The sequence below is a fragment of the Vibrio sp. ZOR0018 genome, assembly GCF_963865925.1.
Taxonomy (GTDB): Bacteria; Pseudomonadota; Gammaproteobacteria; order Enterobacterales; family Vibrionaceae; genus Vibrio; species Vibrio anguillarum.
Map to the genome: position 1 here is coordinate 1 of NZ_CAWMCN010000086.1, position 57,671 is coordinate 57,671.

58 protein-coding genes (1 of these 58 running past the window's edge) are annotated in these 57,671 nt (G+C 45.3%); 25 read left to right on the plus strand and 33 right to left on the minus strand.

Annotation, left to right across the window (positions count from 1 at the left end):
- Positions 1–175: 175 nt before the first annotated feature.
- The 9 genes from AACR75_RS04505 to gmhB all read right to left on the minus strand — a co-directional run bounded on the left by AACR75_RS04505 (position 176) and on the right by gmhB (position 9,162).
- A complete protein-coding gene (locus tag AACR75_RS04505; RefSeq protein ID WP_047688864.1) occupies positions 176–943 on the minus strand; it encodes a PKD domain-containing protein in 768 nt (255 codons plus the stop codon).
- 22 nt (positions 944–965) lie between these two features.
- Entirely contained in the window at positions 966–1,202 is a 237-nt protein-coding gene (locus tag AACR75_RS04510) for a hypothetical protein (RefSeq protein WP_047688867.1), read from the minus strand.
- 76 nt (positions 1,203–1,278) lie between these two features.
- Positions 1,279–2,913, minus strand: a complete 1,635-nt coding sequence (locus AACR75_RS04515; RefSeq protein ID WP_081989718.1) for an ATP-binding protein — start codon at positions 2,911–2,913, stop codon at positions 1,279–1,281.
- The gene (locus AACR75_RS04520) at positions 2,904–3,626 is read right to left on the minus strand and encodes a winged helix-turn-helix domain-containing protein (RefSeq protein WP_017044211.1); all 723 of its coding nucleotides are present in this window, start codon (positions 3,624–3,626) and stop codon (positions 2,904–2,906) included. Before AACR75_RS04520 ends, AACR75_RS04515 begins: the two co-directional genes overlap by 10 nt.
- Before the next feature lie 257 nt (positions 3,627–3,883).
- Positions 3,884–5,575, minus strand: coding sequence for an alpha,alpha-phosphotrehalase (treC, locus tag AACR75_RS04525; protein ID WP_047688872.1), 1,692 nt, complete (start codon positions 5,573–5,575; stop codon positions 3,884–3,886).
- A 61-nt stretch (positions 5,576–5,636) separates the two neighbouring features.
- Positions 5,637–7,061 (minus strand): PTS trehalose transporter subunit IIBC, encoded by a 1,425-nt coding sequence (gene treB, locus AACR75_RS04530; protein WP_026027679.1) that lies wholly within the window; start codon positions 7,059–7,061, stop codon positions 5,637–5,639.
- A gap of 167 nt (positions 7,062–7,228) precedes the next feature.
- Positions 7,229–8,176, minus strand: a complete 948-nt coding sequence (gene treR, locus AACR75_RS04535) for a trehalose operon repressor TreR (protein WP_013857380.1) — start codon at positions 8,174–8,176, stop codon at positions 7,229–7,231.
- Positions 8,177–8,231: 55 nt separating this feature from the next.
- Entirely contained in the window at positions 8,232–8,582 is a 351-nt protein-coding gene (locus tag AACR75_RS04540) for an MliC family protein (protein WP_047688876.1), read from the minus strand.
- A gap of 28 nt (positions 8,583–8,610) precedes the next feature.
- A complete protein-coding gene (gmhB, locus tag AACR75_RS04545) occupies positions 8,611–9,162 on the minus strand; it encodes a D-glycero-beta-D-manno-heptose 1,7-bisphosphate 7-phosphatase (RefSeq protein ID WP_013857382.1) in 552 nt (183 codons plus the stop codon).
- Positions 9,163–9,359: 197 nt separating this feature from the next.
- Here gmhB and metN point away from each other — a divergent pair, with 197 nt between their 5' ends.
- Genes metN through AACR75_RS04560 form a run of 3 tightly spaced genes read left to right on the plus strand, consistent with a single transcriptional unit; the run spans position 9,360 to position 11,920 of the window.
- Complete coding sequence (metN, locus tag AACR75_RS04550) at positions 9,360–10,394, plus strand: methionine ABC transporter ATP-binding protein MetN (RefSeq protein WP_013857383.1); 1,035 nt, start codon at positions 9,360–9,362, stop codon at positions 10,392–10,394.
- Positions 10,384–11,061: a methionine ABC transporter permease gene (locus AACR75_RS04555; RefSeq protein ID WP_017044205.1), complete on the plus strand. Its 678-nt coding sequence runs from the start codon at positions 10,384–10,386 to the stop codon at positions 11,059–11,061. Before metN ends, AACR75_RS04555 begins: the two co-directional genes overlap by 11 nt.
- Before the next feature lie 49 nt (positions 11,062–11,110).
- Positions 11,111–11,920 carry a MetQ/NlpA family lipoprotein gene (locus AACR75_RS04560; RefSeq protein ID WP_013857385.1) on the plus strand — a complete coding sequence of 270 codons (810 nt, stop codon included), beginning with the start codon at positions 11,111–11,113 and terminating at the stop codon, positions 11,918–11,920.
- Positions 11,921–12,013: 93 nt separating this feature from the next.
- Here AACR75_RS04560 and AACR75_RS04565 read toward each other — a convergent pair whose 3' ends face one another.
- Positions 12,014–12,790 carry a Zn-ribbon-containing protein gene (locus AACR75_RS04565; protein ID WP_047688879.1) on the minus strand — a complete coding sequence of 259 codons (777 nt, stop codon included), beginning with the start codon at positions 12,788–12,790 and terminating at the stop codon, positions 12,014–12,016.
- Between the two features lie 2 nt (positions 12,791–12,792).
- Complete coding sequence (gene syd, locus AACR75_RS04570) at positions 12,793–13,338, minus strand: SecY-interacting protein (RefSeq protein ID WP_047688882.1); 546 nt, start codon at positions 13,336–13,338, stop codon at positions 12,793–12,795.
- A 98-nt stretch (positions 13,339–13,436) separates the two neighbouring features.
- Here syd and queF point away from each other — a divergent pair, with 98 nt between their 5' ends.
- The 5 genes from queF (at position 13,437) to xni (ending at position 20,789) form a co-directional block, all read left to right on the plus strand.
- Positions 13,437–14,282, plus strand: coding sequence for an NADPH-dependent 7-cyano-7-deazaguanine reductase QueF (gene queF / locus AACR75_RS04575; RefSeq protein WP_047688883.1), 846 nt, complete (start codon positions 13,437–13,439; stop codon positions 14,280–14,282).
- A gap of 14 nt (positions 14,283–14,296) precedes the next feature.
- Positions 14,297–16,564, plus strand: coding sequence for a tetratricopeptide repeat protein (locus AACR75_RS04580; protein WP_047688885.1), 2,268 nt, complete (start codon positions 14,297–14,299; stop codon positions 16,562–16,564).
- Positions 16,565–16,673: 109 nt separating this feature from the next.
- Positions 16,674–18,230, plus strand: coding sequence for a GGDEF domain-containing protein (locus AACR75_RS04585; RefSeq protein WP_047688888.1), 1,557 nt, complete (start codon positions 16,674–16,676; stop codon positions 18,228–18,230).
- A 301-nt stretch (positions 18,231–18,531) separates the two neighbouring features.
- Entirely contained in the window at positions 18,532–19,899 is a 1,368-nt protein-coding gene (gene ppnN, locus AACR75_RS04590) for a nucleotide 5'-monophosphate nucleosidase PpnN (protein WP_017044198.1), read from the plus strand.
- A gap of 104 nt (positions 19,900–20,003) precedes the next feature.
- Entirely contained in the window at positions 20,004–20,789 is a 786-nt protein-coding gene (gene xni, locus AACR75_RS04595; RefSeq protein WP_047688891.1) for a flap endonuclease Xni, read from the plus strand.
- A 44-nt stretch (positions 20,790–20,833) separates the two neighbouring features.
- On the opposite strand, the gene rlmM is transcribed toward xni, so the two are convergent.
- From rlmM to pomA, 6 genes are all read right to left on the minus strand, one after another.
- Complete coding sequence (rlmM, locus tag AACR75_RS04600) at positions 20,834–21,925, minus strand: 23S rRNA (cytidine(2498)-2'-O)-methyltransferase RlmM (RefSeq protein WP_017045575.1); 1,092 nt, start codon at positions 21,923–21,925, stop codon at positions 20,834–20,836.
- On the minus strand, positions 21,922–22,320 hold the full coding sequence (locus AACR75_RS04605) for a DUF423 domain-containing protein (RefSeq protein WP_013857395.1): 399 nt from the start codon (positions 22,318–22,320) through the stop codon (positions 21,922–21,924). Before AACR75_RS04605 ends, rlmM begins: the two co-directional genes overlap by 4 nt.
- On the minus strand, positions 22,310–23,221 hold the full coding sequence (locus AACR75_RS04610) for a transcriptional regulator GcvA (RefSeq protein ID WP_026027676.1): 912 nt from the start codon (positions 23,219–23,221) through the stop codon (positions 22,310–22,312). The genes AACR75_RS04605 and AACR75_RS04610 overlap by 11 nt, the downstream gene beginning before the upstream one ends.
- A gap of 376 nt (positions 23,222–23,597) precedes the next feature.
- A complete protein-coding gene (gene thiI / locus AACR75_RS04615; RefSeq protein ID WP_026028114.1) occupies positions 23,598–25,046 on the minus strand; it encodes a tRNA uracil 4-sulfurtransferase ThiI in 1,449 nt (482 codons plus the stop codon).
- Positions 25,047–25,208: 162 nt separating this feature from the next.
- The gene (locus AACR75_RS04620) at positions 25,209–26,153 is read right to left on the minus strand and encodes a flagellar motor protein MotB (protein ID WP_017044193.1); all 945 of its coding nucleotides are present in this window, start codon (positions 26,151–26,153) and stop codon (positions 25,209–25,211) included.
- Positions 26,154–26,164: 11 nt separating this feature from the next.
- Complete coding sequence (gene pomA, locus AACR75_RS04625; RefSeq protein ID WP_013857399.1) at positions 26,165–26,929, minus strand: flagellar motor protein PomA; 765 nt, start codon at positions 26,927–26,929, stop codon at positions 26,165–26,167.
- A 353-nt stretch (positions 26,930–27,282) separates the two neighbouring features.
- Here pomA and xseB point away from each other — a divergent pair, with 353 nt between their 5' ends.
- The 3 genes from xseB to dxs all read left to right on the plus strand — a co-directional run bounded on the left by xseB (position 27,283) and on the right by dxs (position 30,461).
- Positions 27,283–27,525, plus strand: coding sequence for an exodeoxyribonuclease VII small subunit (xseB, locus tag AACR75_RS04630; RefSeq protein WP_010319093.1), 243 nt, complete (start codon positions 27,283–27,285; stop codon positions 27,523–27,525).
- A gap of 148 nt (positions 27,526–27,673) precedes the next feature.
- The gene (gene ispA, locus AACR75_RS04635; protein WP_013857402.1) at positions 27,674–28,558 is read left to right on the plus strand and encodes a (2E,6E)-farnesyl diphosphate synthase; all 885 of its coding nucleotides are present in this window, start codon (positions 27,674–27,676) and stop codon (positions 28,556–28,558) included.
- A gap of 19 nt (positions 28,559–28,577) precedes the next feature.
- Positions 28,578–30,461: a 1-deoxy-D-xylulose-5-phosphate synthase gene (dxs, locus tag AACR75_RS04640; protein WP_017049457.1), complete on the plus strand. Its 1,884-nt coding sequence runs from the start codon at positions 28,578–28,580 to the stop codon at positions 30,459–30,461.
- 125 nt (positions 30,462–30,586) lie between these two features.
- On the opposite strand, the gene truC is transcribed toward dxs, so the two are convergent.
- Together truC and AACR75_RS04650 are read right to left on the minus strand one after the other, a co-directional pair.
- A complete protein-coding gene (gene truC, locus AACR75_RS04645; RefSeq protein ID WP_017045581.1) occupies positions 30,587–31,309 on the minus strand; it encodes a tRNA pseudouridine(65) synthase TruC in 723 nt (240 codons plus the stop codon).
- Entirely contained in the window at positions 31,303–31,623 is a 321-nt protein-coding gene (locus AACR75_RS04650; protein WP_047688894.1) for a YqcC family protein, read from the minus strand. The genes truC and AACR75_RS04650 overlap by 7 nt, the downstream gene beginning before the upstream one ends.
- A gap of 122 nt (positions 31,624–31,745) precedes the next feature.
- Between AACR75_RS04650 and AACR75_RS04655 the strand changes: the two genes are divergently transcribed.
- Together AACR75_RS04655 and AACR75_RS04660 are read left to right on the plus strand one after the other, a co-directional pair.
- Positions 31,746–32,789, plus strand: a complete 1,044-nt coding sequence (locus tag AACR75_RS04655; RefSeq protein WP_026028113.1) for a DUF3549 family protein — start codon at positions 31,746–31,748, stop codon at positions 32,787–32,789.
- A gap of 11 nt (positions 32,790–32,800) precedes the next feature.
- Positions 32,801–33,100: a DUF3301 domain-containing protein gene (locus AACR75_RS04660; RefSeq protein ID WP_047688897.1), complete on the plus strand. Its 300-nt coding sequence runs from the start codon at positions 32,801–32,803 to the stop codon at positions 33,098–33,100.
- Here AACR75_RS04660 and AACR75_RS04665 read toward each other — a convergent pair.
- Positions 33,060–33,572 (minus strand): GNAT family N-acetyltransferase, encoded by a 513-nt coding sequence (locus tag AACR75_RS04665; protein ID WP_013857407.1) that lies wholly within the window; start codon positions 33,570–33,572, stop codon positions 33,060–33,062. The genes AACR75_RS04660 and AACR75_RS04665 overlap by 41 nt on opposite strands.
- A gap of 868 nt (positions 33,573–34,440) precedes the next feature.
- Between AACR75_RS04665 and AACR75_RS04670 the strand changes: the two genes are divergently transcribed.
- Complete coding sequence (locus AACR75_RS04670; protein WP_047688899.1) at positions 34,441–34,728, plus strand: hypothetical protein; 288 nt, start codon at positions 34,441–34,443, stop codon at positions 34,726–34,728.
- Positions 34,729–34,735: 7 nt separating this feature from the next.
- Entirely contained in the window at positions 34,736–35,185 is a 450-nt protein-coding gene (locus AACR75_RS04675) for a YaiI/YqxD family protein (protein ID WP_026027673.1), read from the plus strand.
- Between the two features lie 51 nt (positions 35,186–35,236).
- Here the strand turns inward: AACR75_RS04675 and ykgO are convergent, their stop codons facing one another.
- Entirely contained in the window at positions 35,237–35,362 is a 126-nt protein-coding gene (gene ykgO / locus AACR75_RS04680) for a type B 50S ribosomal protein L36 (RefSeq protein ID WP_010319082.1), read from the minus strand.
- A gap of 3 nt (positions 35,363–35,365) precedes the next feature.
- The gene (locus tag AACR75_RS04685; RefSeq protein ID WP_010319081.1) at positions 35,366–35,620 is read right to left on the minus strand and encodes a type B 50S ribosomal protein L31; all 255 of its coding nucleotides are present in this window, start codon (positions 35,618–35,620) and stop codon (positions 35,366–35,368) included.
- Between the two features lie 121 nt (positions 35,621–35,741).
- On the opposite strand from AACR75_RS04685, the gene tsaA reads away from it, so the two are divergent.
- The 5 genes from tsaA to AACR75_RS04710 all read left to right on the plus strand — a co-directional run bounded on the left by tsaA (position 35,742) and on the right by AACR75_RS04710 (position 39,529).
- A complete protein-coding gene (tsaA, locus tag AACR75_RS04690; protein WP_047688902.1) occupies positions 35,742–36,437 on the plus strand; it encodes a tRNA (N6-threonylcarbamoyladenosine(37)-N6)-methyltransferase TrmO in 696 nt (231 codons plus the stop codon).
- Between the two features lie 88 nt (positions 36,438–36,525).
- Positions 36,526–38,241 carry a proline--tRNA ligase gene (locus tag AACR75_RS04695; protein WP_047688905.1) on the plus strand — a complete coding sequence of 572 codons (1,716 nt, stop codon included), beginning with the start codon at positions 36,526–36,528 and terminating at the stop codon, positions 38,239–38,241.
- 140 nt (positions 38,242–38,381) lie between these two features.
- Positions 38,382–39,023, plus strand: a complete 642-nt coding sequence (locus AACR75_RS04700) for a tellurite resistance TerB family protein (protein ID WP_047688910.1) — start codon at positions 38,382–38,384, stop codon at positions 39,021–39,023.
- 108 nt (positions 39,024–39,131) lie between these two features.
- The gene (locus AACR75_RS04705) at positions 39,132–39,338 is read left to right on the plus strand and encodes a YaeP family protein (protein ID WP_010319078.1); all 207 of its coding nucleotides are present in this window, start codon (positions 39,132–39,134) and stop codon (positions 39,336–39,338) included.
- Positions 39,338–39,529 (plus strand): DUF4250 domain-containing protein, encoded by a 192-nt coding sequence (locus tag AACR75_RS04710; RefSeq protein WP_026028112.1) that lies wholly within the window; start codon positions 39,338–39,340, stop codon positions 39,527–39,529. The genes AACR75_RS04705 and AACR75_RS04710 overlap by 1 nt, the downstream gene beginning before the upstream one ends.
- A gap of 79 nt (positions 39,530–39,608) precedes the next feature.
- Here AACR75_RS04710 and AACR75_RS04715 read toward each other — a convergent pair whose 3' ends face one another.
- Together AACR75_RS04715 and purL are read right to left on the minus strand one after the other, a co-directional pair.
- Positions 39,609–39,842 (minus strand): DUF3622 domain-containing protein, encoded by a 234-nt coding sequence (locus tag AACR75_RS04715; RefSeq protein ID WP_047688913.1) that lies wholly within the window; start codon positions 39,840–39,842, stop codon positions 39,609–39,611.
- A gap of 241 nt (positions 39,843–40,083) precedes the next feature.
- The gene (gene purL, locus AACR75_RS04720; RefSeq protein WP_047688916.1) at positions 40,084–43,980 is read right to left on the minus strand and encodes a phosphoribosylformylglycinamidine synthase; all 3,897 of its coding nucleotides are present in this window, start codon (positions 43,978–43,980) and stop codon (positions 40,084–40,086) included.
- A gap of 312 nt (positions 43,981–44,292) precedes the next feature.
- On the opposite strand from purL, the gene mltF reads away from it, so the two are divergent.
- Both mltF and AACR75_RS04730 read left to right on the plus strand, forming a co-directional pair.
- Entirely contained in the window at positions 44,293–45,831 is a 1,539-nt protein-coding gene (mltF, locus tag AACR75_RS04725) for a membrane-bound lytic murein transglycosylase MltF (protein ID WP_047688918.1), read from the plus strand.
- Positions 45,832–46,040: 209 nt separating this feature from the next.
- The gene (locus tag AACR75_RS04730; protein ID WP_254917022.1) at positions 46,041–46,175 is read left to right on the plus strand and encodes a hypothetical protein; all 135 of its coding nucleotides are present in this window, start codon (positions 46,041–46,043) and stop codon (positions 46,173–46,175) included.
- Between the two features lie 37 nt (positions 46,176–46,212).
- Here AACR75_RS04730 and tadA read toward each other — a convergent pair whose 3' ends face one another.
- Complete coding sequence (tadA, locus tag AACR75_RS04735; RefSeq protein ID WP_170888572.1) at positions 46,213–46,728, minus strand: tRNA adenosine(34) deaminase TadA; 516 nt, start codon at positions 46,726–46,728, stop codon at positions 46,213–46,215.
- Between the two features lie 20 nt (positions 46,729–46,748).
- Positions 46,749–47,636: a LysR family transcriptional regulator gene (locus AACR75_RS04740; RefSeq protein WP_047688921.1), complete on the minus strand. Its 888-nt coding sequence runs from the start codon at positions 47,634–47,636 to the stop codon at positions 46,749–46,751.
- A 126-nt stretch (positions 47,637–47,762) separates the two neighbouring features.
- Here AACR75_RS04740 and AACR75_RS04745 point away from each other — a divergent pair, with 126 nt between their 5' ends.
- Both AACR75_RS04745 and fghA read left to right on the plus strand, forming a co-directional pair.
- Complete coding sequence (locus AACR75_RS04745) at positions 47,763–48,896, plus strand: S-(hydroxymethyl)glutathione dehydrogenase/class III alcohol dehydrogenase (protein ID WP_047688923.1); 1,134 nt, start codon at positions 47,763–47,765, stop codon at positions 48,894–48,896.
- Positions 48,897–48,947: 51 nt separating this feature from the next.
- Positions 48,948–49,790, plus strand: a complete 843-nt coding sequence (gene fghA, locus AACR75_RS04750) for an S-formylglutathione hydrolase (protein ID WP_047688925.1) — start codon at positions 48,948–48,950, stop codon at positions 49,788–49,790.
- Positions 49,791–49,853: 63 nt separating this feature from the next.
- Here fghA and AACR75_RS04755 read toward each other — a convergent pair whose 3' ends face one another.
- The 5 genes from AACR75_RS04755 to AACR75_RS04775 form a co-directional block, all read right to left on the minus strand.
- Positions 49,854–51,413: an AbgT family transporter gene (locus tag AACR75_RS04755; protein ID WP_047688929.1), complete on the minus strand. Its 1,560-nt coding sequence runs from the start codon at positions 51,411–51,413 to the stop codon at positions 49,854–49,856.
- A gap of 256 nt (positions 51,414–51,669) precedes the next feature.
- Entirely contained in the window at positions 51,670–52,083 is a 414-nt protein-coding gene (locus AACR75_RS04760; protein WP_047688932.1) for a type IV pilus modification PilV family protein, read from the minus strand.
- On the minus strand, positions 52,073–53,380 hold the full coding sequence (locus tag AACR75_RS04765; protein ID WP_081989724.1) for a hypothetical protein: 1,308 nt from the start codon (positions 53,378–53,380) through the stop codon (positions 52,073–52,075). Before AACR75_RS04765 ends, AACR75_RS04760 begins: the two co-directional genes overlap by 11 nt.
- On the minus strand, positions 53,371–54,039 hold the full coding sequence (locus AACR75_RS04770) for a PilW family protein (protein WP_047688938.1): 669 nt from the start codon (positions 54,037–54,039) through the stop codon (positions 53,371–53,373). Before AACR75_RS04770 ends, AACR75_RS04765 begins: the two co-directional genes overlap by 10 nt.
- The gene (locus tag AACR75_RS04775) at positions 54,017–54,517 is read right to left on the minus strand and encodes a GspH/FimT family pseudopilin (RefSeq protein WP_017043370.1); all 501 of its coding nucleotides are present in this window, start codon (positions 54,515–54,517) and stop codon (positions 54,017–54,019) included. The genes AACR75_RS04770 and AACR75_RS04775 overlap by 23 nt, the downstream gene beginning before the upstream one ends.
- Before the next feature lie 102 nt (positions 54,518–54,619).
- On the opposite strand from AACR75_RS04775, the gene AACR75_RS04780 reads away from it, so the two are divergent.
- On the plus strand, positions 54,620–55,051 hold the full coding sequence (locus tag AACR75_RS04780) for a type IV pilin protein (protein ID WP_197056791.1): 432 nt from the start codon (positions 54,620–54,622) through the stop codon (positions 55,049–55,051).
- 109 nt (positions 55,052–55,160) lie between these two features.
- On the opposite strand, the gene dnaJ is transcribed toward AACR75_RS04780, so the two are convergent.
- Positions 55,161–56,303: a molecular chaperone DnaJ gene (gene dnaJ, locus AACR75_RS04785; RefSeq protein ID WP_026027474.1), complete on the minus strand. Its 1,143-nt coding sequence runs from the start codon at positions 56,301–56,303 to the stop codon at positions 55,161–55,163.
- A gap of 286 nt (positions 56,304–56,589) precedes the next feature.
- Positions 56,590–57,671 carry the 3' portion of a molecular chaperone DnaK gene (gene dnaK, locus AACR75_RS04790; protein WP_013857431.1) on the minus strand. Its footprint extends 826 nt past the window's final position, so 1,082 of the gene's 1,908 nt are visible here — the last part of the coding sequence; its start codon lies beyond the right edge, outside the window; it ends in the stop codon at positions 56,590–56,592.

The following is a 57,671-nucleotide window of genomic DNA, read 5'->3' on the forward strand; positions in this document are numbered from 1 at the left end:
CCCGAGTGGCCAAAGGGAGCAGACTGTAAATCTGCCGGCTCCGCCTTCGATGGTTCGAATCCGTCCCCCTCCACCATATTTTCTCGATTGAGAACGATAAAAAGCCAGCTTTCGAGCTGGCTTTTTCGTTTCTTTACATCATAGCTCTATAAACTGACGTCACTAAGTAGTCTAGTTAACCCTCAATATACTGAAGTAGAGCGGTAACACAGCTTTGTGCATCACTGCAACTGATACTCTCTGGCAGTTCAGTCTGCAATAAAAACCCTTGTTCCAAAGAGTGGCAAGATGAACTTTCACTTAAACAAATCGGAATTCCTTGAGCAGAAAGGGCATTCAATAACAGCAAAGCCGTTTGTATATTTCCCCCAGCATTGGCGGCAAAATGCAGCTCAAACTCAGCTGCGCTATTGAGTGAGGCCAGCGCATGCTCTAATTGAGTGTCCACTTCGGTTAAAGAAACCGAATCTAAATCACTAAAGCTCAGCATGCCTTGGTTCCTATCAGCATACTGCCAAGCAACGACATCAACCTGCTGCATATAGGCTCGCTGCATGCTTTGCGCGGCCGCCTGAATGATCACCTGCATTTGGTCACTGTTGCTTCTTCCACCACTGTCTTGAACTGATAATTCAAAAACATACGTGCCAGCAATCGTAGGATAAAACGCCGTTGCTTTCAGAGAATCTGCATTGATCAAGGTAAGCGATTGAGGCCCAGAAACTTGACGCCAAGACTTCGTTTTAATTTCATATATTGATAACTCAGATTTCGCCGTTCCGCTCAACGTAATACTATTTACTGGCAGTATTAACATCTGATCAGCACCAGCATTAACCGTAGGCTTAGTCAGCTTATCCGCATCTTTCAAATCATCGGCTTTACATCCCACGATAAGTGCGAGCACACTCAGGATCACGAACAACTGGTTTAACTTAAACATAATATTTTCCTGTGATTAAGCATTAGAAGAGGTAACTGGTACTGGTGGAAAGAAAGGCGACTTCACTACCGTCCAAATACATTGCAGCATCTTGTTGCGCGTAATCCATCATCACATTCGATTGCGTATTGGTTTGGCTGAGCTGGTCATTTAAGCGGACCCCATCGCTGAAGGCTGAGATCCATTCCATCGGTTTAGTGGCACTGGTGGATGAGAAAAATACGCCGCTTAAAAACAGCGCTAATAGTTTGGTATTCATGCTTACTCCTTGTGAGCGGTCTGATTCACCGACCCATTCAAGGTAGCATTCTCAATACAAATAAATCGTCAGCAGTTTATTGACCATTTGTATCCAGTTTGGTCACATTAGGTAAAGAAATCTGTTTCGGCCATTGCAGTTCAAAACATGCGCCCCCTAATGCTGAACCATTTACTTTTACTCTAACCTTGCCTTGATGCCAACGAGTGATCTGTTTAACAATCGCCAGCCCAAGACCATGACCTTTTTCACTATTACGCTCTTGATTATTCACTTGAGTAAAGGGCTCAAAAATACGTTCAATATCATCTGGCGCAATACCGGGGCCATCGTCTTCGACCACCAAAAAAAGTTGCCCATCAGATTCGTTCAACGAGAGATGGATCTCTTGCTGCGCAAATCGCGCGGCATTACTCAGCAAGTTTTTAACGGCCCGCAATAAAGCTCGATTATCGACAAATATCGTTTGCTGTCGCAACGAATCCAACACGCTGACACGCAATGTGAGTTGCGGGTTTTCAAGCTGGAAATGCTCCGCTTCTGCAACCAAATTGTCGGCAAAGTGGCAATAAGAAAAATGGCGAATATCCGTGATGCGGTTATAGCGCGACAAAACAAGTGTCTGGTTAATCAAATGATCGAGATCTTCAATACTGGAGTGAATTACTTGGCGGTATTTTTCTTTCTGGCTTAAGGCAATGTCTTCATCCTCAAGCATTTCAAATGCAAAGCGTAAACGGTAGAGCGGTGTTCGTAAATCATGCGCCACGGCGTTGGTTAAGGTTCTTTGGCTGGCAATCAGCTTTTCGATGTTATTTGCCATATTATTAAAAGAATGACTGAGCTGAGAGACCACGGAAAGCCGAGATGTCGTCGCTCTACGAGATAATACTCCTTGGCCAAATTCATTCGCCGTTTTTACCAGACGTTTCAGATCTCGCCATAAAGGATAAATCCACATAACTAAGGCCACAGAAATGGCTAAAAAAAAGAAACCGCCGATAGCCGTGGTGAGCTTTAATTGGGTTTGGTAGGAAATATTGTCCTCGACGCATAACCACGTATTCTCATCCACCGCAGCCAATAAGATCATGCTGCCTTGTTGATTGATATAGCTGGTCATCTGCTCTTTATCAGCCAGCAATTTGGTTCGCTCGATGGGTGACAAATCTTGCTCTTGCAATAGACTCAACTCTAAAGGTATTCGGCTATTTTGCTCAGCAATACTGGTTTGCCATTGAGTACGAGGTTGGCTACGGAGATCTTCTACCGCGAGGTATAATGTGCCTCTGGACTGGTTAAGCGCAGCGAGTTCTCTCGGTTCATTGATCGCGAAATAGAGCACTTTGTCACTGTTCAGCACTCTTTGCAAAAGTGCCATAGGATCACCATCTTGGAAAATGATCTCGCCTTTTTGCAACGCTTGATAAACTTCTGGGGAGGCGTGGTAACTGTCTAATGCCTCTAATCGAAGTGGGTAACTGAAATGCTTAGCATAGCCGTCAATAATCGTTGTCCACTCAGCTTGAGGCGCTTGACGCAATTTTTCAGATAGAAACGTAAAGTTACTCTGATAGACAGGCTTATAAAACTCTTCAGAGATACTGCGGCTAAGATATGGGATCGGATTAAATTGCGTGGGAATACTGAGTAATAAGATCGGCAGAAACACAGCTACCCAGAGTACCCAAAAAGATCGAATCATGACCACTTCCCTTCCGATACAGCGCAGAGCTGATATCCTTTACCTCGAACCGTTTTTATCAACTTAGGTTCATTAGGATCATCTCCGAGCGCACGCCGCAAGCGTGATATACGACGATCAATTGAGCGATCTAAACCATCATATTCAAAACCACGCACATGCTGAGCGATATCATCTCTCGTGACAATGGTGCCTACATGTTGGGCGAGTAGATACAAAAGCTCAAACTCGCTGGTCGTGAGTTTTATAGGCTGCTGCTCAAGTAATACCGCTCGATGTTGCAAATTCATCCACAAGCTACCTATGCACAATTCATATTTGTCACTTTGACTTCCTCTTGCTTGCCTCCGAAGTAAAGCTCGAATACGTGACAGTAGCAAACGGGGCTTAACCTGCTTAACAACATAGTCATCGGCACCCAGTTCCAACCCCATCACCTGATCAATATCATCGTCCAACGCCGTTTGCATTAAGATCATACCGTGGTATTGATCTCGGACAGCGCGGCAGACATCCATACCACTTTGCCCTGGTAGCATAATATCCAGAATGACTAAATCAGGTTGCTCATCCAAAATCCGATCAACGGCTTGAATCCCATCCGCAACCGTTGAGACACAAAACTCATAGTGGTTGAGAAAGTCTTTGATCAGTTCCGAGAGTTCTAAATCGTCTTCAACGAGAACCACTCGATAAGAGGGGGAGAGAGTACTGTTCATTGTGTTTCACATCCGTTTGCTAAGAACGCAAACTATAGCGGATTGTGTTTCATCTTTGTGTGACTAATTGTGACCAAGCAACAAAGTTGTGGTGTTGTTAAAACATTAAACAAATCATCAACAGCCGAACCTACCGCGTTGAATCAATAAGAGTACGAAGAAAGTACCATTGGGCCGTGACTCATAAACAGAGTCTATAAAAAAGCCCCGAAAATTCGGGGCTGAAAAATGACTGAATCTATAGGGGTAGGACTCAATCAGGATACTAAATCGAACAAAATTACGCGTGTTTCATACGGACGAAGCACTTGATGTTCCAAAACTTTGAGTGGTTTTATATCTGTATAGTTGCCTAACAGGTATTTTGCTTTCTCAATCGGTAACTCTTTTGGCAGCACGCATTCGGTGTCAACGCCATAATAGTTATTGATACAGATCAGCACCTGTTTCGCGTTGCGTCGCTGGTAGGCAAAAATCTCTTTATGATCGGGTAGTAAATCGGTGTAATCACCATCGGTAATTACACCGATTTTTTTGCGCAGCGCTATCAACTCTTGGTAGAAATAGAACACCGATTGCTCATCAGCTAACGCCCGTTGCGCATTCAATTCTTGATAGTTTTCTGCGATGTCTAGCCAAGGCTGACCTTGGCTAAAACCAGCAAAACGCTCTGCATTCCATTGCATTGGCGTGCGAGAATTGTCACGGGATTTTTGTGCAAGAATGGCCATCATCGCTTCATGACTTACCCCTTGCTGGTTCACCATGATGTCGTAAATGTTAGTACTTTCCACATCTCGGTACTGTTCAATAGCGGTGTAGCCGGGATTGGTCATGCCAATTTCTTCACCTTGATAAACATAAGGCGTGCCTTGCATCATATGAATCGATGCGGCCAACATTTTTGCCGACTCAACGCGATAACGTTGATCATCCCCTAAACGGCTCACGATACGAGGTTGATCATGGTTACACCAAAAAAGTGCTCCCCACCCTTTACCATTTAAACCCGTTTGCCAATGGTTGAAAATCTGCTTCAATTGCAAGAAATCAAATGGTGCTTTCGTCCATTTTTCACCGTTCGGATAATCCACTTTTAAATGGTGGAAGTTAAACACCATCGACAGCTCTTTGCCGTCCAAGCGTGAATATTGTTGGCAATGTTCAAGCGTTGTTGAGGACATTTCCCCCACGGTGACACTGCCGTACTGTTGGAAAACCGCTTGGCTGATCTCTTGTAAAAATTCATGCACGCGCGGGCCATCGGTATAAAAACGGCGTCCATCACCTTGGTGATCATCACTGAAATCCTGCGCTTTTGAGATTAAATTGATCACATCGAGACGAAAACCATCCACCCCTTTTTCGGCCCAAAAACGAATCACTTGCTTCACTTCCTCACGAACTTGAGGATTTTCCCAATTTAGATCCGCCTGCTCTTTGGCAAATAGGTGCAGATAATATTGCCCAGTTGCGTCATCTAACGCCCATGCACTACCACCAAACTTTGACTGCCAATTATTTGGAGCCTGACCATTAATCGGGTCTTGCCAAATATAATAGTCACGATACGGACTTGATTTATCACCCAACGCCGACTGAAACCAAGCGTGCTCGGTTGAGGTGTGGTTAACCACAATATCCATAATAATGCGGATACCTCTTTGATGAGCTTGAGCCAGCAGTTCATCAAAATCTTGCATGCTACCGAATTGAGGATTGACACTGTAATAATCCGAAATGTCATAACCGTTATCAACCATCGGAGATGAATAAATGGGTGTCAGCCAAATGGCATCAATTCCCAAGCGGTGCAAGTAATCCAGTTTAGAGATGATCCCTTTGATATCTCCCGTTCCTTTATTGCCGCTATCACAAAAACTTTTGGGATAAATCTGATAGATGGTCGCAGTTTTCCACCACTGACTATCACTCTTGGTTATAACCATATTGACAACTCACTTACCAAAATGAAAATGAGTGGTGAAAACTCACCACTCGAATGAAAGGTTATGCACTTGCTGGCTCTAGCTCGCCTTTAGCTTGAGCTCGTTTGTATAAAAACAGAGTAAGCAGAATTGGGACGGCCATCGCCACCAGCATCGCGATGCCGTAAATACCCCAGTATTGTGGTTGAATCGAAAGAATACCTGGTAAACCACCCACACCGATGCCATTCGCCATCACCCCTGCACTACCACAAATTGCGGCTGCAATAGCACTACCAATCATGGCGCTTAGCATTGGGAACTTGTACTTTAAGTTGACACCATACATCGCTGGCTCTGTCACACCCAAATAAGCCGAAATAGCCGCAGGAACAGAGATGTCTCGCTCACCGTGTTTTTTACTGATAAAGATGATACCGACGACCGCAGACGCTTGAGCAATATTTGACAGTGCAATCAGTGGCCAAATTGGCGTACCACCCATTTCTTGCATCAATTGCAGATCCACCGCGTTGGTGGTGTGGTGAATCCCGGTAATGACCAGTGGCGCATACAAGAAACCGAACACCATTGAACCGATAACCGCAAAATCGCCAGTCATTGCAGCTTTAGCCGCAAACGCGACGCCATCGCCCAATACGCGACCAAATGGACCAATTAAAGCGTGGGCCAAAATAACGGACAATATGATAGAGATAAACGGCACAACAACGAGGTAAAGATAAGAAGGGATGATGCGCTTTAAGTTTGTCTCAATAAACGCCAGAGCAACACCCGCCAACATCGCAGGAATCACCTGAGCTTGATAGCCGACTTTCTCTATCACAAACAAGCCAAAATCCCACACTTCGGGCATCTGCTTACCGATCAGATAAGCATTCATTAATTGAGGCGAAACCAGAGTCACACCCAAAGTAATACCTAGTATCGGTGTTCCACCCAACTTTTTCACCGTTGACCAACAAACACCAACCGGTAGGAAGAAGAAAATAGCCTCGCCAATTAACCATAAGAAAGAATGAACCGTGGCCCAAAATTGGCTAATTTCAACCAAGGTTTTGCCATCGAACATACGAATGTCGCCAATGACATTACGAAAACCGAGGATTAAACCGCCGGTGATGATCGCTGGCAGCAAAGGAACAAAGATTTCCGCAAGATGCGAAATGCCACGCTCTAAAAAGTTCATGTTTTGGCGAGCGGCTTTCTTCGCTTCATCTTTAGAAACGGCTTCTTTGCCTGAAAGCCCGATTAAGATGGCGTAAACTTCGTCCACCTCAGTACCAATCACAACTTGAAACTGCCCAGCATTGGTAAAACACCCTTTAACCATACTCAGCTGTTCTAGTCCTTTTTTATCCGCCTTGTCGGTATCATTTAAAACAAAGCGTAAACGAGTCAAACAGTGACTCACACTGGCGATGTTCTCTTTACCACCTACCAGCTCGATAAGACGTATCACGTCTTGCTTCGCTATCTTGGCCATACTTTTGCCCACCCTATATTGGAATACTGTCTGTTTTTCTTTTTAATGGGAACATTCCCACCTACAAGTGCAATATTGACATAGATAATAAAAGGTAAAAATGGGAACAATCCCATTAATTGAATAAGATCACAGACTAATTGTAATTCACTTTAAGAAATAAGGAGTTAGCTTGTTAGCGGTTGTTGAGTGATGTGTGCAGGGTTCATTTCATTATTAAGCTGTAAAATCAATAAATTAGCTGCTTTTTCTCCCGCTTGAGCATAGCCAGGATCAATACTATAAATATTAGGGAAAAGAAAAGAGAGCAGCTCATTACCACCCACACCAGTGACGGCGATATCATCTCGGCCCAATTCTTGGAGACGTTTAATCACGCCAAGTGCCAGAGTGTCACTGGCGCACACGATAGCTTGAGTCTGATCATTCAGCACTTCATCAACCAGTTGGTAGGCACTTTCATGATGCAAACGTCCAGTGCGATAATTGGGAGTGCATCCACTTTGTTTGCACCAATCTAAGTACGAATCTAAACGTAATTTACCTGTCGTTTTATCGCTAGGATCGACCCCAATGTAGGAAATATGAACTCGATTTTTCGAAGTCAAATGAGCAAGCGCGCCTTGAATAACACCATAATTGTCATAGTTAATCGATGAGACTTTATCGGCATCCATCGCAATCACAACCGCTCGCGATGCCCATAGGTTGAGTTGTGTGATATCGAGATCGGTAAAACCAAATACAATTACACCATCCACATTACGCTTATGTAAAACCTCAAGGTGCTCGTTCGTTTTAGTGCGATCAAACTGGCTTTCCATAATCACCACATCGTACCCATTTTGATACAACACCTGTAGCATTCGCCCCACGGCACGGTTTTCAGACGGTGACTCAAGGCGTGAGATAATCACGCCAATCACTTTTTCACTGCCACCACGCATTAACTGAGCCGATTTCAGTGGCACATACCCAGAATCTTGGATAACGCGTTCCACTTTTGCTCGTGTTTCAGGCTTCACTTTTGGGTCGTTCGTCAATACACGAGAAACCGTCGATTTACCAACACCAGACAGTTTTGCAATATCCAAGATAGTCAGTTTTCTGCTCATGCGAACCTATAGCGTAAATAAAAATGGAAGATAGCATGCGCTTATCTTAAATGAATTATTGAGTGATACAGCCTTGATAAGTCGTTGATCCCACTTCGAGCAAAGCCTCATCGCCTTTCGTATGTAAAAGCACGGTTTGAGGCTGAGTTTGCTCGCTATCGTCGATCACATACTTTGCGCCAGAGGCGGCTGGAATTTGTATTAATGTATATTCGCGATCGGCAATACGGAGAACGGCTGACTGTTGCTCAATATACGCAACATCAAAATGCTCACCAGAACGACATTGATAATGCTGGAACAGGTTCTCACTTTCAACGCGCGAATCATTCGCGTAATGTGGTGAGCATGCTGCTAAAAAACCAACAAATCCAACAAATCCAACAAAGAGAAATGATTTATTCATATTGCCTTCCACAAAGGGGGGGGAATTTTTACGGTGCAAGAAAAGCAGGGACATCGCGAATACTATCAAGTACCACGGTGGCGAGTAATTCACCCTGCTCAGTAACGGGTTTACCGGTACGCACTAACACACGAGTACCAACACCTGCGGCTTGTGCAGCCATCATATCTTCAGCTTTATCGCCTATCATCACGGATTTTTCCATATCGATATCAAGAAAGTCCCGTGCGGAGATAAACATACCAGGCTTGGGTTTGCGGCAATCACACTCTTCTTTATACTTACCTTCACCGTGCTCAGCATGGTGCGGGCAGTAATAAATACCATCAAACTCGACACCGTGATCGGCAAAATTCCAGTCCATCCATTGCGTTAAAGATAAAAAGCGCTCTTCACTAAATTTCCCACGAGCGATACCTGATTGGTTGGTCACCAAAACCAGCAAATACCCCATGTCTTGAAACTTCTTAGTGGCTTCAAATACACCATCAATAAACTCAAAATCATGCTCATCATGAACATAGCCATGGTCAACGTTGATCACGCCATCGCGATCTAAAAACACTGCAGGTTTAGCCAAAATAACTCTCTCATATCACGCCAGATATGATGATTATTACACGCTTTATTTTTTTCATCACTACCTAATTCACCAAAGCGTTTAGACGTCTAGACGTAAAAATATCTATTGACTTAAATCAAGTTAAGCCATAGCATCGTCCAACAAGTGAGAGAGAGTTCAACATTTTATTCTGTTATCCCTGCACAGGTTTTCCGATGATTCAAATTAATCAAGTAAATAAAGTTTTCTATCAAGGCAATAAGGAAATTCATGCTTTGAAAGAGATTAATCTTCACATTAAGCAAGGCACTATTTTTGGTGTAATTGGCTCGTCAGGTGCAGGGAAAAGTACGCTGATTCGCTGTGTCAACATGCTAGAAGCTCCAACAACAGGTTCGGTTGTGGTTGATGGCGTTGATTTAACTCAACTGAGCAAATCAGAACTCAGCCAAGCTCGTCGCAACATTGGCATGATCTTTCAACACTTCAATTTGCTTTCATCACGTACGGTATTTGACAACGTTGCTCTGCCACTTGAGCTGGCTGGTGTCGAAAAAAATAGCATTGAAAAGAAAGTGTCAGAGCTGTTGCAACTGGTCGGCCTGACGGATAAGCGCGAAACTTATCCTGCAAATCTGAGTGGTGGTCAAAAGCAACGTGTTGCAATAGCGCGAGCACTCGCCTCTGATCCAAAAGTATTGCTGTGTGACGAAGCAACCAGTGCGCTTGATCCTGCGACAACTCAATCGATTTTAGAGCTATTGAAAGAGATCAACCGCACACTCAATATCACCATTTTGCTAATTACTCACGAAATGGATGTGGTAAAAAGTATTTGCCACGAAGTGGCGATTATTGGCGACGGTGAACTGGTTGAAAAAGGCACAGTTGGCGAGATTTTTGCTCACCCTAAAACCGCCTTAGCTCATCAATTTATTCGCTCAACGCTCGATTTATCAATTCCGGAAGATTACCAAGCTCGCCTGCAAGCCACTCGCGTAAAAGGTAGCTACCCGCTGGTGCGATTAGAGTTTACAGGCGCAACGGTTGATGCTCCCTTGATGACACAAATTGCCCGTAAATTTAATATTGATGTCAGTATATTAAGTTCTGACCTTGATTACGCTGGTGGCGTTAAATTCGGCATGATGGTCGCTGAACTGTTTGGTAATGAGTCGGACGATACGGCCGCTCTTGAATTTCTTCGCGAAAACAACGTAAAAGTAGAGGTACTTGGTTATGTCCTTTAACACCATCACCGCTTGGTTAAACCTGAATGGCGATCTTCTACTGATGGCAACCTGGCAAACACTCTACATGGTCGCTGTCGCGGGCATCGTCGGTTTCGTGGTTGGTATTCCACTAGGGGTTATTTTACATACCACCAAAAAAGGCGGCCTTCTCGAAAACACTCAGCTGAACCGCATTCTTGGTGCCATCGTCAACATTGGTCGCTCCGTGCCATTTTTGGTGCTTATGGTGGCCATTATTCCGGTGACAAAACTGCTTGTCGGTACGTTTATTGGCACCACGGCGGCCATTGTGCCGCTGACGATTGGCGCAATTCCATTTGTCGCTCGTTTAATTGAAAGTGCATTGCTGGAAGTGCCCACTGGTTTGGTCGAAGCTGCGCAGTCAATGGGGGCTACGCCGATCCAAATTATTCGTAAAGTGTTGCTTCCTGAAGCACTACCAACGATTGTCAACTCAGTCACCATCACTATGGTCACTCTAGTAAGTTACTCTGCCATGGCCGGAACCGTTGGCGGCGGTGGCTTGGGCGATGTCGCTATTCGTTACGGCTTTCATCGCTACGACTTAGGCATCATGACGGTCACCGTGGTGATGTTGATTGTCTTAGTACAAATTATTCAATCGATTGGCGATAAGTTTGTCCGCCGTGTCGACCACCGTTAAATCACAATAAAGTTAAAACACAGATTCGTTTTATAACAAGGAGTTAATCATGAAATTTAGCCTTAAAGCTCTACTTACCCTCGCCGTTAGCGCTTCAGCACTCGTGCTGGCAGGCTGTGGTGAAAAAGCGGTCGACAACAATAAAATCAAAGTGGGTGTCATTGCCGGTGCTGAAGCACAAGTTGCTGAAGTTGCAGCAAAAATTGCAAAAGAAAAATACAACCTAGATGTAGAACTCGTAACGTTTACCGACTATGTTACTCCTAATGCGGCACTGGATGATGGTTCGATTGATATCAATGCATTCCAACACAAGCCATACCTTGATCAACAGATCGCTGACCGCGGTTACAAATTAGCGATTGCAGGTAACACCTTTGTTTACCCGATTGCTGGCTATTCAAAACAAGTGAAATCGGTTGATGAGATTCAAGATGGCTCTCGTATTGCGGTACCTAACGATCCAACCAACCTTGGTCGCTCTTTACTGCTGCTAGAACAGCAAGGCCTTATCACTCTACGTGACGGAGCAGGCCTACTGGCAACGGTACGTGATGTGGTCGCCAACCCAAAAAACATCACTATTGTTGAGTTAGATGCCGCGCAACTGCCTCGTTCACTTGACGACGTTACGCTCTCGATCATCAACACGACCTACGCCAGCTCAATCAATCTAACGCCTGAAAAAGATGGTGTGTTCGTTGAAGATAAAGAGTCACCTTATGTCAATATCATTGTTTCTCGTGCAGAAAATCTGAATGCTGAAAACGTGACTAACTTTGTTAAAGCCTACCAAACAGAAGAAGTGTACCAAGCCGCTTCGAAAATTTTTGACGGTGGCGCAGTAAAAGGCTGGTAATTAATAAACCTATTACCTGTGCAAAAAGCCTATAAAAACAGAAAAGCCGATACGCGATGTATCGGCTTTTTCGTATCAACAACACGCACCTGTTTACTTAATATGATCCCAAGACATATTGGACACCATACGGCACGGGTCGCACTTAAAATGGAAAATGTCGTGCAGCAGTTCATCGAGTAGCCACTCTCCCCCACATTTCGGGCATTTTCTGGCTTGTTCGTCCGCTAGGCTCTGGCCGCCAACTCGATACTGATAGTAATAAGTAGGGATGTGAGTCAAAAACTCAATTCGTCCTCGTAAATCCCATCCTCTAATAAACAGCACACTGTCCACATCGCAAATCTCGTGCAATGCAGCGTGTTCTGCTCGGCAACCACCCGCCATCTGAAGTTCATCACACGCCTGCCACTCTGTTTGCCATTTGATCACCGCTTTATGATCGCCATTTAAGGTCGCAGAATTACGATATAAAGGGATCGGCAGCAATGTGTCACCACTGCGCAGCGGAGAACAAGTGTGTACATAAGTGGTGTAAAGTATCTGCCAGCTAGGCAAAACATCATCTGCGGCTTGCTCGGAATTAAGATCGCGCCCCAACAAACGGGCTTTCGGAGCCAGCAAACTAGCCTCCGTCAAGCGACTCAGGCACACCCTAACAAAATCAGAATGATACTTAGGGTGTAAGCTTTCTTGCTCTGGGCAAACCACCCGCACAAAGAACTCGCCCTCTCCTATCACGATGGGGAATTCACGCCCAAGCACTTGACCGTTATAGCGTAATGCATCCATTAGGCCATTAATCGCTTTATCTACCGCCGAGATAGTCGTGTTATCAAAACACTCAAACTGCAATTCAACCACGTACATCGTTACACCACAGGTTCTAAATTAGCGAAAAACTCGGCCACACTTTCGGCCAGCACGTCGCGTTTATCGGTACCTAAACGTTCTAAAATCACATGTCCAGAAAGGTTACAGATCGAAATTACATCCATCTCCGCATCGGTTGCACCAATAAACACGGTTGGTTTGAGTTTTAGTCGGCGCTGAGTCACCAAATGACCGAGGATATTTTCCTGCAAACGAACAAAATCATCCTCACTCCACACTTGCAATAGAGCGAGCTCGTTGCCTTGCCATTTAGCGGGCATGTCCGCACAAAACTGTACGCCATAAAAGGCTTTAATATCAGAATGTAGAGTCAATTCAATCGCTGCTTCTACGTTAGAAAAATCAGCTGCAACCGATCTGACGACGGGCTTCCACAGTACACTGTCTTGGTCGTTCATCACTGCGCAAGGGGAATCCAACTCAGCCAACTCATCATTACGAGGAGACTCGCCATGCTTTGTTTGGTAAGCGTCAAGATAACGTTGAGTAAATGAAAGTAAGGCTTGCTCGGCAGTTTGTGCCATGAAGTGCTCCAAAATTGATGAGTCGCTGCCTTGTGTGATGACAGCAACCCTAGGATTGCGTAAAATTCTGCTTATTCTAATCGAATTGACGTGAAAGTATGAGCAAATATTCCGATGCCAAAGCGCTGGCAGGGTTAACCCTTGGCAAAAAAACCGACTACGCCAAACAGTACGATCCAAGCTTACTGCAACCTGTCCCTCGTAGCTTAAACCGTGATGATCTGCATTTGGGGGATAGCTTACCGTTTAAAGGCTGTGACATTTGGACTTTGTACGAGCTCTCTTGGCTCAATGAAAAAGGGTTACCACAAGTGGCAATTGGCGAGGTTTCTATCCCTGCAACAAGTGCTAGTTTGATTGAATCTAAATCCTTTAAGCTCTACCTCAATAGCTATAACCAAAGCAAAATAGCCAGTTGGGATGAAGTAACGCAGCGCTTAACCAACGATTTATCGGCCTGTGCCGGCGCGCCAGTTAGTGTCACTCTCAACCCGGTGACCGATTACACTGGCCAAGCGATTGTAACTATGCAGGGTGAATGCATTGATGGACAAGATATTGAGATTGAAAGTTACCAATTTGATGCCAGCTTACTGAAAAGTGCCGCGCGTGGTGAGCAAGTCAATGAAACACTGCACAGCCATTTACTGAAATCGAACTGTTTAATAACCAATCAACCCGACTGGGGCAGCGTCGAAATTCATTATCAAGGTCAACAAATTGATCGAGAAGCACTGTTACGTTATCTCGTCTCATTTCGTGAACATAATGAGTTCCACGAACAGTGTGTAGAGCGCATCTTCACCGACATTATGCAATACTGCCAACCGATACAGTTAACAGTATACGCTCGATACACTCGCCGCGGCGGTTTGGATATCAACCCATTTCGCTCAACCGAACAAGAACGGCCAACACATAACCAACGTATGGCCCGTCAATAAGGATTAGCATTAGGATGATCAACGTGCGCTGGACACTTTTGCTCAGTTTAACTCTGGCTCTGTTTTCATTGGCTTCACAAGCCACTATCTACTCGTCGCCAATGTTAAATGAAGCCAATGGGTTGATTGATATCTCACCGAATCAAGCCAAAACCCTAGCCACTGAGTATCTGACTCAGCGCAAGTTGGCCGAAAAATCAGAAAAATCATCATCAGTGATGGCGCGCGATGAAAGCGACAGTCGGATTCGAACACCGGGCAGCAGCGTTGATGCGTTAAAGATTTTAGCCAAAGCAGAGTTCCAGTTGCACAATATGGATGCCGCACTGGCCGCGTTAAAACTTGCTGAAGAGCTCACGCAACACTATCAATTACCTTATTTAGCCACGGATGTACAAATACTCAAAACTCGCCTAATTTGGCTCAATAATAATGATGCAAGCGCCGCTCGGCAGGCGCTACGCGCGATCAGCATTCAATATGATGCCATCAAAAATGCGGATCAAGTGGCAAAAGGTCTCGATTATAAAATTACCCTGCTCAAAGCAGAAATTGCTTCAAAAGCCAATGATATCGAACTGGCCAATAAGCTTTTTGCTGACCTAAAGCCTTACATTGATTCGATCTCCTCACCGAAAACCGTGATTGAATATCAGATTGTTATTGGTCAACATTTTCTCACTCATGGCTTTTACAATCGTGCTTTATCTGAGTTGCTAGTTGCCTACTGGGGTGCGATTGAAAACAACTCAAGCGCCCTACTCGCTAAAACTAATACCTTGCTGGCTCAGCTTTTTTTTGAAAGAAAAGTGCTCGATAAGGCTTTAGAGCATTTGTCTCAAGCCGCCGATTTTTATGACGGCTATAACAAGTCGCCAGCCTTGGCTGATGTATTGCAACGTATGGGCGATGTCTATTACCAGCAAGGTAAATACAATCTAGCGCTCGTTCACTACTTCAACGTGATCGATCACGAAACGAGCCGCAATGATCTGGAAAAAGTCATTGAAGTGCGTATTAGTTTGGCGGCGACCTACCTTAGTCTCTATAACTACCCATTAACTGACCAGTATCTCACTCGCGCTGAAGACTTGCTTGAGCTGAAAGATTATCCTCGTTTAAAGGCACAGGCTTACTTACTGCATTCAGGATTGGCCTTTCACCAAAAACAAGCCGATGTGGTCATCAGCAACGCTCAACACGCCTTAAGCGTTGCTAAAACGATGCAAGATGAAGAGATTGAAGAGCATGCCTATCGGTTACTGGCCTTGGGTTATGAGCAAAACGGTCAGTACGCACAGGCCTTAGAGAACATAAAACGCAGCAATGCACTATCGCAAATACGCCAAGAAAAACTCAACCAAATCAGTGAAGATGCTTTTCGTCAGCAAAAAGAGTTTGTAGAACAAACCTTACATCTGGTCGGGCAAGAAAAAGCGCTGCTCAAAACTCAAGAAGAGTATAATAAGTTCAAAAAGATCGCCTTTATTCTGTTTATCATCTCCATTATTTTATTTTTACTGCTACTGCGTAGAGGCTACCTTATCCAGTTGCAAAATGAAGAAATCGATGAACTCAACAGCACGCTCTTTACCCATTCTCGCTCTCGCTTGCGTAACTTGCGCATGCTCAATGCTAAGCTTCCTTCAGCGATGCAAAAAAGCAGCCGTCATTTTGAGCCGTGGTATATTGGTGAACTCATCCACGAGCCACTGAGTGATCGCCTCCGCTTTTTGATGATTGATATCCCCTTTCTGCGCAACATGTACTTAGAACATGGCTATTCAGCTGGCTTAGAATTGGAGCATCAATTTGGTCAGTTTTTAAAATCGAAAATCAAAGAACCGAATCGGATTTATCACTTTTCAGATTCCAATCTGCTCTATATCGAACCGAATGCCGATCGCAATACACTGCCTGAAATCGCATTCGATCAAATTCAGCAATGGATAGATGAATTTCAACCTGAACGTCGCTTAAACCGTACAATACGGATGGGCATCGCCGACTACCCCTTTTTGCCAAGAGCTTATATGGCGATTAATGATAAAGAGCTGCTCGATATTCTGCTGATGGCAACCAACACTGCTCGTGAGCTAAGCATGAGAGAAGGAGCAAGCCATTGGGTCTACTTAAAAGCGATCGATAACGCTCCAGCCGCTAGTTTTGCCTCCAACAATATTCGCAAATCATGCAAGCACGCCATCAATCAAGGGTTGATAAAAGTGCATTCTTCTTATAAGAATGAGGAGAGCATCAAAAAACTCCTAAAAGATGGGTAATTACTCGGCATTCAATGTGTTAAAGCAGTGACGTGGGCAATTAATTTGTTATTATCGATAAATCAATTAATAGGATCCTAACGATCCTCGCAGTTTAGTTTAGTTGTACATGGGCGCTCTCGAACAGGATATTCAAACACAGTTACAGCAGCTGAAAACTCAGTTGGAACAGGTTCGTTTGACACACAGGGACACTTCGTTCAAATTTAAACGAGAACATACTGTCCTAAAACGGATCGTCACATCATTAAGCTTGGCGTGTCAGGGCAATGATCATCAGCTAAATATTAATTTATCGGATCTTCGTGAAGCTCTAGAGCAACAAAAAGACGTAAGCACGCTCATACCTCGCTTAGCCGTATTGGAGCGCATGTTGAAGCAACAAACTTTGGTTATGGAAAAAGAAAACTCTCATTTGGACTCTCAAATCAAACATTGTGGGGAAACATTACTTCGCGTTGCTGGCCTACCCGCCAAACTTAAGCGTGATTTGCGTGATCTGCTCAGTTTTTCAGAAGCTCAGCCTAAAGCCGAACAAGCGATTCAACTGCTTGGGATTTATGAACGTGCAATCAAAATAATAACAGCGAATCCGAATACGGCCATCAGCGAGCTGCATGTCGCGGATAGAGAGCTATTGACCAAGCTATCCGATGAACTGCAACACCTGATCACTGAATTGGATTTTGAAGGTGAATCAGGGGAACTACTGGTAGATATTCGTGCCAAGCTGTTGATTGGCGTATCGACATCAACGCTCTTAGAGTTGACGTTAGAGGTTCTAAAACTGGTGATTGATGGCACCAACAGTGAGCGAAAAACATCTGAGAAGTTTTTAGAACAGGTCAACTCATCACTCACAAAACACATTAAAAGTAGCACTCACAACGCAGACCAAAGCCAGAGTTACTTTGAACATCGCCAAGAGATGAATGCTGAACTCGCCGCTTTGATTACCCAAAGCCAAACCCTAATCAAAGATTCTGTGGCGATTGACGATCTTAAGCTCTCCGTTTCACCTATATTATGCGAAATGGCGTCACTTTCTGAACGCTTAAGTCATGCAGAGCAACGCGATCAGGCACTGATTGAACGCTTAAATTATGGCAAAAATCAAATGGAAGCTCTGTTTGAGCTCACCCAAGATTATCGCCGTCGATTGGAAGATCAGTCTCAGCGCTTGCTGCTTGATCCACTGACAAAAGTCTATAATCGCACGGCCTTTAATGACCACCTTGAGCTGGAATATCGGCGCTGGATAAGAGCTCAACACACTTTCCGAATCGTAATCTTTGATATTGATAAGTTCAAAACTATCAACGATAGCTTTGGCTATACGGCAGGTGATAAAGCCCTTAAAATTATTGCCCGAACCATATCCAAAGAAGCATCCGATACGGATACCGTGGCACGTTTCTCTGGTGAAGAATTTATTATTTTACTTCCCGATCAAGAAGATAATCACTGTTTCAAGGTGGTAAAAAACATTCAACGTCATGTATCGAGGCTCCCTTTCAAGTTCAGAGACAAGAGTATTACGATTACACTTTCAGCCGCGAGTACCTGTTTTAAAGACTCCGATACGCCAGAGGAAGTACTTGAACGTTTACGCCGCTCGTTACTAGAAGCCAAGAGTTTCGGCCCTAACCAAGTGGTTTGGAAATAAACACAAGTCCAGATCGGATGTAGACAAAATAAACCCATTCAAATAGCGGCCTTAACTGGTCGCTATTTGAACAAAACCAAACTAAAGTGTGCTGAACATCACACTCTGCTTGCATAAACATTTCCTAACAATCGAGAAAAGAACTAGATTGATACTGTAATTTCAATCAGTTATGTCGTCCTATCGCACATCCGCCACTAAACGAACCATGACCTATACTCCATACTAAGCGGGTATATATAAAAACCAACTTTAGTCGTAGCGTGGACATTTTCCTTACTTCTCAACTAAGGAGGCCAGTATGATTACTCATATCAGCCCTACAGGCAGCATGGATCTGCTTTCTCAACTTGAAGTTGAGCGTCTAAAAAAGACCGCGTCGAGCGATCTATATCAACTGTATCGCAACTGCACTTTGGCGGTACTAAACTCTGGTAGCCATACGGATAACTCAAAAGAACTTCTTGAAAAATATAAATCTTTTGATGTCACTGTCATGCGCCGTGAACGCGGTATCAAGCTAGAGCTGACGAATCCACCAGAACATGCCTTTGTTGATGGGCAGATCATTAAAGGAATTCAAGAACATCTGTTTTCGGTCCTACGCGATATCGTTTATGTCAACATGCATCTGGCGGATAATCAGCGCCTAAATCTTACCAACGCCATTCACATCACCAACTTAGTGTTTGGTATTTTGCGTAATGCCAGTGCCTTGGTTCCCGGTCTTGAACCTAACTTAGTGGTTTGTTGGGGTGGACACTCTATCAACCCTACTGAGTACCAATATACGCGGGAAGTGGGCCATGAACTGGGCTTGCGTGAACTGAACATTTGTACAGGCTGCGGACCAGGCGCTATGGAAGGGCCAATGAAAGGGGCCGCCATTGGACACGCTAAACAACGCTATACCGCACAACGCTATCTTGGCTTAACCGAACCATCGATCATTGCCGCCGAGCCACCGAATCCGATTGTGAACGAATTGGTGATTATGCCGGATATCGAAAAACGCCTAGAAGCTTTTGTACGAATGGCGCACGGCATCATTATTTTCCCCGGTGGAGCAGGAACAGCGGAAGAACTGCTGTACATTTTGGGTATCATGATGCACCCAGATAACGCAAGCCAACCAATGCCAATTGTACTGACTGGTCCAAAAGAGAGCGAAGCCTACTTCCGTTCAATCGACACATTCATTGCCGAAACATTAGGTGAAAAAGCACGCCAGCATTATCAAATCGTCATTGATGATCCAGAAAAAGCGGCGCGTATCATGAGCCAAGCGATGCCGCTGGTTCGTCAGCATCGTAAAGATAGCGGTGATGCTTATAGTTTCAACTGGTCCCTCAAAATCGAGCCTGAGTTCCAACTGCCTTTTGAACCGACTCACGACAGTATGGCCAACTTGGATTTACACCTAAACCAAAAACCAGAAGTACTCGCTGCTAACTTGCGTCGCGCCTTCTCTGGCATTGTCGCTGGTAATGTGAAAGCGGAAGGCATTCGAGAAATTGAACGTCACGGCCCATTCATCATTGATGGCGATGCCCAATTGATGAAAAAAATGGATCTATTGCTAAAAGACTTCGTTGCACAACACCGAATGAAGCTGCCCGGCGGCAGTGCTTATGAACCTTGCTATAAAATTGCAACCAATAACCATTAACCATTAACCATTAAAGGCAAAAATAACTTATGCCGGGGATGAGTGGCAATATTAAGTGAGATCATTACAATAAGGGCTTATTAAGCCCTTATTTTTTGGTCGTTATGTCTTTACACCTTGTCATCATTGATGCTTTGAATTTGATCCGTCGGGTGCACTCCGCACAACCCGATCCTAACGATATGGCAAGAACCATAGAGACAACCTCGCGCACCTTGCACCGTATCATCAATGAAGCTAAACCGACCCACATCATCGCCGTGTTTGATCATCACTTACAAGACCGGGGCTGGAGAGCACAACTTCTACCGACTTATAAGCAGAACCGGAAGCCGATGCCAGAAGCACTGCAACTTGGCTTAGACGCCATTCAGCAAGCATGGTGGGAATTAGGGATTGATTCACTGCTCTCGGAAGGTGATGAAGCCGATGATTTGGTGGCCACCTTAGCCACGAAAGTGGCAAGCCACGGTGAAAAAGTAACGATCATTTCAACCGATAAAGGCTACTGCCAACTGCTCTCCCCCACTTTACAAATTCGTGACTACTTTCAACATCGTTGGTTAGATCAACCCTTTATTGAACAGGAATTTGGCGTAAAGCCGAGCCAATTAACCGATTTTTGGGGATTAACGGGCATCAGTTCAAGCCAAGTTCCCGGCATTGCTGGCATTGGTCCCAAAGCAGCAAAAGAGATATTAACGCAATTTCCCGACATAGAAGCGGCCTACGCCAGTGCTGATTTGGCCAAGAAATACCGTAAAAAATTTGATGAGCAGATCGATATGGCGCGAGTCTGCAAACACATTGCCACACTAAAGAGCGATATAGAGCTCGGTTTTAATTTGCAAGACATTCGCTTTTCAGCGCAAGTATCCCATCCAGAATAGCAAAACGCTCCTAGAAAGGAGCGTTAAATTAACCTATTGGAGCATTAGTGCGGAGAGATGTTCGACAAGCATTGAACATGCACTGTGATCTCTTCACGATCATGATACAAATGCTTTGCCTGCATGCGGAACTTTACATCATTTTTAATCAGAAAAACTTTTAGGTTTTCAATATCTTGTAAAACTTCATCATAGCGCCCTTTCATTGGCAGCTTTAAGTTGAAGATGGCTTCTTTCGCCCAACCCTTGAGGATCCACTGCCCCATTAAATGCGCAACACGAGCTGGCTTTTCAATCATGTCACACACAATCCAAGTCACGTTCTTGCGTGGCGGCTCAAATTTAAAACCATCCTCGGCATGGTGTTTCACTTGTCCTGTGTCCATCAAACTTTCAGCCATTAGACCGTTGTCGATAGCATGAACAAACATCGAACGCTTCACCAGTTGGTAAGTCCAGCCCCCTGGGCATGCGCCCAAGTCTACCGCCCACATTCCCGGAGCCAAACGTTCATCCCACTCTTCACGAGGAATAAACACATGGAAAGCCTCTTCCAACTTCAGTGTGGAACGACTTGGCGCATCGGCTGGGAATTTCAAACGAGGAATACCCATGAAAAAAGGCGAGTTATTGTTGGTGTACGAATACCCGACGAAGCAGTGGCCGGGTTGAATAAAACAGACATGTAGCACAGGTCTCTTCGCCGACTCTTTGTTAGATAGAATCCCCTTGCCACGTAACGCTTGACGCAATGGCACGGTAAACTTACGACAAAATTTGAGCAACTCTTTCGCTTCATTGGTATCTGGCGTTTCAATGCGAATGTCACCACAACGCGGAAAACCCTCAAGTTCGGCGAGTTCAGATAAGATAGGCGAAATACGATCATCTTTAGGTAAATCGCTAAATTCCGCCGCTACCGCAAACATCTGACGAGCAAAAATAAGCGATTGGAAATCGATCTCTTTAATCAGCTTATCAGCATCACCGGCCTGATAGCACTCAAACAAAACGTAACCCGTATTGTTTTTCAAACGAGGAAAACCAAAAACCTCTAGCTTAGTCGCTTTATCTTGGATCTCTCCGGCACACTCTTTTTCAAAGCCTGCACGACAATAGAGCATTACGTGTTTCACTGGTCCACCTCTTGAATATTAAGTGCTGCATAGCCAAACACTCCCCACCCTAGCATAAAGAACACGCCACCAAATGGCGTGATCGGGCCAAACCACTTGATGCCCGTGAGTGCTAAAGCGTAAAGACTGCCGCTAAAACAAAGGACGCCGATGATAAAGCAAATTGCCGCAATGAAAAAATATTTTTGTGCTTTCGATCCCAAACGACAACGCAGCAAAATACCACACGCTAATATGGCTAAAGCGTGAATCGATTGGTACTGCACTCCCGTTTCAAACACCGAAAGCAAGTAAGGGGTTAAATACGCTTTTAGGCCGTGCGCCGCAAAAGCACCTAGAGCGACACCAACGCCCGCCATAAAAGCCGCGATAGTGAGCAATAACTTACTCTTCATCTAACAATACCTCTTGTTCCCTTCTGGCTTTTTTGAGCATCCAATCACGGAAAGTGGCGATGCGCCCCATATCGGCCTGCTTCTCGTGACAGACCACATAGAAAGCATTTTTAGTCATCAGCACTTCGTCAAAAGGCGCAATCAAGCGACCCGCTTCCAGCTCTGGCTGAGCTAACACGTTATTCCCCAGTGCGATACCTTGCCCATGCGCCGCCGCTTGCAGCACCATGGTCGAATGGCTAAAGATGGGGCCGTGGTTGACATTCACCCCTTCAAGATCGTTCTCTTTGGCAAACTGTTTCCAATCTTTACGTGAAGTATCGTGTAGCAGAGTATGGCGTGTTAGATCGTCCAGTGTTTCTAAAGGCTTAGGGCCTAACAGCAGTGAAGGAGAACAAAGCGGGATCAAAAACTCTTGATACAACTTATCCGCGCGTAAACCAGGCCAGTTACCTCGTCCATAATAAATCGCCACATCCACATCATCGGTTAACGAACCTTCATCCATATCAACCGCTTTGATACGCACATCAATATCCGGCTCTTGCTGGTTAAAATCGGCCAGACGTGGCACGAGCCACTGAATCGCAAAACTCGGCGGTAAACTAATGGTTAATGCCCCTTTCTCACTGCGCTCTAGTACCTTATCGGTGGCTTCAGAGAGTGCGGTGAAGATATCTTTAATGTCGAGAAAGTAACTTTGCCCTTCTTCTGTCAATAGCAGAGAACGATTACGACGGCGAAATAGCTTTAACCCTAAAAATTCCTCTAACGCTTTGATTTGATGACTGACTGCGGCTTGTGTCACAAATAGCTCTTCCGCAGCGCGAGTAAAACTCAGCTGGCGAGCTGCCGCTTCAAACACTTTCAGCGAGTTTAATGGTGGCAATCTTCTGGACATAGGTACACTCAAAAATTAGATTAGTTTTTTTAATCTGAAACATTATAAATTGTCCATTGCCGAGCGGCTAGAGAAATTCTATATTTCACCCCGCAACAAGGCCTGAACGGCTTGATTCAGTTATGAATCAATTGGCTTTTGTTGCGATGTTGTGTTTGCAAACTCGTATTTCGAGTGAGGTAGAATTCTACCATCCTGTTTTGTGCAGTTATCCCCTGCACCAAAACATATACTTCCTGTATTTATTGTTTGACCTGTCTGTCAAATTCTTTAGCACCGCCCTTGGGCGGTGTTTTTTTATGTCTGTGATTAAGTCGGAGCCATAAAAAAACCGCTCACGAAAACGTGAGCGGTCGATTCTGTATCGAGATAACGATTAAGGTCGATATACCTTGATGTTGTTAAAGCCTTGCTCTTTCAAATACAAAGCTTGAAGCCGGCTCATCACACCGCGCGCACAATATAAGAGATATGTTTTCGATTGATCCAAATCGCCAAACTGAGTCGATAACTTGTAGAAAGGCAAATGTTTTACTTCCACACCTTCAATCAGCAGTGGCTTGTCATCTTCTTCATCTGGGCTACGAATATCAAGTACCACCGCATCTTTTTCGATAGCGGTCACTTGTTCAACTTCAGGTGCTTGCTCTTGGCTCTCTTTCTCAATATCACGAATATCCATTTGACGAGCGTTGTAAACTACGTGCTCTAGGATTGAGAAATCAAACTTCGCTTCTTCGGCTTCTAATTTCGCTTTCACCGCTTTAACTGTTGGGCTTTTTGAAATAACCCCACAGTATTCTGGCATCGTTTTGGCGAAATCTTCTGTTCCAATCTCACGCGCCACTTTAATAATCTCTTCTTTGTCCCAGTTGATGAGAGGACGCAAAATTAGAGTATCTGTCACACCATCAATATGACGAAGATTAGTTAGAGTTTGGCTCGAAACTTGACCCAACGCTTCTCCGGTCACTAAAGCTTCAATATTTAACTTATGAGCTATCATGCCTGCGGCGCGCATAAACATACGTTTTAGCACCACACCCATTTGACCATCGTCTACTTTTTCTAAGATTTCAGCCACCACAGGCTCGAAATCGACCGAGATAAAACGCACTTTGGCTGAAGAACCGTATTTATTCCACAAATAATGGGCCACTTGCTTTACACCAATTTCATGCGCAGGGCCGCCTAAATTGAAGAAGCAATAATGCACTTTTGAGCCACGTTTGATGTGTAAATAGCTTGATACACCCGAGTCAAAACCACCAGAAATCAAACTCAATAAATCTTCTTGAGTGCCAAGAGGGAAACCACCTAAACCTTTATAACGGGCAATCACTTGATTGAGCAATTCATCGGCTATTTCAATATTGATGGTAACGTCCGGGTTTTTAAGTTGAACTTTTGCACTCTCAACTGCTTGGTTTAAACCACCACCAACATAACGCTCAACATCGATTGAGGTAAAATCATGCTTTCCTCGACGCTTAGCACGCACGACAAAAGTTTTTCCTTCGATGTTATTACGGCTGAGTGCTAACACTTGCTCGTAAATGTCATGCATATCCTTAAACTCAGATTGCTGCACTTCGAGCACTTGCTGGATGCCAGGAGTATGAGTCAGAATTTCAAGGACTTCTTGATAGTATTGGTCACTTTGCGCAGCCACTTCAATGTGATCGCGACGGTTAAATACCGCGACTGACTCTGTTCTTCGTTTGATGATATTACGAATATTGGACTCTAAAATTTTTGTGAAGCGCTTGCGTACTGAGTCACTTTTAACAAAAATTTCCGGATGGGGCTTAACAATAAATTTCATAGTTCTATTCGCAATCTGATTGGGCAACGTGGTGAATCAATGGGCCGCATTCTGCTTGCTACTGATACACCGCTAAGGGCGCAGGATTATACACGAGGTGATAACCATAAAAAAGACGAGCCTTAGCGCTCGTCTATGTGTTTTTACATAATCCAACGTAACTTACTGAACGGATGGAACTTCATCACTGTACAGCGGTTCACCTTGCATGATACTGATTTCTACTCGGCGGTTGCGTGAACGTTCACTTTCCGTATCGTTAGAGCCGACTGGGTCGGTATCGGCCATACCACGCACCCTGAGTCGTTGATGAGAAAACCCACGAACCTTTTCCATCTCTTGCGCAACAGAAACCGCTCGTTGAGCCGAAAGATCCCAGTTTGAGCGATACAATTCAGAATCGACACTTTGATTGTCGGTATGGCCAGAAATACGCACAATGCCCGGCACATCTTTAACCAGATCGGCAATTTGACGAACCAATGGACGAAACTTAGGTTGTAGAAATGCAGAACCTTCGGGAAACGCACCTTTTTCACGAATACGGATCACCAATTGCTGACCTAAGTTTTCAACTTCAATTGCGCCTTGTTCGATTTCTCTTGCTAACGCTTTTTTGATGTCCTGTTCAACAATTTCCATCTCTTGCGACATAGATTCTGCTTGCTGTTGTTGCATTTCCGATTGAGTATTTTGATTATTCTGCGTTGAAGTTTCAGGGGATTGCCCCCCCGTCAATTGACCTTCTTCACGCTGAACACCACCCGCTCGATCTGAATCCCCTTCTTGAAACTCAAGTGTCTGCTGCGTGATATCAATGGTTTGTTGCATGATGACATCAATCGGTGTCGGCTCGGGGCGGCCTGGGCGAAACTCTTGTGCAATGATGCTTGTCCCTTTAGGAATGTCTTTCACTTCCAAACGATTTTGCACACCAAAAGCAAACTTCATCGAGCCCGCTATCTGTTTAAACTTCAGTACGTCCATCTCGGAAAAAGAGAGCAGTAGTACGAAGAAACACATCAACAGCGACATTAAATCGGCAAAGGTTCCCATCCACAACGGCAAGCCGGGAGGTGGGCATTTACAGCCTTCTTCATCATCCATTACAGGCTCCGTTATTCGCTATCAACATCTAAAACACGCTTGCCTTCATTGAGGTAGTTTTTCAGATAACTATCAATGACCCGTGGGTTTTGTCCATCCTGAATAGCCAGAACACCATCCATGATTAAACGGCGGTTAAGCTTTTCTTGATCTCGGCGCAAAGCGAGTTTGTCTGCAATCGGGAAAAAAATCATGTTCGAGAGAACAGCGCCGTACAAGGTAGTTAATAAGGCAACGGCCATGGCAGGACCAATTGATTTGGGGTCATCCATGTTAGACAGCATGGCAACCAAGCCCACCAAAGTACCGATCATGCCCATCGCTGGCGCTACGTCACCAAAAGCACGAAATACGCCAGTTCCCTGTGAATGACGCTCATCAGTCAATACAATGTCTTTTTGCAACGCAGAGCGCACCACGTCAGCATCATGGCCATCCACCAGCAAATCGATCCCCTTTTGCATGAAGCTATTGGTAATTTCCATCTCTTCTAATGCAAGAAAACCACCTTTCCGCGCCGCATCAGCCATTTCTACAATTTTCGCGATCAAATCTTCAGGTTCATCGGATTTGAACATAAATGCCTTACCTGCCACCTTGGCTGCACCGAAGAATTGTCCCATCGTGAACTTCATCAATACAACAAACATTGACCCACCCACTACGATCAAGATGGATGTGACGTCGAAGAACATCATTAGGCTTCCGCCTAAAATCATCGCCATGATAACGAAAGCGAGGCCTCCGATCAGGCCTATCAGCGTTGCTAAATCCACAAAGCACTCCTCATGCTGCTTACCTGCGATAATGAGTTTAAACTCGTTATCGGCAATAGATTCAAATCTTTAAGTAAATTATTGGATCATACCGAAATTCTCTCTATTCAGTTTATACCTAAACTGAGCAAAGATGCACTGTTGCCAGCACACTGATATGGCCAAGATTCTGAGTCACCGTCACTATTTCAGTAAATATCGGTCTGGTTGCTAAGTATCGTATTATTATTTTTATTATTTGTGATAGTGACAGTTCCAAAAGAGGGACTTTTCAGACAAAAATCGTTGGTTAAATTTGACCATCACTACGCCCTAAGGTAACTTTCGTGCATATTTACCAAGATAAAAAGATTATGGCGAGCAAGAAACCTGAAAATATGTCCTTCGAAGCGACAATCGAAGAACTTGATAGCTTAGTGGAACAGCTAGAAAATGGCGATTTAGCCTTAGATGATGCGCTAAAAAAATTCGAGCGCGGAATATCCCTTGCTCGTGCTGGACAAAGTAAGTTAAGTGAAGCGGAGCAGCGAGTCAGTATTTTGCTCAGTGCGAGCGATGACGCGCCACTCTCTGACTTTACTGAACTACCTGAGTAATAGGCATGTATTACTGATACATACTTATTACTGACTCATATTTATCGATCTCATCGCTCGCTATGTGACATGAACCTGTCAATTAAGTCACAGGGAAACGGTCGATCGTAACCTAGTAGATACCACAACTTAGTAGAAAGAGTGCCCTATGATTGAGGCTCTGAGCTCCTATCAGCAAAGAAATATTGACCAATTAAACCTTTGGTTAGGCCGTTTACCGCACCAAAAACAACCGTTGATTGACGCGATGCGCTACGGTTTGTTACTTGGCGGTAAAAGAGCTCGACCTTATTTGGTGTATATCACAGGGCAAATGCTTGGTTGTACGCCAGATGAACTCGATACCCCAGCCTGCGCAATAGAATGTATTCATGCTTATTCATTGATCCACGATGACCTTCCCGCGATGGACGACGATGAATTGCGTCGCGGTAAAGCCACTTGTCACATCGAATTTGACGAAGCCATCGCGATTTTAGCGGGCGATGCCCTGCAAACACTGGCCTTTACTATTTTGGCAGAAGGTCAACTCGCCGAACATGCGCAAGTCAACCGCATTAAGATGGTCCAAATGTTGGCTCAAGCTTCCGGTGCTCAAGGTATGTGTATAGGGCAAGCGTTGGATCTGCAAGCGGAAAATCGTCTGGTCTCAGTGCAGGAATTAGAAGAGATCCATCGCAATAAAACGGGAGCCTTGATGCGTTGTGCAATCCGTTTAGGTGCGCTTGCGGCTGGTGAAAAAGGGCTTGCGGTACTACCACAATTGGATCGCTATGCCGATGCCGTTGGTCTCGCATTCCAAGTTCAAGATGATATTTTGGATATCGTTAGCGATACCGAGACATTAGGTAAACCTCAAGGCTCGGATCAACAACTCAATAAAAGTACCTACCCAGCGCTGCTAGGGTTACAAGGTGCTATTGATAAAGCACAAAGTCTGTTACAGGAAGCTCTTCAAGCCTTGGAAGCAATACCCTACAATACAGAATCACTCGAAGAGTTCGCCCGATACGTCGTCGAGCGCAAGAACTAAACTATAAGCGCGCAAAATTATGACTCTTGATATTTCAAAATACCCAACACTGGCTTTAGCAAATACACCCGATGAACTGCGCAGTCTGCCGAAAGAGGTTCTGCCAACGTTGTGTGATGAATTAAGAAACTACCTTCTCAATTCCGTCAGTCAGTCGAGTGGCCACCTTGCGTCAGGCTTAGGCACGGTTGAATTAACGGTTGCCCTACACTACGTCTATAACACCCCTTTCGATCAGCTGATTTGGGATGTAGGCCACCAAGCTTACCCGCACAAAATATTAACTGGTCGCCGCGAGAAAATGTCGACCATTCGTCAAAAAGACGGTCTTCACCCTTTTCCTTGGCGTGAAGAAAGTGAATATGACACGCTCTCTGTTGGTCACTCGTCCACCTCAATCAGTGCCGCCTTAGGGATGGCGATCAGTGCAGGTAAAGAAGGGAAAAATCGCAAAGTGGTGGGCGTGATTGGTGATGGTGCTATCACCGCAGGCATGGCCTTTGAAGCAATGAACCATGCTGGCGACGTTCATCCGGATATGTTAGTCGTGCTCAACGACAACGAAATGTCGATCTCTGAAAACGTCGGCGCACTGAATAATCATTTAGCGCAACTGCTTTCCGGTAGCCTTTATACCTCGATCCGTGAAGGGGGCAAAAAAGTGCTCTCTGGCATACCGCCTATCAAAGAGCTGGTACGCCGCACAGAAGAGCACTTGAAAGGCATGGTCGTACCCGGCACCTTGTTTGAAGAGCTTGGATTTAACTATATCGGCCCAGTCGATGGCCATGATGTGATTGAACTTATCAAGACATTACGCAACATGCGCGAGCTCAAAGGCCCGCAGTTTTTGCACATCATGACCAAAAAAGGCAAAGGTTATGAGCCCGCCGAAAAAGATCCGATTGGTTACCATGGCGTTCCTAAATTTGACCCGAGCCACACTAGCCTGCCAAAAAGCAGCAATGCTAAACCTACTTTTTCTAAAATCTTTGGCGATTTTTTATGCGATATGGCCGCGCAAGATCCAAAATTAATGGCGATTACACCCGCGATGCGCGAAGGCTCTGGCATGGTTCGCTTTTCAAAAGAGTTCCCACAACAATATTTTGATGTGGCGATTGCTGAGCAACATGCCGTCACCCTTGCGACAGGTATGGCGATTGCGGGAGATCATCCGATAGTGGCGATCTACTCAACCTTTTTACAACGGGGTTATGATCAACTGATCCACGATGTTGCCATCATGAATTTACCGGTTATGTTTGCCATTGACCGCGCAGGGTTAGTCGGAGCTGATGGCCAAACTCACCAAGGTGCGTTTGATTTAAGCTTCATGCGCTGTATTCCCAACATGGTGATCATGGCACCCGCCGATGAAAATGAGTGCCGACAAATGCTCTATACCGGCCATAAACACACCGGGCCAAGCGCCGTGCGTTATCCTCGAGGCAATGGCATGGGAGTCGAAATTCAAACCCAATTTAGTGCGTTAGAGATTGGCAAAGGACGCATTATGCGCCAATGTGACACGGCTATCGCGAATGAAAAAATCGCGATCCTCAACTTTGGCACTTTCCTACCAAACGCGCTTGAAGCAGCCGATAAGCTAAATGCAACAGTGGCTGACATGCGATTTGTTAAGCCCCTTGATGAAACACTCATTCGCCAACTGGCTGCGCAACATGATGTGCTAGTGACCTTGGAAGAGAATGCGATTGCAGGTGGTGCGGGTGCTGGTGTCATTGAATTGATGATGAAAGAGAAAATCCTAAAACCGGTACTCAATCTAGGTTTGCCTGATCAATTCATCGCTCAAGGCACACAAGAAGAGCTGCATGCAGAATTAGGTTTAGATGCCAAAGGAATCGAGCGTTCCATTCAAGAATATTTAGCAAAGTAGCGAGCGTTTTATAAGCTGTCGGTTTTATGAACTGAAGGTTTTTATGAACCGAATAGCTCGATAAGCTACACCACTTTCAGTTACATCCCAATACTCAAAACCCTCGCATCGCGAGGGTTTTGTTTTTATATCGGCTGGCTCCACTCAAACTGAGTAAACAGCCTTTGCCATACCTCATCAAAACCAGCTTTAAGCACTAATGCTTGGCCAGTAAACGGATGAGTAAAACGTAATTCAGAGGCATGGAGCATCAGACGCTGCGCGTCATAATGATCGCGAAATAGGCGGTTGTGCTTGCCATCACCATGAGTGGTATCACCAATAATCGGATGACTCAAATGGTGCATATGACGACGCAACTGATGTTTACGGCCCGTTTGCGGCTTCATTTCCACCAAACAGTAGCGGCTGGTTGGGAAACGCCCGGTTGAATACGGCACTTCTACTGTCGCTAATGGTTGATAAGCGGTGATCGCTTCTTGGGCTTCTTTATCTTGTTTGGCAAACTTATCGGCAATTTTATCTAACTCGATTTTGAGTGGGTAATCAAGCACATCCCCTTGTTCAATCCAACCACGCACAATCGCATGGTACGTTTTTTCCATTTGATGGTTGGCAAACATCGGCATCATTTGCGCCGCCACTTCACTGGAGAGCGCAAACACGAGCACGCCAGAAGTTGGCCTATCTAATCGATGTAGGGGAAACACATGCTGGCCAATTTGATCGCGCAGCGTTTGCATCACAAATTGCGTTTCGTGTTTATCTAGCCATGAGCGATGCACCAGCATTCCTGCGGGTTTATTCACGGCGACCAAATCATCGTCCTGATACAGAATCTCTAACATGGTTGGCTTACCTCATCAATCAAACGTAGCAGCGCAATCACCTCAGCCAATTCCGCTTGATGTTGCCATGCCTCTTCAAAATAGGGAGTGAGCGAAAACCCTTGAGGAAGCTCTGCTTGCTGCTCAATTGCCAATAACATTTTGGGGATGAAAATCCACTGCAGCCACTGCTCCGGAGTGAGGGTATCGATGGAGAAAGGCTCTGTGCTCATCAATGCGCTTTCGCTTGGTGGCTGAGATTGCCAGCACTGAGTATTGCGTAGCTGAGTTTCTAATTGCTTCAACAGGTGGGTCAGTTCTGTGCTTACTGTCATTATTCACCAAGTTAATTTGCTAAGTGACCTTGAAAATGGGCTATAGAGTACCATTTATTGTTCAAAGAGAGTTATTGATCAAAAATAGTTATTCAAGAACACAAGTTAAGGCCACTTTATCCATGGATACCATTCATACGCTTAGCCAATTGCTCACCAATAGTGGTAGCCAATATCGGATCTTTGATTTAGGAAGACGCATCTGCCCGATTGAAAATACACACTTTTCTCAAGTAGAAAAAGGTCAACAACCGTATCCCTATCCATTGCAGCGTCATGCTCATCTTGCCATCGCGTATTGGAACCAAGCCCAACAACCTTGGATCTGGTTTCTTAAATTCTCTTTGGATGAACGCGGCCTACTCAAACAAGCTGAGATAGGTAACTTCATCAAGTTTGTACTTGAAGCGATGGGGTCACGTTTGCATCAAGACCTCAGCGATGAGCAGCAACAAAAGCTTGCCAATAATCCTTATACCTTTAAACCGAGCGACGACAAAATGGCGGTATTCCACAGCCAAATACGCGCCCAGTTGAACCTACCATCAAGCCAATATTATGAGCATGCACAACACTATTTTAGTGGGGATTTAGGCTGGGAAAACTGGCAGACGGTCGGCTTACAAGGCATTACTGATATTTGTGCTCGTTTAAGCAAAGAACAAAATAGCGTGTTATTAAGGAAAGCATTAAACCACCTCCCCGCTCAGCCTTTGTATGCCCTGCTGGGGGCGCTCGAACATAGTGCACCGTTGAATGATAAGTTGGCGCTGCGTTTGCAAGAGATGGCAATGTTGCACATCGAAAGCCACGAACCTGATCTGTTCTTACTCTCTGCCTTAGTACGAGCCTTATCAGGTGCGAATAATGCACTCACCGCGACCTTGGTTGAACGTATTCTGCAAAGCCCACGCTTGAGCCATCAAGAGATATTAATTGCCATTGCAGGGCGCTCGTGGCATGTATTGTCTAACCCATTGCTTGCCGAAACGTTTTTATTACGCTTGGCGCAAACAGGCAATCAAACCCTCTTTAACCAGCTCTTTGCTGATTTAGTGATGCTGCCAGAACTGCGAATGGTACTGCTGCCACTGCTGCATTCTAGCCCTTCGATCGAATTAGCCGATGCCTTAATTCGCTTACAGCAAGCGACCAAAACTCAATAACTGGAATGTTTATGCTAGGCGATCTATTGGCTATTTTATTACTCAGTTTGGGCTGCTTTCTTTTCTGGCAACAGCGTCGCCAAGCCGAATTAGCAAAAGCGGCGATCAGTCGAGAATGCGAACAACTCGACTTACAGCTGATCAGCGTTGCTTTTGGACGCCACAAATTCAAAACGCCAGAAGGACTCTGGCGTTGGCATACCGTTTATTGGTTTGAGTTTTCTGCACTAGGTGACGACTGCTACCAAGGTGAATTACAAATGATAGGCTTTAGGCCATCTGCTTTTCATTTGCCGCCTCATCGTATGTAAACTCAAATTCCCAATAAGGGCCAAAAACATCTTCTTTCTCACCCAACAGCTCAAAGCCGAGTTTTTTGAGTACCGCAATAGAGGCATGGTGGCCAATATTAGCAGTGGCTGTAATTTTTTGTCGTTGCAATTGGTAGGCCGCTTTAGGTAAAAAAGCCTTCAATGCCTCAGTTGCAATGCCTTTGCCCCAATACAATTTATCAAACAGAAAACCGAGTTCTGCTCGCTCTTCGTCAAGTTCAATGAACAAATGCCCCATGTATTCGCGGTTATAATTATCTAACACCGCCATTGCGTACAAATGAGGATCATGAAGCACTCGTTGAAAAAGCTGTTTTGCTGAAGCGACCGTTTTAGGGCCATTCATCTGTGCCCGATTTTTGGCGCAACAATTGAGCATCAAAAAATCAGACTCTAACGAATCGGTGTAAGGGAGAAGAAGTGTTCTTCTTGTTACGGTTGTCACGTACAATCCTTGTTAGCCGCAAAATAATACCGAAAGACTCAACTAGGCTCAGGGCAATACGCCTTAGCCCAGATAAAATCTGGTACTCTATTTTTGCAAAGAAGCCGAAAATTAAACCAACCGAACGATGAGGTAATTGATCTAGATTGTTTTTTTGTTGTTATTATTTTGCTGCACTTATCATATGAACTTTTTTTGAAGCAACAACACGCTAAAGCCAGAATGCAAGTAATAAGAAAAGCCTCAACACGCATGTGTCGAGGCTTAAAGTCTTACTCGCAGCAGTCCAGCTACTAAATTGTGTGCTCCATGCATCATCCATAATAGTGGCCAATTCTTCGGCTCATCCTGCATCGCCATCCTAGCGGTGTCCAAACTTTCCATGGTACTAACACTCCGGTCAATACTCATCACTTGTTCCTTGAGCGGTGTCCATAACATCATCCTGATGTTGTCCTGCCTTATCCACAAGGTGTCCATCGCCAATCCATGCAGCTCGCATCCTGCCAACTGTTGTATCCTTACGCTGTCCTAGCATCCTGCGTGGTTATTCTTCGTGAACAACCTTGTCTTCTTCCTGAAGAGACCAAACCCTGGTGCTTTGTAATTCCTTGTCAGAATCCTTCCGACAGGGTCCAATTTACTCGTTTGGCTTTAAGAAACAATCACCTAAAAATATCATTTTAAAAAAAACAACCTAAAGAAATAGATATATTAATTAAAAACAAATGGTTATAAAAAAATCACCACCAAACACTGCGCTAAACACTGTGATTTCTTACAAACAATGTGCGAGATCTCTTACAACACTTCGCCACTTTTGCTCTTGGTAAATAAAAGGTAAGATCACAGCAACTCACAAAAAGGACAACCTATGCTCACAAAAGATGTCACTCAAGAACTAGAAAACATCTTGACTCTCTTACAACAACAGGGAAAGGAACCGAGTGTGGCCTTAGTAAAGTCACGTCTTAGCACCTCAGTGCCAATGCCGGCCTTGATTGCAACCATCAAAAGTTGGAAAAATGCACACCGAGTTCCCAAAGTAGAAGTGAGCGTTAGTACGGAAAATAGCGCGAGCAAGGTAGCCGAACTTGAAACGCAACTAGCCGCTTTGTCAGCCCGAGTAGCAGCCCTAGAGGCACAACTAACCGAGAAGTAATTGAATGATGAAAATTTGGGTGGACGCCGATGCATGTCCGAAAGTAATTCGTGAAACCATTGTCCGCGCAGCCGAAAGGACGGGCGTTGAATGTACTTTTGTGGCCAATCATGTCGTTCCGATTCCGCAACGATCCAACATTCGTTCACTGCAAGTCCCCAGTGGTTTTGATGTTGCCGATAACGAAATCGTCAAACGGGTAGAAGTGGGCGATTTGGTAATTACTTCCGATATTCCGCTGGCCGATGAAGTGATAACCAAAGGTGGCTTGGCGCTCAATTCTCGTGGTGAGCTGTATACCAAAGAGACCATCAAGGCACGCCTCAATATTCGAGATTTTATGGACACAATGCGATCAAGCGGTATCCAAACTGGCGGACCAAGTGCGCTTTCTCAAACAGAACGGCGCGAATTTGCCAACCATTTGGATCGCATTTTGGCTAAAGCGAACAAATAACCACGTTTTGACGGTTGGACAATCACTAGCCTGTCCAACCGTTTCTCTTCATTAGCGCTGAACCGCCTTAAATCTTGGATTGGTTTTACAAATTACATATAAACGACCGCGTCTTTTGACGATTTGACAATCTGGATGACGTGATTTTGCGCTTTTTAATGAACTTAATACTTTCATAGTTTACTCCTTACCAAACTGAGCAAAGCGACGATTGAAATTCGCCACTCGTCCTTCTTTTTGAACAACTCGCTGCTTACCGGTGTAATACGGATGCGATTCAGACGACACATCTAAGGTGAAATAAGGATAGGTGTTGCCATCTTCCCACTCGATCGTCCGATCAGTTTTTAGCGTTGAACCCACAATAAAATACTTATCCACACTGGTGTCGTGGAAAACCACTTTTTGGTATGGCGGATGAATTCCGTCTTTCATCAATTTCCCCTCACTTAAATTGTTATGTTATAACATGCCAATTAATAATCATTACCAAGAAGAAAAGCAAGCTTAAATATGATATTTTTCTCAACCAACGTGAAAAAAGACGGATACGGATATGCACACCATTGCTCCGATTGGCACTATTGAAACGCCTTATAAAGAAAAATTTGCCGTTCCTCGCCAACCTCGCTTAGTGGCGAGCGCAAGCGCGAGAGTCAAGCTCATCGGTCACGCTAATTGCTTAGAGTCGGTGCGAGGCATCGAACAATTTAGCCATGTCTGGTTACTTTTTCTGTTTGACCAAAACCTCGATGCTGGTTGGAAACCGACCGTGCGCCCACCGCGCTTAGGCGGAAATGAACGGATCGGCGTATTTGCTTCACGGGCCACGTTTCGACCTAACGGCATCGGTATGTCTGCCGTTGAATTGAAAGGCGTCACTCAGCAAGGTGATCAGGTTTATTTGGAACTAGGCAGCGTAGATTTAGTCGATAACACACCGATCATTGATATCAAACCCTATATTCCCTATTCCGATTCGATAGCCACAGCCAGCGGTGGCTATGCCGAGAGCGAGCCCGACAAGATCGCAGTGACCTTTAGCCAAGCAGCGTTAACGGCACTGAATGCGCGGGCAGATCACGACATGGTTAAAGCCGTCATTGAGCAAGTGCTGGCTCAAGACCCTCGCCCAGCCTATAAGAAACACAAAATCGATCATAAAGAATATGCGGTAAATCTGTTCGATCTGAACGTAAAATTCACTATCGCAAACAACTTAGTCTCAGTAACCGCAATAGAACGCTTTTGACAAAGCCGATTGGCTGATATTATTAGCGGCTTAATTCTAGCCTCTCATTGGAGAGCGCTTTTAACTATCATGAAACGGATACCATAGAATGCGTACCAGTAAATATCTTCTTTCTACTTTGAAGGAGACTCCAAACGACGCAGAAGTCGTGAGCCATCAGCTCATGTTACGTGCAGGTATGATCCGTAAGCTGGCTTCAGGTCTTTATACCTGGCTGCCTACTGGTCTACGTGTGCTGCGTAAAGTCGAAAACATCGTTCGTCAAGAGATCGACAATGCCGGTGCAATCGAAACCTTGATGCCCGTTGTGCAACCGTTTGAACTGTGGGAAGAGACAGGCCGCTCTGAGAAAATGGGCCCTGAGCTACTTCGCTTTACTGACCGCCATACTCGTCCGTTTGTGCTTAGTCCAACAGCAGAAGAAGTGATCACCAGCTTGGTACGCAACGAAGTCAGCTCTTACAAGCAATTGCCGCTGAACCTGTACCAGATTCAAACCAAATTCCGTGATGAGAGACGTCCTCGTTTTGGTGTGATGCGTGCTCGTGAATTCTGCATGATGGATGCCTATAGCTTTGATATTGATAAAGCAGGCTTAGAGAAATCTTACCAAGCGATGCACGAAGCTTACTGTAAAGCCTTCGATCGCATGGGGCTTGATTACCGCCCAGTATTAGCCGACACCGGCGCTATCGGTGGTAACGGCTCGCATGAGTTCCATGTATTGGCTGAAAGTGGTGAAGACATTATCGCCTTCTCAACTGAATCGGATTACGCCGCCAACATCGAAAAAGCGGAAGCCATTGCGCCAGCCGTTGAGAGCGCCGCGCCAACTCAAGAGATGACGCAGGTTGATACGCCAAACGCCAAAACCATCGCTGAATTGGTTGAGCAGCATGGCCTACCGATTGAAAAAACAGTTAAAACACTGTTTGTAAAAGCATCTGATGAGATCGATGCCTCTATCGTGGCACTGATCATCCGTGGTGATCATGAACTCAATGAAATCAAAGCCGAGAAACTCGCTGAAGTTGCCGCTCCGCTAGAAATGGCTAGCGAAGAAGAGATTCGCGCGCTGATTGGTGCAGGCCCAGGCTCTCTTGGCCCTGTTGGTCTTGAATTGCCATTTATCGTTGATCACAGCGTAGCCGTCATGAGCGATTTTGGCGCAGGAGCCAACATCGATGGCAAACACTACTTTGGCATCAACTGGGGCCGTGACGTTGAGCTAGCGAAAGTGGAAGACCTCCGTAACGTCGTTGAAGGCGACCCAAGCCCATGTGGCAAAGGGACACTAATGCTCAAACGCGGTATCGAAGTGGGTCATATTTTCCAATTGGGTACCAACTACTCTGAGAAAATGAACTGTGGCGTTCTTGATTCTAATGGTAAAAACACCATTTTAGAGATGGGTTGTTACGGCATTGGTGTATCACGCGTTGTGGCATCAGCCATTGAGCAAAACAACGATAAATACGGCATCATCTGGCCTGACGCGATCGCGCCTTTCCAAGTGGCGATTGTCCCCATGAACATGCACAAATCAGAGCGCGTCCAACAAGCTGCTGAAAAGCTGTATGCGGAACTGACCGCAGCTGGTATTGAAGTGCTATTTGATGATCGTAAAGAGCGCCCGGGCGTAATGTTCTCAGATATGGAACTGATCGGTGTGCCACATACCATCATTATTGGCGATCGCAGTATGGATGAGGGCAACTTCGAATATAAACATCGCCGCAGTGGTGAGAAGTCGGCCGTCGCTATGAATGAAATAGTCTCCTTTATTAATGCTCAAATCGCCTAATAAAGTATGCTCTTGAAAAGGTTGCCTAAATGGCAACCTTTTTTATTTTGTCACCAGCCACAAAAGCTTTTTCAAGCATATTAATCTTCGATTCATCTACGGTGATCTATTCTTTAATCCATTATTAATGGAGGTGACCTATGGATCTAAAAAGTTTACTTAACCAAGCATTGAATTCAGACATCGTAAAACAAGGTTCAAGCCAACTCGGCGCTATCACACAAGATTCAAGTAAACTCAAAACCTTAGGAGCAGGTGCACTCGGTGGTGGCCTAATCGGTTTATTGATGGGCTCGAAGAAAGCAAAAAAAATAGGCACTAAAGTGATAGGGATTGGTGGAGCAGCGGCGCTCGGCGCACTAGCCTATAAAGCGTATAATGACTGGCAAGCAAAACAAACGACCACTCAACCGCAGTCTAGCTTTGACCCTAATGATGCTAGCCACAGCACGCTGATCCTAAAAGCGATGATTGCCGCCGCAAAAGCTGATGGCCATGTGGATGGACAAGAAATGGCGAAAATTGAGCAAGCCATCTCTGAAATGGGCGCAGATAACCAATTGCAGCAGCTGGTAAAAAATGAGCTGCATAAACCGCTCGATCCCGCGGCTATTGCACAGTTAGCCACAACGCCCGCACAAGCGAGTGAGCTTTATCTGGCCTCTTTACTTATCGCCGATGAACAAAATTTCATGGAAAAAGCGTATCTGAACGAGCTCGCTAAGCAACTACAGCTAGCCGACGATCTGGTCATGGCGCTAGAGCAGCAAGTGAACGCTTAAAGTTTCATCACATGCAATCAGAGCTTGCGCAAACGCAAGTTCTGATTTTGTCTTTGCCAAACGTAATGTGTATATTGAGAGCCATTATCATTAGTTAGGATTTAATCTATGCAAGTTTACGGTTGTTGTGAATTAGTGCGCGAGCTTTATGCGCAGATAGGCAGTGGTGATCAAGCTTATATTCCTCAAGCAATCTCCTGCGCCATCAAAACCTTGAATGATGTCGCAGCAGACGAATCGCTGCCAAAAGCGGTTCGAGAGCAAGCAGCCTTTGCGGCAGCTAACTTGCTGATTTCTGATTTCGAGGATAAGTGATGAATTTAGCCAATTTTGCCACAATGGATCCAATCATGCTGATGAGCATCATCAATATGAAGCTACGTGATGATTTTAATGGCGATCTTGATAAGCTGGCGGATGACTTTGATATCGATCGGGCAGCATTAGAGGCTCGCTTAGCCAGTGCAGGTTTTGAGTTTTTACCGCAAATCGGTCAATTTCGTTAAGGCATAAAAAACCCGCTAATTTAAAGCGGGTTTTCGTTCAAATAACAGTTCTTAAAGCACAGCACTCAGATTTTTTGTACTAAGCTTTTTTCTCTTTTCTTGCCAGAGCCTTACGCTCATTGCGTTTCGCTTGGTTCTCAATAAAGCCACTGAGCTCTTTTTTCGCCCAAGCTTGTGCTTGTGCTTCGCTTTCAAAACCCATTTCGCGCTTTGAAACAACACTTCTGCGAGAGGTCACTTGACGTACGATTTCCGCCGCCCAACCATTGCGCTTTTCAGTCACTTTGATGGTAAATTTTTTACTTTCTGACATTTTCGTTTTCCTAAGGGAATAATAAGGGATTACTCATCAACGTTTGTCGCGCGCCATTATATTATATGGCGGCGGATGTTGAACACCATCCCTTGGTAAGCGCGGCATTAGAGCACAAATCACAATTTTTTTCTGCATTTTTTACAAAAAATTCATCCTCAAAGTAAACAAAAAAAGCCGCTGAGTTGCAGCGGCTGGAATAACAAGACTAAGTCGTTTCTCTCACTGGCGACAAGGTGAGTTACCCTAAGTTCTTACGTGCATTTTGGAACATACGCATCCATGGGCTGTTTTCACCCCAAGAATCAGGATGCCAAGAGTTCGCTACCGTGCGGAACACGCGCTCTGGGTGCGGCATCATGATCGTCACACGGCCATCTTGAGTCGTTAAGCCTGTAATAGCATTTGGTGAACCATTTGGGTTGTTCGGATATTGCTGCGTGGCATGGCCGTTGTTATCCACAAAACGCAGCGCAACGGTGCCCGATTGTTCAATCGCCGTTAAATGTGCTGTATCACGAACTTCAACGCGCCCTTCGCCATGCGAAACCGCAATCGGCATGCGCGAGCCAACCATCTCATTAAAAAACAGTGAATCAGATTGCTGCACTTCCACTAAGCTAAAGCGCGCTTCAAAACGCTCTGATTCATTGCGCACAAAACGCGGCCATAAATCAGCGCCGGGGATTAACTCTTTCAAATTCGACAGCATTTGACAGCCGTTACACACTCCTAGCGAGAAAGTATCTTCACGTTGGAAGAAACGTTGGAACTGTTCACGAGCTTGTACATTAAACAGCACTGATTTCGCCCAGCCTTCGCCTGCGCCCAATACGTCACCATAAGAGAACCCACCACATGCGGCGAGGCCTTGGTACTCTTCAAGCACCGCTTGACCCGTTAAGATGTCGCTCATGTGTATATCGGTTGTTTCAAAGCCTGCGCGATCAAACGCTGCCGCCATTTCAACGTGTGAGTTAACCCCTTGCTCGCGCAAAATAGCCATTTTTGGCTTCACGCCTTTAGCAATATACGGTGCCGCAACATCTTGTTGCACGTCAAAGCTCAAACTGACGTTAAGACCTTTATCACTGTTATCTTGTTTTGCTGCAAACTCTTGGTCCGCGCACTGCGGGTTATCGCGCAGCGCTTGCATCTTATGCGTGGTTTCAGCCCAAATGGTGCGAAGTTCGGTGCGGTTACGCACAACAATAGGTTGTTCACCAGCGGTAATGGCTAGCTCATCAGAAGCGTCAACACGACCGATAACGTGTGAACACGCTTGTAAACCATGCGCCGTTAGCGTCGAGATCACCGTCTCTAAATCGTGGTGACGAACTTGAATGACTGCGCCCAGCTCTTCATTAAATAACGCGGCCAACGCATCATCACCTAGCGCGGCGATATCGGCTTTCACGCCACAATGACCCGCAAAGGCCATTTCAGCTAGAGTAACGAATAAACCACCGTCACCTTTATCGTGATAGGCAATAATCTGCTGATTCGCGACCAAGGTTTGGATCGCTTCATAGAAGGCTTTAAGCTGCGCCGCATTATCTACATCTGCGGGTTTATCACCCAACTGTTTGTAGACTTGTGCTAACGCCGTTGCGCCCAAGCGATTCTTACCATTACCTAAATCAATCAAAACCAGTGAGGTTTCGCCCTTATCGGTTCTTAACTGAGGGGTGATGGTGTTACGTACATCTTCAACACGAGCAAATGCCGTGATCACCAAGGATAGCGGAGAGGTCACTTCTTTTTGTTCGCCATTCTCATCCCATTTGGTCTTCATCGACATCGAATCTTTACCCACTGGGATAGTCAGGCCGAGCGCAGGACAAAGCTCTTCACCGACCGCTTTTACTGCCTCATACAAACCAGCATCTTCACCTGGGTGACCCGCTGGTGACATCCAGTTCGCCGACAACTTAATGTGTTTGATATCACCGATATGGGTAGCGGCAATATTGGTGATCGCTTCGCCCACGGCTAAACGTGCCGATGCCCCAAAATCCAGCAAGGCAACTGGCGTGCGCTCACCCATCGACATCGCTTCGCCATGGTAAGTATCATAACTTGCCGCAGTGACCGCGCAGTTTGCTACTGGCACTTGCCACGGACCAACCATTTGGTCACGAGCGACCAAACCAGTGACGGTTCGGTCACCAATGGTGATGAGGAAGGTTTTTTCTGCAACCGCAGGGAGACGCAGTATACGATCAATCGCTTCGTTCAATTCGATATCACGGCGATCAAGTGCTGGATTATTAACTTTCAGCGTCTTCACATCACGATACATTTTAGGTGTTTTGCCAAGCAATACGTCCATCGGCATATCAATTGGCGTATTGTCGAAATGTGAATCTTCCAATTTCAATTCACGCTCTTCAGTGGCAATACCCACAACAGCATAAGGCGCGCGCTCACGTTGGCAAATGGCGTCAAAGCGCGCCATGTTTTCTGGCGCTACAGCCAGTACGTAACGCTCTTGTGATTCATTACACCAAATTTCAAGCGGGCTCATTCCCGGCTCATCGTTAGGTACATCACGCAGTTGGAAAATACCGCCACGTTCACCATCATCAACAAGCTCAGGCAATGCGTTTGAGATACCACCAGCGCCCACATCATGGATAAAGGCGATCGGATTCGCCTCACCGAGTTGCCAGCAGCGATCAATCACCTCTTGGCAGCGGCGTTCCATCTCTGGGTTTTCACGCTGTACCGACGCAAAATCAAGATCTTCCGCAGATTGACCAGATGCCATAGAAGAAGCGGCGCCCCCACCAAGGCCAATGTTCATTGCCGGACCACCAAGCACAATTAAGCTCGCGCCAACTGGGATCTCTTTTTTCTGCACATGCTCGTCGCGGATATTCCCCATCCCACCAGCAATCATGATTGGTTTGTGATAACCACGCACTTCTTCACCTGCGTGAGAGTTAACTTTCTCTTCGTAAGTACGGAAGTAACCTAACAAGTTGGGACGACCAAATTCGTTGTTAAAAGCCGCGCCACCGAGCGGGCCTTCCAGCATAATATCAAGTGCCGTGACAATGCGCCCCGGTTTACCAAAATCCGTTTCCCAAGGCTGCACAAAATTAGGAATACGCAAGTTTGAAGTAGTAAAACCGACTAACCCGGCTTTAGGTTTTCCACCAATCCCCGTTGCACCTTCGTCACGAATTTCACCACCGGAACCCGTTGATGCGCCCGGCCAAGGAGCAATCGCCGTCGGGTGGTTGTGTGTTTCCACCTTCATTAAAATATGCGCTTTTTCATGGTGATAACCATATTGGCGTGTCTCTGGATCAGGGAAAAAACGCCCAACTTCTGAACCCACCATGACGGCGGCATTATCTTTATAGGCAGACAGCACGTGATCAGGAGTCACTTCATAAGTGTTTTTGATCATCTTAAACAGCGATTTATCTTGCTTAACGCCATCAATAGTCCAATCGGCATTGAAGATTTTATGGCGACAATGCTCAGAGTTTGCTTGAGCAAACATCATTAATTCGATATCGGTTGGATTACGCTCAAGCTTAGTGACGAAGCTTTCGAACAAATAATCAATTTCATCGTCAGCCAATGCAAGCCCAAGGGTAACGTTTGCTTTTTCAAGCGCTGAGCGGCCGCCATTCAGCAAGTCGACGTACGCTACGGGAGCAGGTTCAGCGACTTTAAACAGTGAAGTTGCTGATTCGAAATCGGTAAACACGACTTCCATCATTCGGTCGTACAGCAGGGAATAAAGCGTAACAAGTTGCGGTTGAGAAAGTTCGCGATCTAATTCGATGTAGTAAGCCGTGCCTCGCTCTAAGCGCTTCACCTCATTCAAACCACAGTTATGCGCAATATCCGTCGCTTTGGAAGACCAAGGCGAGATGGTTCCAGGGCGAGGAGTGACCAGTAAAAGAAGACCTTGTGGCTCATGTTCTTGAATCGTTGGGCCATAAGTGAGTAGTTTCTCTAATTTTTCAAGGGATTGAGCGTCTAAATCCGCAGAGAGATCAGCAAAATGCATGAACTCCGCGTAAATACCCGATACAGGCAGTTGCTGTTCACGACAAAGTTCAACGAGTTTGTTAACACGAAACTCAGAAAGCGCTGGGGAGCCACGCAAAATTCTCATGTGCTTAGGTCTCTTATACAGTGGGTTGAGGTGTAATTGGAATGAATTCAAAATCATTAAAATACAATAAGTTAATAAAAGAAAACTGAATACATACCAATTTCACCTCGTGATTTCGAACGCATTATAAAGGAATTCTTTTTGTGACGTAACACCAAAAGCAACCGTTTGCGTCATTTTTTTTGTCAAATTTGAAATACAGCCACATTAGCGTGGTCGCCGACACTTTTTCATCCGTTTTTGATCTGAAACTTTGCCAATATGGCCGCCTTTGATATAAAGGCAATAATTGATGTAAGAGATCGCTCATAAATGCCAAAGTATTATCTGATTCAGCTTCATCGCTCATTGTCCATTTTCCTACTCACTCTTTTTGTCGTCGGTTGCCAAATCGATTCAGATCCTAAAAGCGAGCTTGACCATATTCGTGAACGTGGCGTATTGCGAGTGGGTACGTTGAACAATCAACTCTCCTACTACATTGGCCCAGATGGCCCTGCAGGGCTGGACTACGAACTAGCGCGCGAATTTGCCAATCAGCTTGGGGTTAAACTAGAGATGAAACCCGCTTATCGGTTGTCTAGTCTCTTTCCTGCACTGAAAAATGGGGAAATCGACGTTGTTGCAGCAGGGTTAAGTCAATCGAATCAACGCTTGAATGAGTTCAGAACAGGGCCCGCTTATTACTATGTTAGCCAACAAGTCGTCTATAAGAAAGGCAACTGGCGTCCAAGAAATTTAAAACAATTACTGGAAAAACAACCGGAACTGATTGCTGGGCATGAAGGTGACAGCGTTTTTTCTATCGTGAATGAATCCCACTTTGAAAATACGCTCAGCGACATTAAACAGATCTACCCAGAGTTTCAGTACAATGTGAATAATAACGCCGACGTTAACGACCTTTTAAAACAGGTTTCGAATGGCGAACTGCTATTTACCATGGCTGATTCGGTCGAAGTCTCGCTGTCGCAGCGAATCTACCCTGACTTAGCCATCGCCTTTGAATTAACTGAAGATCAGCCCATCGCTTGGTATATGCGTCGTTCTGAAGATGAAAGCTTATACGCCTTGATGATTGAGTTTTTTGGCAACCTTAAACAATCTGGTCAATTAGCGGCCTTGGAAGAGAAATATATTGGTCACGTGGGCACGTTTGATTATGTCGATACGCGCGCCTTTATTAGAGCACTCGATGTCCGCTTACCAAAATGGGCACCTCTTTTCCAACAATATTCTGACGAGTTTGATTGGCGATTGATTGCCGCCTTAGCTTATCAAGAGTCTCACTGGAATCCGTTAGCTAAATCCCCCACAGGGGTCCGCGGTATGATGATGTTGACTCTCCCTACGGCAAGAAGTGTTGGTGTCGCCAATCGACTCGATCCGGAACAATCGATTCGTGGTGGTGTCGAATACCTGCGTCGGATGGTACAGCGTATACCAGACTCCATTCCAGAACATGAGAAAATTTGGTTTGCTCTCGCTTCCTATAACGTCGGCTATGGGCATATGATGGATGCAAGACGCTTAACCAAGCAACAAGGTGCGAACCCTGATTCATGGACTGAAGTCAAAGAACGCCTCCCTCAACTGAGACAAAAGAAATACTTCAGCCAGACTCGATATGGCTACGCGCGAGGTGACGAAGCCAAGGCCTACGTTGAAAATATTCGTCGCTATTATCAAAGTATTATTGGCCATGTTGATCAACAAAAGCAGATAGACAATAGTTCAGGTACTGATGATTTGGTTGTGATCAGTATTGAGGAGGAGGAGGCCGCGTTAGAAGCGATGGAATCGGCCGATGAGGCGCAGGATAATCAGTATCTCGACCCCGTAGCTCAATAAGCATAACAATAGCTAAATCTTCCACGTTGAACAAAAATTGCACACTTGATTTCCAAGTGTGCAGCCCATACATCAAAACGTGAAAAAGATCGTTTCCTAAGTTTCATATTATGGTAACAATCCTGCACTATAAAGGCAGATTAAGATTGTCATAAGGCACCCTAAACCATTAGGGATCATTGTCAAAACTCAGCAGTAGGAGGTTGTTTATGCTTAAACGTAAAAAGCTATCAAAACACCTTAATAAAACGGTGGCAGCGAACCGTCGTAAACGTATGTTATCCAATAATAAAAAGAAAATTATCTGGCGTAACCGTGCATTTATGCAATTAATCTCTGCTTAACCTTCAGCGGCAAACATCTACTCAAAGTGGATGTTTGCTAAAGCCCATCACTCTGTTGCTTATTCCGCTGTTTTTCCGCCTGTATCTCTGCGCGTCTTCGTCTAAAAAAAGATTGCAGTTGCTCCCGACACTCCTCTTCTAACAATCCTTTATCGACCGTCGCATAATGATAGGAGGCTTGGCTTTCAAATAAATTCAGCACCGTACCGGCCGCCCCAGCTTTGAGATCTGGAGCGCCAAAGACAATCCTTTTGACTCGGCTATGCAGCAGTGCGCCTGCGCACATTGGACAGGGCTCTAAAGTGACGTATAAGGTAGTATCAAGCAAACGATAATTTTGTAACCGTTGACCTGCTTGACGCAAAGCCTGAATTTCAGCGTGCGCTGTCGCATCATGTTGACCAATAGAGGCATTCCAACCTTCAGCAATGATTTCGCCATCTTTAACAAGCACAGCGCCCACAGGCACTTCACCTGCTTGTTCTGCAAGATTGGCAAGCGCGATGGCTCGGCGCATAAACTTTTGATCTTGAACGGTAAACTGTGTATTCATATATCCTATTTTCTCTTTCACTAGCCTTTGCCGTTAGCGGACGATAGCCGTTCTGCCAGAAAATCCACCAGCAGCCTAACTTTTGAGGACAAATGGCGATTTTGTGGGTATAAGGCCCATACACCTTCACGATCATCTCGGTACTGATGTAGCACTTCTTGCAACTCACCCGAGAGCAAATACGGCTCTACATAATAGTCGGGCAATTGTACGATTCCAATCCCTTGCAACGCGGCATTCAATAACGCCACACCGCTGTTGCATTTAATTTTTCCTTTAACACCGATTTCACGAGAGCGTTGCTGATCCTTAAATCGCCAATAGTTCATAGTGCCTTGTAAACATTGGTGATGAACCAACTCTGACAATGAATAGGGAGTGCCATATTTCACCAAATAGTCAGGGCTAGCGCAGACAAACAGTTGTCGGTTGGATAACTTTTTGCCAATAAAACTCGAATCATCTAACTGCCCTAATCGTACGGCGACATCAATTCCTTCCGCAATCAGATCCAATTTTTGGTTAGTGAGTATCAGTTCCAACTCCAATTGAGGATGTAACTGTAAAAACTCATGCAGCAAAGGCGCGACTTTCTGCTCACCATAAGTCACCGGAGCGGTCACTTTCAGTAAACCTGACGGCGTTTGCTGCATCTGCGTGACAGCAAGATCAGCCTGCGCTAAGCCTTCAACCAATTGCCGACACTGATAATAATAGAGTTGACCCGCTTCGGTCAGGGAGACTCGCCGCGTGGTACGTTGCAACAACTTTACCGCCAAGCGCTCTTCTAATAGCGCAATACGTCGGCTGACATTCGCTACTGATGTCGATAGTTTGTGCGCTGCTGCGGTAAAACTTCCAGTTTCAGCCACCGCAACAAATTCATGAATGCCTTCCCAACTCGCCATCTTAATTATTACCGATAAGTAAAAGTGATTCTTATTTTAGACCGATTATCAAATTTCAAGAAGAGAATATACTGTCACTCTCCCCAACTCACTTGAAACTTCAAGTAATGTGCAAAGGAAAATCTTATGTCATCACATCAATTCATTAAATCTCGCGCGGCGATTGCGTGGGGGCCAAATCAACCACTAAAAGTCGAGGAGGTTGACGTTATGTTGCCCCAAAAAGGCGAAGTGTTGGTGCGTATTATTGCGAGCGGCGTTTGTCATACCGATGCCTTTACGCTATCTGGTGAAGACCCTGAAGGGATTTTTCCGGTTATCCTCGGCCACGAAGGCGGCGGTATCGTTGAGCGGATTGGTGAAGGGGTAACCAGCGTCGAGGTAGGAGATCATGTCATTCCCTTGTACACCGCAGAGTGTGGTGAATGCAAATTCTGTAAATCAGGTAAAACTAACCTGTGCCAAGCAGTACGTGAAACGCAAGGAAAAGGATTAATGCCTGATGGAACTACACGTTTCTATAAAGACGGCCAACCCATTTTCCATTATATGGGTTGCTCCACCTTTTCTGAGTATACCGTGTTGCCAGAAATTTCCTTGGCTAAGGTCAATAAAGCGGCGCCATTAGAAGAGGTCTGCTTGCTCGGTTGTGGTGTCACAACGGGCATGGGCGCGGTGCTCAATACGGCCAAAGTTAAACAAGGTGATACTGTGGCCATCTTTGGCCTAGGCGGCATCGGGCTTTCCGCCATTATTGGCGCAAAAATGGCCGGTGCCAGCCGTATTATTGGCATTGATATCAATGAGAGTAAGTTTGAGCTTGCTACTCAGCTTGGTGCAACGGACTGCCTGAACCCGAAAACTCTGACTAAGCCAATCCAAGAAGTGATTATTGAGATGACTGATGGCGGTGTTGATTTTTCTTTTGAGTGCATCGGTAACGTCAATGTAATGCGCCAAGCGTTAGAATGCTGCCATAAAGGCTGGGGAGAATCGGTCATTATTGGTGTGGCTGGCGCGGGCCAAGAAATATCAACTCGCCCTTTCCAATTAGTGACGGGCCGAGTATGGCGTGGTAGTGCATTTGGCGGCGTAAAAGGCCGCTCGGAACTGCCACACATTGTCGAGCGCTATCTGGCAGGCGAATTTGGTTTGCAAGAGTTTATTACCCATACCATGGGTTTAGAGGATATAAACCAAGCCTTTGATTTAATGCATAAAGGCGAAAGTATTCGTTCTGTGATTCATTTTGACCAATAAGCCTTAATAGCCAGCCCTTTTTTCTTAAAGGGCTGGGTGGGGAAACTTGCTATGCACATTGAAAACATTAGCCAAGCCAAAGTATTTGAAGGCTGGCATAAACAGTACACGCACTCATCACAAGTACTAGGGTGCAGTATGCGTTTTGCTATTTATCTTCCACCTCAAGCGGCCTATCAATCGGTTCCGGTGTTGTATTGGTTATCCGGCTTAACATGCAGCGATGAAAACTTCATGCAAAAAGCTAGCGCATTTCAAAGCGCGGCTAAGCTCGGTATCGCGATTGTTGCCGCCGATACCAGCCCAAGAGGTGAAGATGTTCCTGACGACCCGCAAGGAGCGTATGATTTTGGCCTTGGCGCAGGATTTTACCTCAACGCAACTCAAGCGCCTTGGGATAAGCACTACCAAATGTACAGCTACATTGTGCAAGAACTTCCAGCCTTAATAGAGCAACATTTTCCCGTAAACCAACAGCGAGCGATTGCAGGACACAGTATGGGTGGCCATGGTGCATTAACCATCGGATTGAAAAAACCTCAACGCTATCGCTCGATTTCAGCCTTTAGCCCGATAAGCAACCCAATACACTGCCCTTGGGGGCAAAAAGCATTTCGCCACTACCTTGGTAATAACCTGCAAGATTGGAAACAATACGATGCGGTTGAATTGCTCACCACTCACTCATCATCCTTACCCATTTTGGTTGACCAAGGAGAGGAAGACCCGTTTTTACACGAACAGCTTAAACCTGAACGCTTACTCGCCGCTGCACAAACGAGCAATAGCCCACTCTCGTTAAGAATGCATAAAGGTTATGATCACAGTTATTTTTTCATTCAAAGTTTCATTGATGATCACTTAGCATTTCACGCACAGCATCTGCACAAATAAGATTGAAAAAGCCCGCGATACACTCGCAGGCTTTAAATTCAGACTCGATAAATAATGTTAACGCTACAAGCTGTATGTGTAAGGCGCTTGCACCCCTAGCGGAATACCAAAAGCCCAGTAAGCGAGCAGGAACAGCGTCCAACCAATCAGCATCGCAATGGAGAAAGGCATCATCATTGAAGCCAAGGTGCCAATGCCCGTCGATTTTACATAACGTTGGCAATACACCACGACTAATGGGAAGAAGACCATCAGTGGAGAGATAATGTTAGAAACCGAATCGCCCACGCGGTAAGCCGCTTGCGATAGCTCGGGAGAAATCCCTACCGCCATCAGCATAGGTACCAGAATTGGACCAATCAATGCCCATTTTGCCGAGGCCGAACCCACCAGCAAATTAACGCTAGCCGTGAGTAAAATCATCCCCACAATCGTTGCTTGGCCGGGTAAGTCCATCGTTTTTAAGCCTTCAGCGCCATACAATGCCAACATAGTACCAATATTAGACTGACCAAACGCTGATAGGAACTGAGCACAGAAGAACGACATCACTATGTATGCGCCCATCGTAGCCATGGTGCCAGACATCGCTTTTATCACGTCATTACTGTTTTTAAAGGTGCCAGCCACTCGGCCATACACAATTCCCGGAATAATAAACAAGATAAAAATCAAAGGAACGATCGACTTCATCACTGGAGCAGAAAAGGCCGTTAGCTCACCATCAGGCGAACGCAGTGCTGAGTTTTCTGGGATCAAAGCCGCTACTAGTAATGCAATACCTACCACCATTGCCCAGCCAGCAAAACGAAATGCTCTCGATTCAGTTGCGCTGAATGTTCCTAGATCAGGCGCTATTTCCGCATCTTCATCGACAGGCATATTCGCTAGACGAGGTTCAATAATTTTCTCAGTCACATACCAACCAATCGCAACGATGATCACCGAAGATAAACCCGTGAAGAAAATGTTCGCCAGCGGATTCACTATGTATTGAGGATCCAAAATTTGTGCGGCGGTTTGTGTAAAACCAGCGAGCAAAGGATCAATACCAGAAGGGATAAAGTTCGCTGAAAAGCCACCAGAAACACCAGCAAATGCGGCTGCAATACCGGCCAGTGGATGACGCCCTGCCGCATGGAAAATAATCCCACCCAGAGGAATAACCAATACATAACCAGCATCAGCAGCCGTATGCGACACTATCGCCACCAAAATCAGCATCGGTGTTAGTAGTTTCGCTGGCGTGAAATTTAGCATTTTCTTAAGGCCTGTAGTGATAAACCCTGAAGAATCAGCCACTCCCACACCGAGCATGGCAACCAGCACGATACCTAGCGGCGCAAAGCTGGTGAATGTGGTCACCATATTGGCTAGAAAACTCGCGAGCGCTTTACCTGTCAGTAAGTTATTCACTTGCAATGCTTCACCCGTTCGAGGGTTGGTCAAATCAAATGTCACATTCGATAACAGTGCCGATGAAACCCAAACAATAATCAGTGCCCAGAAGAACAAAATCGCAGGGTCAGGAATTTTATTTCCTGCACGTTCAATAAAATTTAAAAAGCGATCCATACCGCTCGGCTTCGGAAATGGTGCTTGTTTTACGACTTGGTTACTCATTCGTAACTCCATATGTGATGTTGCTGCTGTAGGCCTATATCAATTTATTTAGCCGACCTATTAATCGTCGGTTATTCTATAAAAAAGCCTCAACCAAAGCACAAGCTTCTACAGTTTTTTACAAAAATGGGGACATATTTTGCAAAAATAGCATTCCGCCACAACAATCCAAACACATTCTTATGCTCTTTTTTCCTACAAATCAGTAACCAATTTGCAAAATCAAATATTTCATTTTTGTATAAGCATCGAGACGCTAATCAAACTCACTGAACTGCGAAATCATGGTTTTCAGCTCAACCGACTGCTTATTTCCCTGACGATCATGCCAATAGGACTCAATATAAATGGTTTTCAGTGAGCCCGATAAAGAGACCGTTGGTACTGACCAACTGAGTGTATAAAAGGAATGTGAGTTATCTTGTCCGTTAACAATATCACTATCAAAATTCGCTGGCGTGAGAGTAGAAATCGCGGCAGAAGCGCCACGGCTACGAAACCATTCCAACTTTTGTTCGGCCAAATGTAGTGCTTCGATACTATGAACGGCAAAATCCGCCTTTTGCTCAACCAACACTTGCAATTTGACCAAACCCAGTGCCCCAACACCAATTAGAACAAACGATATCATCACTTCTATTAGGCTAAATCCTTGCTGTTTAGAGATCATTCCATGAACCTTTTTGCCATCTAGGTGGAACCGAAAAGGAAAAGCTGTTTTCAATATCACTGTTATATTGCAAACGTAGCGAGTTATAAAATAGTGCTATCTGACCTTGGGTATCAAAGGCCATTCCTCCGGTAAATTGAAAAGATCCCGACTGTAAGTAGGTAGCGTGCTTTGGCGTCAAGGTGGTAGCGCTGCCGTACAATGTTTTTATCGGTGCATCAAAATTAGCATTGAGATCCGCGATGAGTTCAGTATCAAATCCATTCCAATTTGCCGTATCAGCGGCAAATCCACTGTTAAAATGAAAGAGCACCCCTTGAATACTGCCACTCCCTCGAATCCCTAACACGCCATTATGCACCAGCAAAAAAAGGTAAGTCCCAGGATGAGCATTTTGTATGGTTGACATTGTATCAATCGATGCTTGGTTCAGTTGACAACTGCCATCAATCCATACTTGATTGGGCTGACCAAGAACCAAAGCACCTTTAAATTTCGAAACACAATCAACATCACCACTGGTCATTGTGTAACTCAAGAACTTAAATTCAGTATCGTCGCGTGCTTTTTCCCATTCTCCCCGTTCGTAACCAAAGAGATCTTTAAATGGGTTTAGCGTTTCATCTCGGTAAATATCATTTTTGACATCGACTGCTTCATAAAGACCGCTACTATTTTTCCAAATACCGCTTTGTGAACTACTGTTCGTTTTATGCGTCGGCGCGCAATCGGCACTATTGTCAAAAACAGCGCTTGGTTTTTGAATAGCACTCCCAACACCATTATTTGTCACTCCCGCCGTAGCAATAACATATTTAGCAACGGCGATAGCCGCGCATTCATATTTCCCATCACTATTTTTGGGCCCGGGATCTGGTGGAGAAATAAGTGTAGAGCCAAACACTATTAAGTCTGAAGTAGAACGAATGGCTCCTGGACTTCTCCCACGTTGAAACAGAATGTTCTTTTTCAACGTCGTCATTTGATACTGGGACATAAGTGTACTGGCGTTAGTAGGGGCTGCAGAGAGGTACGTTAACTCTAAATCGACACACAAGGTATTGAGGTTATTTGGAATTGAACTATTTTTATTGTTCACAATATGGCTATAACCACACTCAAGCCCCCCTTCTGCTCGCCAATGCTGTTGCCTCGCTTGCACCTCATTTTGTGCTCGTTTGATCTGAAAAAAGAGCGAACTGTAGGAGCCTAATGCCACCACTAAAGCGAGCACCAACAAAAGCGTGGTGATCAATAACGTTACAGCACCTTGCTGAGCTTGCTTCATTACTGCCAATTCCTTTGTTTTATTGCCACTCCAAATGATGTTGATACACGGCTATCCCCCACCAACTCTGCTGCCATAGAGATCGTCATGTAGGCTGAGCTCACACCATTCGCCGCTAATGATGCTCGCTGGGCTTGAAAATGAGTCACATTAATCTGGTTAGTGTCGAAAATAGCAGTGCAGCCAGCCGTCGCTTGGGAAACGGTTTTGGCCCCTGAAATCACAGACGTCGGCCTGTCACAGACACCTAACGCGCCAGAAGTCATGACAAACCCAACATTTCTGATCTGTTTCGTTGCCCCCGTATCATCAAGGTAGGCATACGCAAGCGTTGATTGGTCGGCCGAAACAAAAACGATATCATCGCTATCCAATAACGTGAGTGAGTTACCATGACCGCCGTCATAACCTGCACGTTGAATATCTTGTTTGAGGTATTGCAGCGCGCCCGTCACTTGTTGCAGTAGCAGTAGCTCCTTGCCTCTTTCGGTCGCTACCTTCTGCCCAGTGATGAATACAGAGCCGATAATGGCTATCGCAATCAAGCCAAGCATGGCTGCCACCATGAACTCAATTAACGTTGCCCCCATCTGCTTGGTTTCAGCGATATGAGCTTTATAGGTATGCTTTTTTGCTCTCGGTATGTTAGCTGCACTGCTTAAAACCAAAATAGTCTCCTCCATTACCACATAGGCGCATTCGTCCTGAAGGTCTATAGGTCGTGAATTTGAGTGCACCTTGGTGTGTTGAAAAATCAAGGCTCCCATTTACAGCTCGGCCATTAATGGCTTCAAAATGGATCTGATTTGACGGGTAATTCACCCCCAATTCAATATTGCGATAAGGTTGCCCCGATAGCGATGAAATCACTTGCCCCCCGGGATAGGTTCCTGAATTAGTCAGCACGATTTGCCATTCACCTTGGCTATTAACCGAACCCGACATGACAATATGCGCCCATAGCGGCTGCTTTCTCATTACTGCTTCCGAACGGGCACTCATCATCAAGCCATTAATCTCACCCGCTAAACGTTGCATCTTTTGCGTATCACTGACTTGTTTGAAATTGGGAGCCGCTATCGTGAGTAAAATAGACAAAACGGAAACCGTGATAAGCAGCTCAAGTAAAGTAAACCCGCGAGCCATTTCCCAAATTCCTATGTAATTAAAATATGAAACAAAATTCACCTTGCGCGAATGCTATCACCTAATAAAAATAGCGGGTAAATCAACAAGGAACTCCACGTGATGATTCGAAATTCTAAATGCAACAACCACAACCGGCAGTCGTTCGGGATGACATTGATCGAATTATTGATTGCGGTTGTGATTATTGGCGTACTGTCTGCAATCGCTTATCCAAGTTATACCAAGCACGTTTTAAAAGGACACCGAACCACCGCTCTCGCCGATATAGGGAGAATTCAACTGGAACTGGAGCATCACTACGATAAGGGTTATGACTGGAGCGGGATCATTTCAGGGGGAAATTGCGTCATCTGTGAAAGCGATGCAGAACGCTATCAGTTTTCAGTCGCCAGCTCCGCAACCAGTAGCTACACCATCACCGCGACGGCGCAGAGCACCAGAGGCCAAGACAAGGATGAGTGCCTTACCAGCGATAAGGTCATGACATTGAAATCAACCAACGAATCCGCACCAAGCGCATGTTGGAAATAGAACACCACAAATGTTCAGTTTGTGAGGGGAGGAGAAAATCATCCTGTATCAGGAACGAATAAGGCCTGCATTGCAGGCCTTATTGGATAGATAATAATTCAACAGTGAATTAGCTGGTTAAATCATCGAAGAACTTTTTCACGCCATTAAAGAAACCTTCCGATTTAGGCTTATGCTTATTTGCCGCTTCACCACCGCAAGTTTCTTCAAATTCACGTAATAGTTCTTTTTGACGCGCGCTCAGTTTCACAGGTGTTTCAACCACGAGTTTGACAACCAAATCACCGATCGCCCCACCGCGTACGCCTTTCACACCTTTACCACGCATACGGAACATGCGCCCTGTTTGCGTCTCTTCTGGCACTTTCAAGTTTACACGACCATCGAGTGTTGGAACTTCAACTTCACCGCCAAGTGCCGCCATAGCAAAACTTACAGGGACTTCACAGTATAAGTTGTTGCCATCGCGTTCAAAAATGTGGTGCTCTTTGACGTGAACTTGTACGTACAAATCCCCCGCTGGAGCGCCCATTTCTCCCGCTTCACCTTCGCCAGATAAACGAATGCGATCGCCCGTATCCACACCGGCTGGAATTTTAACATTAAGCGTTTTGGTTTTTTGCTTACGCCCCTGTCCGTGACACACGTTACATGGGTCTTTAATGATCTTACCTTTACCATGGCAAGTCGGACAGGTTTGCTGTACAGCGAAAAATCCTTGGCGCATCTGTACTTGGCCGTGACCATGACAGGTTCCACACGTTTGCGCAGACGAGCCTTTCTTCGCGCCAGTACCTTCACAAGAATCACAATGGACCAGTGTTGGCACTTCAATCTCTTTCGAACAACCACGAACGGCCTCTTCTAAAGACAGTTCCATGTTGTAACGCAAGTCAGCACCACGTTGTGCACGCGCTTGACCACCGCCCCGACGACCACCACCGAAAATGTCACCAAAGACATCACCGAAGATATCGCCAAAATCAGCACTGCCGCCACCAAAGCCGCCACCGCCCATTCCGCCTTGTTCAAAAGCAGCATGACCGTACTGATCATAAGCCGCTTTCTTTTGCGAATCGGTTAAAATTTCATACGCTTCTTTTACTTCTTTAAACTTGTCCGAAGCGCTGTCATCCCCTTGGTTTCTATCAGGGTGAAACTTCATTGCTAGGCGCTTGTACGCCTTTTTAATATCGCGCTCAGAGGCATCTCGGCCTACGCCTAATACTTCGTAAAAATCACGTTTTGACATCTTCTTCGTCACCAATTTGTTACCGCAAACGACACGCTGCCGCTTGGTGTTTATATCGACCTAACTAATGGCTCTAGATTCTAGTGAATTCAAACTAAAAAGACACTGTTAGTTAGATGGACACCAATGAGTTTTCATTAATTACAGACATACGGGCGTAAGAGTTACCCCAAACGCCCGCATCATACCGTTGATTTCATTCTTCTCTTAGAGAAGTTAGGGTGGGTTAAACTCGCGAGCCACCCAACCCTAGCCCTCCCCGTTTAAAAGGAGGGAACTCAATCAATTACTTTTTGTCTTCTTTGACTTCTTCAAACTCAGCGTCAACGACATCGTCTTCTGCAGACTGTTGTTGGCCTTCACCCGCTTGTTGTGCTTGAGCTTTTTGCTGAGCGATCTCCATCAGTTTTTGAGCAGCAGCCATAAGCGCTTGAACTTTAGCGTCGATCGCTTCTTTGTCTTCACCTTTCTTCGCTTCTTCAAGCTCAGTAATGGCCGCTTCAATCTTCACTTTATCGTCAGCAGGAAGAGCATCACCCGCTTCTTCAATTTGCTTACGAGTACCGTGAATCATTTGGTCCGCTTGGTTACGTGCTGTCGCTAACTCTTCGAACTTTTTGTCCGCTTCTTTGTTTGCTTCAGCTTCTTGGACCATTTTCTCGATTTCAGCATCGCTCAAACCGCCAGACGCTTGGATAGTGATCTTCTGCTCTTTGCCTGTTTGTTTATCTTTCGCAGACACGTGCAAGATACCATCCGCATCCAAGTCAAACACAACTTCAATTTGTGGCATGCCACGTGGTGCAGCTTGAATACCTTCTAGGTTAAATTGACCTAGCGATTTGTTGTACATGGCTTGCTTACGCTCACCTTGTAGAACATGGATCGTTACTGCGTTTTGGTTGTCTTCAGCGGTAGAGAATACTTGATTCGCTTTAGTTGGAATCGTTGTGTTTTTCTCAACCAACTTAGTCATCACGCCACCCATTGTCTCGATACCGAGAGACAGAGGCGTTACGTCAAGTAGCAGTACGTCTTTTACTTCACCCGCAAGCACACCACCTTGAATGGCCGCACCAACAGCAACCGCTTCATCTGGGTTAACATCTTTACGCGCTTCTTTGCCAAAGAATTCAGCCACTTTCTTCTGAACCATAGGCATACGAGTCTGACCACCCACTAGGATAACGTCAGTGATGTCGCCGACAGACAAGTCTGCATCGGCCAGCGCCACTTTCAGTGGCTCAAGCGAACGCTGAACAAGGTCTTCCACTAGAGATTCTAGTTTCGCACGTGTCACTTTCACGTTCATGTGCTTAGGACCAGCAGCATCAGCGGTGATGTAAGGCAAGTTCACATCTGTTTGTT

Excerpts from the sequence above, each read along its gene's own strand:
- AACR75_RS04565 (WP_047688879.1), bottom strand. The coding sequence starts at position 12,790 with ATGTACGTGGTTGAATTGCAGTTTGAGTGTTTTGATAACACGACTATC.
- AACR75_RS04745 (WP_047688923.1), top strand. The coding sequence starts at position 47,763 with ATGTCATCACATCAATTCATTAAATCTCGCGCGGCGATTGCGTGGGGG.
- AACR75_RS04740 (WP_047688921.1), bottom strand. The coding sequence starts at position 47,636 with ATGGCGAGTTGGGAAGGCATTCATGAATTTGTTGCGGTGGCTGAAACT.
- AACR75_RS04670 (WP_047688899.1), top strand. The coding sequence starts at position 34,441 with ATGCTCACAAAAGATGTCACTCAAGAACTAGAAAACATCTTGACTCTC.
- AACR75_RS04695 (WP_047688905.1), top strand. The coding sequence starts at position 36,526 with ATGCGTACCAGTAAATATCTTCTTTCTACTTTGAAGGAGACTCCAAAC.
- thiI (WP_026028114.1), bottom strand. The coding sequence starts at position 25,046 with ATGAAATTTATTGTTAAGCCCCATCCGGAAATTTTTGTTAAAAGTGAC.
- AACR75_RS04610 (WP_026027676.1), bottom strand. The coding sequence starts at position 23,221 with ATGTCCAGAAGATTGCCACCATTAAACTCGCTGAAAGTGTTTGAAGCG.
- AACR75_RS04775 (WP_017043370.1), bottom strand. The coding sequence starts at position 54,517 with ATGGCTCGCGGGTTTACTTTACTTGAGCTGCTTATCACGGTTTCCGTT.
- ppnN (WP_017044198.1), top strand. The coding sequence starts at position 18,532 with ATGATTACTCATATCAGCCCTACAGGCAGCATGGATCTGCTTTCTCAA.
- xni (WP_047688891.1), top strand. The coding sequence starts at position 20,004 with ATGTCTTTACACCTTGTCATCATTGATGCTTTGAATTTGATCCGTCGG.
- truC (WP_017045581.1), bottom strand. The coding sequence starts at position 31,309 with ATGTTAGAGATTCTGTATCAGGACGATGATTTGGTCGCCGTGAATAAA.
- AACR75_RS04650 (WP_047688894.1), bottom strand. The coding sequence starts at position 31,623 with ATGACAGTAAGCACAGAACTGACCCACCTGTTGAAGCAATTAGAAACT.
- AACR75_RS04620 (WP_017044193.1), bottom strand. The coding sequence starts at position 26,153 with ATGGATGATGAAGAAGGCTGTAAATGCCCACCTCCCGGCTTGCCGTTG.
- purL (WP_047688916.1), bottom strand. The coding sequence starts at position 43,980 with ATGAGAATTTTGCGTGGCTCCCCAGCGCTTTCTGAGTTTCGTGTTAAC.
- metN (WP_013857383.1), top strand. The coding sequence starts at position 9,360 with ATGATTCAAATTAATCAAGTAAATAAAGTTTTCTATCAAGGCAATAAG.
- AACR75_RS04730 (WP_254917022.1), top strand. The coding sequence starts at position 46,041 with ATGCTTAAACGTAAAAAGCTATCAAAACACCTTAATAAAACGGTGGCA.
- AACR75_RS04700 (WP_047688910.1), top strand. The coding sequence starts at position 38,382 with ATGGATCTAAAAAGTTTACTTAACCAAGCATTGAATTCAGACATCGTA.
- AACR75_RS04705 (WP_010319078.1), top strand. The coding sequence starts at position 39,132 with ATGCAAGTTTACGGTTGTTGTGAATTAGTGCGCGAGCTTTATGCGCAG.
- tadA (WP_170888572.1), bottom strand. The coding sequence starts at position 46,728 with ATGAATACACAGTTTACCGTTCAAGATCAAAAGTTTATGCGCCGAGCC.
- AACR75_RS04760 (WP_047688932.1), bottom strand. The coding sequence starts at position 52,083 with ATGATCTCTAAACAGCAAGGATTTAGCCTAATAGAAGTGATGATATCG.
- AACR75_RS04715 (WP_047688913.1), bottom strand. The coding sequence starts at position 39,842 with ATGTCAGAAAGTAAAAAATTTACCATCAAAGTGACTGAAAAGCGCAAT.
- xseB (WP_010319093.1), top strand. The coding sequence starts at position 27,283 with ATGGCGAGCAAGAAACCTGAAAATATGTCCTTCGAAGCGACAATCGAA.
- treR (WP_013857380.1), bottom strand. The coding sequence starts at position 8,176 with ATGAGCAGAAAACTGACTATCTTGGATATTGCAAAACTGTCTGGTGTT.
- ykgO (WP_010319082.1), bottom strand. The coding sequence starts at position 35,362 with ATGAAAGTATTAAGTTCATTAAAAAGCGCAAAATCACGTCATCCAGAT.
- dnaJ (WP_026027474.1), bottom strand. The coding sequence starts at position 56,303 with ATGTCAAAACGTGATTTTTACGAAGTATTAGGCGTAGGCCGAGATGCC.
- AACR75_RS04520 (WP_017044211.1), bottom strand. The coding sequence starts at position 3,626 with ATGAACAGTACTCTCTCCCCCTCTTATCGAGTGGTTCTCGTTGAAGAC.
- dxs (WP_017049457.1), top strand. The coding sequence starts at position 28,578 with ATGACTCTTGATATTTCAAAATACCCAACACTGGCTTTAGCAAATACA.
- tsaA (WP_047688902.1), top strand. The coding sequence starts at position 35,742 with ATGCACACCATTGCTCCGATTGGCACTATTGAAACGCCTTATAAAGAA.
- AACR75_RS04560 (WP_013857385.1), top strand. The coding sequence starts at position 11,111 with ATGAAATTTAGCCTTAAAGCTCTACTTACCCTCGCCGTTAGCGCTTCA.
- AACR75_RS04655 (WP_026028113.1), top strand. The coding sequence starts at position 31,746 with ATGGATACCATTCATACGCTTAGCCAATTGCTCACCAATAGTGGTAGC.
- AACR75_RS04780 (WP_197056791.1), top strand. The coding sequence starts at position 54,620 with ATGATTCGAAATTCTAAATGCAACAACCACAACCGGCAGTCGTTCGGG.
- AACR75_RS04580 (WP_047688885.1), top strand. The coding sequence starts at position 14,297 with ATGATCAACGTGCGCTGGACACTTTTGCTCAGTTTAACTCTGGCTCTG.
- treB (WP_026027679.1), bottom strand. The coding sequence starts at position 7,061 with ATGGCCAAGATAGCGAAGCAAGACGTGATACGTCTTATCGAGCTGGTA.
- AACR75_RS04555 (WP_017044205.1), top strand. The coding sequence starts at position 10,384 with ATGTCCTTTAACACCATCACCGCTTGGTTAAACCTGAATGGCGATCTT.
- AACR75_RS04710 (WP_026028112.1), top strand. The coding sequence starts at position 39,338 with ATGAATTTAGCCAATTTTGCCACAATGGATCCAATCATGCTGATGAGC.
- syd (WP_047688882.1), bottom strand. The coding sequence starts at position 13,338 with ATGGCACAAACTGCCGAGCAAGCCTTACTTTCATTTACTCAACGTTAT.
- ispA (WP_013857402.1), top strand. The coding sequence starts at position 27,674 with ATGATTGAGGCTCTGAGCTCCTATCAGCAAAGAAATATTGACCAATTA.
- mltF (WP_047688918.1), top strand. The coding sequence starts at position 44,293 with ATGCCAAAGTATTATCTGATTCAGCTTCATCGCTCATTGTCCATTTTC.
- AACR75_RS04675 (WP_026027673.1), top strand. The coding sequence starts at position 34,736 with ATGAAAATTTGGGTGGACGCCGATGCATGTCCGAAAGTAATTCGTGAA.
- fghA (WP_047688925.1), top strand. The coding sequence starts at position 48,948 with ATGCACATTGAAAACATTAGCCAAGCCAAAGTATTTGAAGGCTGGCAT.
- treC (WP_047688872.1), bottom strand. The coding sequence starts at position 5,575 with ATGGTTATAACCAAGAGTGATAGTCAGTGGTGGAAAACTGCGACCATC.
- AACR75_RS04755 (WP_047688929.1), bottom strand. The coding sequence starts at position 51,413 with ATGAGTAACCAAGTCGTAAAACAAGCACCATTTCCGAAGCCGAGCGGT.
- queF (WP_047688883.1), top strand. The coding sequence starts at position 13,437 with ATGAGCAAATATTCCGATGCCAAAGCGCTGGCAGGGTTAACCCTTGGC.
- AACR75_RS04685 (WP_010319081.1), bottom strand. The coding sequence starts at position 35,620 with ATGAAAGACGGAATTCATCCGCCATACCAAAAAGTGGTTTTCCACGAC.
- AACR75_RS04510 (WP_047688867.1), bottom strand. The coding sequence starts at position 1,202 with ATGAATACCAAACTATTAGCGCTGTTTTTAAGCGGCGTATTTTTCTCA.
- AACR75_RS04660 (WP_047688897.1), top strand. The coding sequence starts at position 32,801 with ATGCTAGGCGATCTATTGGCTATTTTATTACTCAGTTTGGGCTGCTTT.
- AACR75_RS04540 (WP_047688876.1), bottom strand. The coding sequence starts at position 8,582 with ATGAATAAATCATTTCTCTTTGTTGGATTTGTTGGATTTGTTGGTTTT.
- AACR75_RS04605 (WP_013857395.1), bottom strand. The coding sequence starts at position 22,320 with ATGAAGAGTAAGTTATTGCTCACTATCGCGGCTTTTATGGCGGGCGTT.
- AACR75_RS04585 (WP_047688888.1), top strand. The coding sequence starts at position 16,674 with ATGGGCGCTCTCGAACAGGATATTCAAACACAGTTACAGCAGCTGAAA.
- AACR75_RS04505 (WP_047688864.1), bottom strand. The coding sequence starts at position 943 with ATGTTTAAGTTAAACCAGTTGTTCGTGATCCTGAGTGTGCTCGCACTT.